The sequence below is a fragment of the Brevibacterium senegalense genome (genome assembly GCF_000285835.1).
Taxonomy (GTDB): domain Bacteria; phylum Actinomycetota; class Actinomycetes; order Actinomycetales; family Brevibacteriaceae; genus Brevibacterium; species Brevibacterium senegalense.
Map to the genome: position 1 here is coordinate 51,870 of NZ_HE978609.1, position 57,671 is coordinate 109,540.

Here is a 57,671-nt window from a genome sequence, read left to right on the forward strand (position 1 = left end):
GGCGGCTCCCGCCGCCGCGCCGGCGGGCAGGGGTGCGCCGGTCTCGATGCCCGCGCCCGCCCGCCCGGAGAGCGGTCGGGGGCCAGCAGCGCGATCTCGTCGACCGTGCCGTCCGGCAGTGCCCGCACGGGTGCGTCCGCGCTCTTCGCGAAGTCCGCCAGGGCGAAGTGCTCCGTCGTGCCGATCCGCTGGCCGATCCGGTTCGACAGGGCGAAGAAGTCGCCGGCGACCGTGACCTGGGTGGCGTGCGCGGCCATCGCCATCGCCTTCTGCCCCAGCACGTCCTCGACGTCCTGGGCCACGGCCACGGGGACCTCGTCCGCGATGGTGGAAGGGGCCTCGGCGGGCAGGAAGCCCGTGAGGTCGAAGCCTGGCGCGGTCGCGTCGAAGGTCCGGGCTACGGCGGCCGGGGGATTCACGATCGTGAGCAGGCGCGTCCGGTCCGACCGGGCCGGGCTGCCGCGGCGCAGCGCGGACACGGCGGCCTCGTGGCAGCGGCGGTGGTCGGGATGGCCGTAGCCGCCGTCCGCGCCGTAGGTGAGGACGAGGTGCGGGTCCACCGCCTCGATGACGGCGGAGACGCGGGCGGCGACGTCGTCCGGGTCCGCCGCGCAGAACGCATCCGGCGGCATCGTCGCGGGGGCGTGGGCGTGCCCGTCCTCGCCCCACACCATGCCCGAGTCCTCGAAGCGGCGGGCGGGGAACCCGGCCGCGGCCTCGGGAGCGGACTGGCCCAGGTACGCGTGCTCGGTGACCCCCAGCGCCTGCAGCGCGGCCGCGAGCTCCTGCTCGCGGTGCGCGGCCAGGCCCGCCCGGTCGCCCTCGAGGCCGGCCAGCTCCTCGCCGATGACCTCACCGCCCTCGCCCCGGGTCGCGGTGAGGAGGACGACGCGCGCACCCGCGCGCACCAGGTGGGCCATCGTGCCGCCCGTCGCGATCGATTCGTCGTCGGGATGGGCGTGGACGAGGAGGACGGTGGGGGTCGTCAACGGCGGATCAGCCCTGCATCCTGCGCTGGGACTTGTGGCGCTCCTTCTGGTCCAGGATGACCTTGCGGATGCGGACGGAGGACGGCGTCACCTCGACGCACTCGTCCTGGTTCGCGAACTCGAGGCTCTCCTCGAGGGTGAGGGTGCGCGGCGGGACGAGGTTCTCGAACGAGTCGGAGGAGGCCGCACGCATGTTCGTGAGCTTCTTCTCCTTCGTGATGTTCACGTCCATGTCGTCGGAGCGGGAGTTCTCGCCCACGATCTGGCCCTCGTACACCTCGGAGGTGGGCTGGACGAAGAACGAGCCGCGCTCCTGCAGGTTGATCATCGCGAACGGGGTGACGACCCCGGCGCGGTCGGCGACCAGCGAGCCCGCGGTGCGGAACTCGATGGGGCCGGCCCATGGCGCGGTGCCGGCGGAGATCGAGTTCGCGATGCCGGTGCCGCGCGTCTCCGTCATGAAGCGGGTGCGGAAGCCGATGAGGCCGCGGGCCGGGACCTTGAACTCCATGCGGACCCAGCCGGTGCCGTGATTCGCCATCGTCTCCATCGTGCCCTTGCGGGACGCCATGAGCTGCGTGATCGCGCCCAGGTGCTCCTCCGGCACGTCGATTGTCATGTGCTCGAGCGGCTCGTGGAGGACGCCGTCCACGTGCCGGGTGACGACCTGCGGCTTGCCGACGGTGAGCTCGAAGCCCTCGCGGCGCATCTGCTCGACGAGGATCGCCAGCGCCAGCTCGCCGCGGCCCTGCACCTCCCAAGCGTCCGGTCGCTCCGTGGGGAGCACCTTCAGCGACACGTTGCCCACCAGCTCCTGGTCCAGGCGGTCCTTCACCTGGCGGGCGGTGACCTTCGTGCCCTTCTCGCGGCCGGCCAGCGGCGAGGTGTTGATGCCGATCGTCATGGAGATCGCGGGGTCGTCGACCGTGATGCCCGGCATGGGGCGCGGGTCCTCGAGGTCCGTGATCGTGTCGCCGATGTTGATCTCCGGGATGCCCGCGATCGCGACGATGTCGCCCGCGGACGCCTCCGTCGCCGGGATGCGCTCCAGCCCGCGGGTCTCCAGCAGCTCCGTCACCTTCGCGGAGGAGATCTCGCCGTCCGAGTGCACCCACGCGACCTGCTGGCCCTTGCGCAGCGTGCCGCCGTAGATCCGCAGCAGCGCCAGCCGGCCCAGGAACGGCGAGGCGTCCAGGTTCGTCACGTGCGCCTGCAGGACCCCGTCATCGGTGGTCGCGGGGGCGGGGATGTACTCGAGGATCGTCTTGAAGAGCGGCTCCAGGTCCTCGCTGTCCGGCAGATCGCCGTCCGCGGGACGGTTGACGGAGGCGCGTCCGGCCTTCGCGGAGGCGTAAACGACGGGCACGTCGAGGACGACCTCCGCGTCGAAGCCCTCGATCTCCTCCGCCAGGTCGGAGGCCAGCCCCAGCAGCAGGTCCTGCGCCTCGTCCAGCACGTGCTCGATGCGGGCGTCCGCGCGGTCGGTCTTGTTGACGACGAGGATGACGGGCTTCTGCGCGGCCAGCGCCTTGCGCAGGACGAAGCGGGTCTGCGGCAGCGGGCCCTCCGAGGAGTCCACCAGGAGGACGACGCCGTCGACCATCGACAGGCCGCGCTCCACCTCGCCGCCGAAGTCCGCGTGGCCCGGGGTGTCGATCACGTTGATCGTGATGGGCTCGTCCGCGGACGGACCGGTGTAGGCGATGGAGGTGTTCTTCGCGAGGATCGTGATCCCCTTCTCCTTCTCCAGCTCGCCCGAGTCCATGACGCGATCGCCCACGTCCCCGTGGTCGCTGAAGGCACCGCCCTGCGTGAGCATTGCGTTGACGAGGGTCGTCTTGCCGTGGTCGACGTGCGCGACGATCGCGACGTTCCTTCGGTCCGAGCGGCGGGAGGTGTGCAGCGTCATGGGCTCGCTTTCATAGAGGTGGCGGTTGCGCCGTAGACGATTATAGGGGCCTGAACGGCTCCGCCCCGTCGCTCCACCTGTGAAGAGGGGTGGAGCGACGGGGCGGGGTGACCGCGGGAGGCGGGCCGGGGCACCGTCCCGGACCACGGCCTCGGGAGCGGTGCGGTCGTCCGGGAGGGCACTTCACCAGGTGCGTCTCCAGCGACCGGGGTCAGGAGGCGAGTCCTCCCTCGGTCGCCTCGAGGAGTGCGTCGCGCGCCTCACGGCGGCGGCGCTGCTCGACGGGATCCGGCACCGGCACGGCCGCCAGCAGGTGCTGGGTGTACGGGTGGCGCGGCTGCGCGACCAGATCCGAGCTGGGCCCGATCTCCAGCAGGTGGCCGTGTCGCATGACCGCGATCCGACTGGCGACCATCTCGACGACCGCCAGGTCGTGGCTGATGAAGAGGCACGCGAAGCCGTACTGCTCCTGCAGGTCCCGGAACAGGGTGAGCACCTTCGCCTGCACGGACACGTCCAGGGCGGAGGTGGGCTCGTCCGCGATGAGCAGGGACGGCTTGAGCGTGAGCGCACGGGCGATGCCGATGCGCTGGCGCTGGCCGCCGGACAGCTCGTGCGGGTAGCGGTTGCGCATCGAGGTGGGCAGCTGGACCGATTCGAGCATCTGCTCGACGCGGCGGCTGAGCTCCGGCCCCTTGAGCTTCTCGTGCAGCGCGAGCGGCTCGCCGATCGACTCGCCGATCGGCAGACGCGGGTTGAGGGAGGAGCCGGGGTCCTGGAACACGAAGCCCACGGTCTTGCGCAGCTCGCGCAGATCCTTGTTCTTCTTGCCCGCGACCTCGATCCCGCCCACGGTGAGCGACCCCTCGACGACGGGGATGAGCCCCACCGCCGCACGGCCGATCGTCGTCTTGCCGGAACCGGACTCCCCCACGAGGCCCACGACCTCGCCGGGTGCGATCGCCAGGTCGATCGAGTGGGCCGCGCGGAACGCCTTGCGCCTCCCGATCGCGGGGTACTCGATCGTCGCCCCGGCCAGCCGCAGCGCCGTGTGATCCGTCTCGATGCGTCCGCCCGGGTGCTCGTACGTGTCATTGGACTCCAGCGGGATGGCCGCCAGGTCGTCGACGTACTCGAGCTCGACGTCCTGCCCCGAGGAGCCGAACGCAGTGGCACCCGGTTCCCCCGCGCGCGAACCCAGGTGCGGCACCGCGTCCAGCAGCTGACGGGTGTACGGGTGCTGGGGCGCGCTGAAGATCTGCTGCGCGGTCCCCTCCTCGACGACGCGCCCCTGCTTCATGACGAGTATCCGGTCCGCCATGTCCGCGACCACGCCCATGTCGTGCGTGATGAGGATGATGCCGGCGTCGACCTTCTCGCGCAGCTCGCGCATGAGCTTGAGGATCTCCGCCTGGACCGTCACGTCCAGGGCGGTCGTGGGCTCGTCCGCGATGAGGAGCTTGGGCTGGCAGGCCAGGGCCTGCGCGATCATGATGCGCTGGCGCTGACCGCCGGACAGCTGGTGCGGGAACGCGTTGAAGCGGTCCTCCGGGTCCGGGATCTCCACCAGCCGCATGAGGCGCAGCGCCTCCTGCTTCGCCTGCTTGGGGCCCATGACGGTGTGGACGCGCAGGGTCTCCACGATCTGGAAGCCCACCGTGTAGACAGGGTTGAGCGCCGTCATGGGCTCCTGGAAGATCACGGAGATCTCGTTGCCGCGCACGCGCTGCATGCGCTCCTCCGCCAGGCCCACGAGTTCGCGGTGGCCCAGCCGCGCGGACCCCGATGCCCGCCCGTTGCGCGGCAGCAGCCCCATGAGCGACATCGACGACTGCGACTTGCCGGAGCCGGATTCGCCCACGATCGCCAGCACCTCACCGGGGTGCAGGTCGTAGGTGAGTCCCTCCGCCGCCGTGAACCACTCGTCGCCCACCCAGAAGCGGACGCTCAGGTCCTTGACGGACAGGATGGGCTCCTTCGCGGTGGCCGTCCGTCCGGCGGAGTCCGCGTGACCGGCCGGATCCGTCTGACCGGGTCCGCCGGTCGGCTGCTCGTCCTGACTCACAGCTCCCCCTTCCTCGTGTCGTCGCCGTCCGACGGGGCGGACCCGCCGTCCGGTGGCTCCGCCGCCGAGGCCGTGGTCGCCGCTGTCACGGTCGTCCCGCCCGCAGCCGCCCGCCTCCGGTCCGCGCGGTCCATCTTGCGCTGCGACGGGATCGCCTTCATGCGGGGGTCGAACGCGTCGCGCAGACCGTCGCCGATGAAGTTGACGCACAGCGCGATGATGATGATGAAGAGGCCCGCCCACCAGAACAGCCAGGGCCGGGTGGAGAAGGCGCTCTGGTACTCGTTGATGAGCTGGCCCAGCGAGATCTGCGGCGGTCGGATTCCGAAGCCCAGGAAGCTGAGCGCCGTCTCCAGGACGATCGCCTGGCTCATGAGCAGCGTCGTGTTCACGATGATGACGCCCACGGAGTTGGGCAGGATGTGCGTGAACATGATCCGGAAGTCCCCGGCGCCGGAGACGCGGGCGGAGTCGACGAACTCGCGCTCGCGCAGCGCCATGAACTCACCGCGCACCAGGCGGGCGAGTCCGGTCCACAGGATGCCGCCCAGCACCAGCCCCAGCATGGGGGCCAGATAGGACGACAGCGGGAGACCGAAGAAGGAGAAGGAGGGGCCACCGATCAGCTTGCCCAGGATCGCTCCCACGACGATCGTGGGGACGATGATGAAGCCGTCCGTGATCCTCATGAGCAGGCCGTCCAGCCAGCCGCGGTAGTAACCGGCCAGCGCGCCGATCGTCGTGCCGATCACCAGTGCGGTCGCACCGATGATGACCATGACCATGAGCGAGATCTGTGTGCCCTTCATGACCCGGGCGAAGTTGTCGCGGCCGATGTCGTCCTGCCCGAAGGGATGCTCGCCCAGCGAGAACGGGTTCGCCAGCGTCCACGTGGGCGCTCCGCCGGGGTTGACGACCGGGCCGGAGCTCACGTGGTTGTGGATCCACCAGCCCGGGATGGGGCCCACGCCCTGCGCGGTGAAGGCGAGGAGCGCGACGAGGCCCAGGACGATCATGCTGACCATCGCGCCGGTGTGGCGGAAGAACTTGCGGCGGACGATCGCGCCCTGCGACAGGCCGGCGTCCTCCTTCGATTCGATCGCGGTGGGGGCATCCGCGTCGTCCGGGCCGGAGCCGAACGGCGATGCCGGGGGTGTGTCGTGTGTCGTGCTCATCAGGCGTCCACTCGGATTCGCGGGTCGAGGACTGCGTAGAGGAAGTCGGCCACGAGGTTCGCGACGACCGCCAGCAGTCCGGTGATGACGATGTAGGCCATGATCGGGTCGAGCTCGTTGCGGTTCATCGAGTCGATGAAGAGCTTGCCCATCCCGGACCAGCCGAAGATCGTCTCCGTGATGACCGCGCCGCCGATCATCGTGATGATGTCGACCGGGATGATCGATGCCAGCGGCAGCAGCGCGTTGCGCAGCGCGTGCCGCATGACGACGGTGCGGCCCGGCAGGCCCTTGGCCTTCGCGGTGCGGATGTAGTCCTGGTTCATGACCTCGAGCATCGAACCGCGGGTGTAGCGCGTGTAGGACGCGATCGAGATGAGGACCAGGGCGATCGACGGCAGCAGCAGGTGCGTGAAGCTGTCGAGGTTCACGAACCAGAAGTCACCCGTCAGGTTGGGGGTGCTGGCGCCGATCGTCGCGATGGGGCGCTGGTTGATCGCGGGGTGGTCGCCGTAGCGGCCCCACTCCTGGAAGACGCGGTCGATGAAGATGAGCACGCCGATCACGATCGCGGTGATCGCGCCGGTGCGGCCGGAGACCAGGGGGTCGGGTCCGCGGAACGCGGCTCCTACGGCGAGGCCCACGCCCACGGCGACGAGCGCCAGCAGGAACATCCACAGCCAGTTCATCTCGACGTACCAGAAGAGGTTCTGCAGCGGCATGTAGAGACCGATGCCGATGACGGCGACGGTCAGTGCGGTCCAGAGTGCGCGCCGGTTCGAAAGCCCCGTCGACAGGAACGTGACGGCGACAGCGGTCGCGAGCGAGAAGACCCCGATGCCCACGATGCCGAAGGTGGGGTCGTACAGCCAGCCGGAGGCCAGGACGTAATAGATCGTGCCGAAGGTGACGAGGGTGGCGCCGCCGAAGGCCAGGAGCCGGCGCCTGCCGGTGCCGCCCAGAGCGCCCATCCAGATGAGGCCCGCGGCCACGGACACAACGATGATCGGGACCCAGCCCACGACGGGGTCGGACAGGAAATTGTTGAACTCGATCGCACCGTACTGCTTGAGGAGGACGGCGACCCAGAAGACGGGAAGCGAGTACAGGAGGAAGCTCACGAAGGTGATGAAGTAGTCGAACCCGGTGTACTGCCGCAGTGCGGAGATCATGCCCAGGAAGACACCCACGAGGATCGACACGAGGGTCGCACCGGTCACGAGCTTGACGGTGTTGACGACCGCGCCCTGGAGCTGGTCCGTCACGGGCTGCCCGCTCACCCAGGCGGTGCCCAGGTCGCAGCTGCCCACGAGGCAGCCGGCCGCACCGGTGAGCCACTGGAAGTAGCGGATGATCGCGGGGGTGTCGAGGTCGAGGAGGCGGGCGCGCGCTTCGTAGAGGGCGCCGATGTTGGGGGCGGTGCTCTGCCGCAGGTCCGCGTAGTAGTCGAGCGCGGTGTCGAGCAGGAGGAAGAGGACGAGGGTGACGACCAGCAGGACGACGGCGGTCGACAGGGTTCGTCGGAGGATGAATCTGATCATGGCGCTTCACGCTTCGGTTCTGGGCCGCCCGCCGACGGGGACACCAATGCTGGTGTCCCCGTCGGCGGTGCGGCTGCGGTTGGGCGTTCAGCTGAGGAGCCTCACGGCTCTCAGCTGACCTGCCACTCCCAGTAGTTCCAGAACATGGTGGGCGACACGGTGGTCGTCGACACGTTCTGCACGCGATCGCGGTAGATCGTCAGCTCCGGGTGCTGGAAGATCGGCATGCCGAAGCCGTCCTCGATGAGGGTCTTCTCGATCTCCGTCACCAGGGGTGTCTGCTCCGACTCCTCCGTCGTCACCATGAGCTCGTCCAGCATGTCGTCGAGCTCCTCGTTCGAGTAGCCGCCGTAGTTGTTCTGCTGGCCGGTGCGCCAGTTGGCGTCCGAGTTCGAGATGCCCGTCGTGGTCGACTGCCAGCCGAACAGCGAGGCGTCGTACGTGCCGTCGCCCAGGCGGGTGCCCCAGTTGTCGTCACCGTCCTCGACGATCTCGAAGCCGGCCTGCTCCGCGGATTCCTTGATGAGCGTGGCCTGCTGCGCGCGACGCTCGTTCGACGCGCCGTACAGGAGGCGGACCGTGGGCGCCTCGACGCCGGCCTCCTCGAGGAGCTCCTGAGCACCTTCGATGTCACCGCCGGCGAACTCGTCGGAGCTGTTGCCCGCGACGACCTCGTCGTAGCCCGGTGCACCGGGGACCATGTAGAGCGAGTCGCGGACCGTCGCCTCCTCGTTGAGGGGCTTGATGATCGTCTCGACGATCTGCTCGCGCGGCAGGGTCTTGAGGAAGGCCTGGCGCACCAGCTTCGCGGTCTCCTCGTCGCCGTCGTAGGACTCCGGGTCGAAGGGGCCGTTGTTGTCGTACGTGAGGTCGACGTGCTCGTAGGTCGCGCCGTCCTCGCTCTCGACGGTGACGCCGTCGATCGCCTCGGCTGCGGACTTCACGTCTGCCGTGGCCTGCGGCTGGATGATGTCGATCTCACCGTTCTCCACGGCCTGGACCGATGCCATCGGATCCTCGTTGTAGCGGATCGTGACCTGGTTGACGCCCACCTCCTTGGGACCCGAGTAGTTCTCGTCCGCCTCGAGGGTGAGGTACTGACCCTCGGCGAAGTCGACCATCTTGTACGGGCCGTTGTGGACGATGAGATCCTCGTCGTCCGTCATCGACGTGAAGTCGAAGGCGGTGTTCCACTCGTTCGCGATGGTGGACAGCGCGGCGGTGTCCTCGTTCTCGATCGCATCGAGGACAGCCTGCTTCGCGGCCTCCGGGTCCTCCTCGCCCAGAGCCTTCTTCGCGACGATGTGCGCGGGCACGCCCACGCCGTCCGCGCCGAAGCCCAGCGAGTAGCGCCAGTCGGCGAAAGCCTGCGAGTACTCGAAGGTCACTTCCTTGCCGTCCTCGGAGACCTCCGGGAAGTCCTTGATGAGCGACGGGCCGATCGAGGCGGAGTCGAAGAACACCGTCTCCTCGTCCTCGATCTCCTCGATCGCACCGGACTCCTCGTCGCGGGACACCTCCTCCTCTTCGGCCGTGTTGAAGTTCGAGGACTGCGCGGCCCACTGCAGGACGATGTCCGCCGCGTCGACCGGTGTGCCGTCGGACCAGGTCGCGGAATCCGCGAAGGTGTACTTGACCTGCAGCGGGTCCTCGGACACCTGCTCGACGGTGCCCAGGTCGCCCTCCTGCACCTCCAGGTTGTCGTCGTAGTACCCGAAGTTGTCGTTCATCATGTACGTGACGATCGAGTTCGCGACGGCGTTGCCGTTGGCCGTCATCGTGTTCATGCTGCGGAAGGGCTCGTTCCAGCCCACGTTGAGCAGCGAATCGCCGCCCTCACCGCCGCCGCCTTCGCCGCCGCCGTCCCCGCTGCTGCCCGGCGGGGTGCATGCGGATAGGACGAGGGCGCCGGCGGCGACACTCGCGGCCAGTCCCAGGTAGCGCTTCTTCACGTCGTCTCCTCGTATGTCGTTCGTTCCAGCTGTGGCCCCTGCGGACCGGAAGGGCCGCGAGCGGCCCTTCCTGAGTCCCGCATGAGCGGGTCATGCGTGAAGCATGAATTGGTTGAACTGTACGACCGGGGTGAGCCGCACCACACGCTGTGAGCCACACCATCCGCCATCGTTACTCATTCGTGACAGCACATGTATGGCCATACACTCGACCGCATGAGTGGAGCGCAGAACCAGCGGGATCCGGACGAATCCGAGACCGTGCTGAGGACCTCGTCCGCGACCGCCATCGGGTGGACGACGACGGTCGCGGGCGCGCTGGTCGCCCTCCTCATCGTCGTCCAGGTGCCGCCCGCAGCGGCCGTCGCGATGCTGGGTCTGCCCGTGCTCATCGCGACGGTGGGATGGGCCTGCTACCTGCGCCCCCGCGTGCTGCTGACGGGTTGGGGACTGCGGGTCGTCAACATCGTGCGCACCCATGACGTGCCGTTCGCGCGGGTCGAGTCGATCGATCAGCGTCTGGGCGTCACCCTCACGACGGATGCCGGGAAGCGGATCGGCGTCTGGTCACTGCCCGATGCGGGGCGCCGGGTGCGGAGGCCTGGAATGTTCGGCCAGTCCGCGGAGCCGCACGTCGATGACAACACCGTCGTCCAGGACGCCCGTCCGGACGCGGAAGCCGGGACGCGGGGGTTCCGCCGAGGCATCGTCGAACCCCACACCGCTCTACCGGTGCAGCGACTGCTGGACGCGCGCGCCCTCTGGCTCCAGCGCGCGGACGGACCGGCGGGGCCGTCGGAGATCACGACCCGGACACATCCGTGGCCGCTGGTCCTCTGCGGGGTCGCACTCCTGTGGGCCCTCTGGGGCCTGAGCGTCACCGCGACCTTCTGAGCCACCGCGACGTTCTGAGTCTCACCAGCGGCGGGCGCGCCACTCCTCGAGGTGCGGCCGCTCCGCGCCCAGGGTCGTCGCGTCGCCGTGGCCCGGGAGGACGAGCGCGTCATCGGCGAACCGGTCGAAGATCCGCTCCTCCAGGTCGTCCATGAGCGAGTCGAAGTCCTCCTCCGACCACGTCTTGCCCGGACCTCCGGGGAACAGCGAGTCGCCGGAGACGATGACGTCCTGGCCGTCCGCGTCCGTCAGGACGAAGGCGATCGAGCCGGGCGTGTGTCCCCGCAGGGCGATGCACGCGAAGGACAGGTCCCCGATGACGAGGACGTCCTCGTGCGCCACCGTCTCCGCGATGTCCGCCCCGGACTCCTCCGTGATCGCGGCCGCGTCGTCGACGCCGGCGATCGTGCGGTCGGTCAGCTCCCGGGACGCGTCCGCCAGCGCGCGCACGTGATCCCAGTGGCGGTGGGTCGTGAGGATCGCATCGACCCCTCCCCCGCCGGCCGCCTCGATGAGGGACCGGATCGCCGGCAGGTCGTCTGCCGCGTCGATGAGGACGTGTGAGTCCGCGCCGTCCGCGGTCACGAGATAGACGTTGTTCTGCATCTCCGACACAGCGATCGAGCGGAGGGTGAATCCTGCGAATGCGCGCTCCACGATGTCCATGGACCCACTCTAGGCGCAGACCGGGGGGCGGACGGACCCCCCTGTCCCGCATCGTGGGCATCGCGCGGTGGGTCTCCGCCCCTTGCTACCGTCGGTCCCGGGCGCACACACCGCCCGCGGACGAGGGAGCCGTACCCGCACACGCGACAAGACGGCCAGATGAGGAATCCCCATGTCCTTCGACCTGTCCCCCGGACTCGCCTGGACGGTGCTCATCGTCTCCGGCGCCTTCGAGACGATGTGGGCGTACGCGCTCGCGGCCGATCATCTGCGCATGCCCCGGCGCATCCTCCTGTTCCTCGTGGGCACCCTCGTGTCCATGGGCGGCCTGGCGGCGGCGCTCGGCAGCATCCCCGTGGGCACCGGCTACGCCGTGTGGGTGGGGATCGGCGCCGTCACGACGCTGCTCCTGGCGGTGCTGCAGCGCCGCGAGTCGATGACCTGGCTGCGCGCGGTCTTCGCGGCGGTCCTCCTGACCGGCGTCGTGGGCCTCCAGGTGGTGAGCTGACATGCACTGGATCCTGCTCATCCTGTCCGGCTCCCTCGAGGCCGTCTGGGCGCACGCGCTCTCCGACATCCTGGACCCCGTCAACGCGATCACGTTCCTGCTGGGCCTGGCCGGCTCCGTGTGGGGCCTGCAACGGGCGATGAAGAAGATCCCCCTGGGCACCGCCTACGCGATCTGGGTGGGGGTCGGCGCCACGGTGACAGCGGTCTGGTCCGCGATCGAGGGCGAGCCCTTCGGTCCGGCCAAGATCCTCTGCATCGGCCTCATCCTCGTGGGCGTCATCGGCCTGGAACTCAGCCGTTCGCACGCCCCGCACGAGGATCCGGCGTCTGAGGCGTGAGATCCGATGGCGACGGAGGCGCGTCACCTGATCCCGGGTGACGCGCCTCCGTGCTGAACGGGTCAGTGGGTCGCGCGGAACGCTCCCCGCGTGTACTGCTGGGGGTAAGGCGCCTCGCGCCAGTCCATGCCCAGGTCGAAGGCGGCGCGCTGAGGCCAGGCCGGATCGCGCAGAGCGGCCCGCCCGATCAGCACCACGTCCGCGTCGCCGGTCACGAGGACCTGCTCCGCCTGCGCACCGTGCGTCAGGAGTCCGACCGCACCGGTCGTGGCACCGGTCTGGGCCACTTCCCCGGCCAGCGGCACCTGGTAGCCGGGCCCCACGGGAATGCGTGCGGGCACGTTGCCGGAGGAGGACACGTCGATGAGGTCGCAGCCCTCCGCGGTCAGGAGAGCGGCGAGCTCTGCGGCCTGCTCGACGTCGAAGCCCTGGTCCTCCCAGTCCTCGGCCGCCCATTCCGTCGCGGACACGCGGACGAACACGGGCATGTCCTCCCCCACCTGTGCCCGCACGGCGGCGTAGACCTCGCGCACCAGGCGCGTGCGGCCCTCGAAGTCGCCTCCGTACTCGTCATCGCGCGTGTTCGACAGCGGTGAGAGGAACGAGTGGAGGAGGTAGCCGTGGGCGGCGTGGATCTCCACCGCGTCGAAACCGGCGGACGCGGCCCGGCGGGCTCCGGCCGCGAAGGCGGCGACGACCTCGGCGATGTCGTCCTTCGTCATCTGTCGCGGCTGCGCCAGCTCCGGGTAGGGCAGGGCGCTGGGGCCCAGCGGGGTCCAGCCGCCCTCCTCGACGGGGATGACGCCCTTGGGGCCGCCGTAGAAGTTGGGGTGCGTGCTGGCCTTGCGGCCGGCGTGCGCCAGCTGCAGTGCGATCGCCGCGTCCTGGCTGTGGACGAAGTCGACGACGCGGGACCAGGCCTCCGCCTGCTCGTCGTTCCAGATGCCGCAGTCATTCGGCGAGATGCGGCCGTCGGGGGTGACCGCGGAGGCTTCGGCGATGAGGAGTCCGAACCCGCCCTGCGCCCGCGCACCCAGGTGCACGAGGTGCCAGTCCGTGGGCACGCCGTCGCCCGCGAAGCAGGAGTACTGGCACATCGGCGGCAGCCACACGCGGTTCTTGACGGTGAGGCTGCGCAGGGTGATGGGTTCGAAGAGTCGAGACATGGCCATCACTGTAACCACCGCGTCCCGGACGCGCACAGGACGACTGCAACGCGGACGCCGGGGCCGCGTCAGTAGACGATGCCGAAGACCCACACCGCCAGAGTCATCGTCGCCAGCGTGATGATGACGAGGGCGATGAGGTTGAGCCAGAAGCCGCCCTTCACCATCTGACCGATCGTCACATATCCGGAACCGAATGCGACCGCGTTGGGCGGGGTCGCGACGGGCAGCATGAACGCGCAGGTCGCCGCCAGCGCGACCGGCACCGTCAGCAGGAGCGGATCGGCACCGATCCCCAGCGCGACGCCGCCGACCACCGGGATGAAGGTCGCCGCGGTCGCGGTGTTCGACGTGATCTCCGTGAGGAAGAGGATCGCGAACGCCAGGACCGCGACGAGGACGATGATCGGCACCCCCGCGAGACCTTCGACTGCGCCGCCGATCGCCTCCGTGAGACCGGACGAGGTGAACTGCCCCGACAGCGCCAGCCCTCCGCCGAACAGCAGGAGCACGCCCCACGGCATGTCCACCGCGGTGTCCCAGTCGAGCAGCCGCACGCCCGGCTTCGCGCCGGCGGGGAGGATGAAGAGGATGAGTCCCACGGTCATCGCGATGCCCGCATCGGAGATGGGAGCGGGGTCGAAGATCGTCGGGATGAGGATCCACGACAGCGCGGCGAGTGCGAACACGGCGAGCACCATCCACTCCGGCCGGGACATCGGGCCGAGCTTCGCCATCTCATCGTCGATGAGCTGCCTGCCACCGGGGATCCTCGTGACCTCCGGCCGGAAGAACACCTGGGTCAGGAGGAACCACGCGATGACCATCATGACGATCGCGACCGGCACGCCCACCAGCATCCACTGGCCGAATCCGATCGAGATGTCGTGGTTGTCCCGCAGATAGCCGACGAGGAACGTGTTGGGCGGAGTGCCGATGATCGTGCCCAGCGAGCCGATGGATGCGGAATAGGCGATCGCCAGCATGAGTGCGGTGCCGAACTTCGACTGGAGGATCGAGTCCTTCGTCGACTCGGAGGTCGTCTCAGCGCCTGCGTCCCCCGCCTCACTGAGCGGAGGCACCTCGCCGGAGCGCTCCATCGTCTCGTTGACGAGGATGAGGACCGACAGGCCGATCGGCAGCATGAGCACCGCGGTCGCCGTGTTCGACACCCACATGGAGAGGAACCCCGTGGAGATCATGAATCCGGCGATCATGAGGTTCGTCCGATCGCCCATCATCCGGAGGACGACGAGGGCGATCCGCCGGTGCAGGTTCCACTTCTGCATCGACAGGGCGATCAGGAAGCCGCCCATGAAGAGGAAGATCGTGTCCGACCCGTAGCTGCCGCCCACCTCGGACAGCTCGACGCCGTTGAAGATCGGGAAGATCACGAGCGGCAGGAGAGCCGTCGCCGGGATCGGGATCGCCTCGGTCATCCACCAGACGCCCATGAGCGCCGCTGTCGCAGCGGTGACCCGCGCCTCCGGCGCGATGCTTCCCGGCAGCAGCGCGAACATGAGGACCGCGGCGACGAGGCCGGCGACGAAGCCCGTCCAGCGGATGGTCACCGCCCGCTTCGGCAGCCCAGGATCCTTGAAGCCGGCGGAGACGATCCGTCCGCCGGGCCGATCCGGCGGGAACTGCGGTCGTCCAGAGCTCGCCGCAGTCCGGATCGTCGGGTCGTTCCGCTGCGTGTTCCCATCACTCATGTGGCGGCCTCCTTGCCGTCAGGTGAAGCGGTGACAGCAGTGCTGTCCCACGTGTCGGACTTTCACCCTACGCACGTCGCGGTGCCGTGGGCGAGGAGGACGGCCGAGGAACCGGGTCGCAGCGCGGTGCGCGGTGACCTGTCAGTCGAGCTGCTGGGCGAAGAAGCGCTCGAGCCGCTCTGCGACGAGCTCCGGGTGCTCCACCATGGGCAGGTGCGCGGCGTCGGGGATGACGGCGAAGGAGGAGCCCTCGATCTGCTGGTGCAGCTCGCGCATGGAGTCCGGGGTGTTGCCCGGGTCCTGGGCGCCCGCGAGGAGCAGCAGCGGCACATCGATCGTCGCGACGCGATCGCGGATGTCGTAGCCCGCCAGTGCGCCGCAGCAGTCGATGTAGCCCTCCGGATCCGTCTGGGCCAGCTGCTCGAGGACGATGGGTCCCGCGGCGATGTCCTCGTCGAGGAAGCCGGCGGCGAACCACCGGTCCGCGGTGTCCGGGACGAGTGCGCGCAGCCCGCCGGCCGCGCGGACCTCGCCGATCCGCTCGTTCCAGCGCTCCGCACCGCCGAAGTACGCACCGGTGCACAGGGCCGCGACCCCGCGCAGGCGCTGCGGGTGGCGCAGGGCGAGGGTCAGGGCGATCGCACCGGAGATCGAGACGCCGGCGAAGAAGAAGGTCGAGGCGCCGTGGGCGTCCGCGATCGCGACGACCTCGTCCGCGAGTGCGTCGATCGTGACGTCCGGCATGCGGGCACTGGCGCCGTGGCCGGGGAGGTCGAGAGTGACGACCCGGAAGTCGTCCGCGAGGCGATAGGCGACACCCGCCCACTGCGAGCCGTGCGTGCCCAGCGACGGGCCCAGGATCAGCAGAGGTGCGGAGGGGTCGGCGTCGTTGATGAGGGAGTGTGCGAGCGCAGTCATGAGGGATCCTTCCCAGCAGGTGGCAGGCCGACGAATGCGGGCGCGTCCAGCCTATCCGCCGCGGGTCGCCGGACGGCAGAGGCATCTCAGGGTGTGGCGGGGTGCCCGTGACGCGGCGTCGTCCCGAGGAGGTGGGGTCGCAGCGGGAGGTGCGGGGGCCTCGGCGGCGGGCGTGTCAGCCCAGACGGCCGCCGGACTCGCGCAGGTAGCAGGCGGGGCACAGGGACTCATAGGTGACGTCGACGCCGTCGATGGCGACCTGGTCGCCGGCGAAGACGAAGGTTCCGTCGACCTTCCGGCCGTTGAACATCGCCTTGCTGCCGCAGCGGCAGATGGTCTTGAGCTCCTCGAGGGAGTGCGCGATCTCCAGGAGCCGACCGGAGCCGGGGAAGGCGCTCGTGCGGAAGTCGGTGCGGATGCCGTACGTCATGACGGGGACTCGGCGGTCAACGGCGATCCGCAGGAGGCCGTCGACCTGGGCGGGCTCCAGGAACTGGGCCTCGTCGATGAGCAGGCAGCTGACCGGCAGGCCCGGGTCGTCCAGCGTCTCGATGAGAGCAGAGTGGTCGACCCGCTGGGCGGCCTCGTCGAAGAGGGCGACAACGTCCTGACCGGGGGCGATCAGGAAGTCGACGGCCCGCGAGACGCCCAGGCGCGACACAATGAGGTCGTCGCCCTTCGTGTCGATGTGGGGTTTCGCCAGCAGCACCCGCTGACCGCGCTCCTCGTAGTTGAAGGCTGCCTGCAGCAGCGCCGTCGACTTGCCGGAGTTCATCGCGCCGTAGCGGAAGTACAGCTTCGCCATGTGTGCGGTCACTCTCCTGGGGGTGCGGGCGGGGGTGCGGGCCGGGCCGGGAACGCCGGGCGGCAGCGGTGGGCCGCCGGGGGGGTGACGGCCGGATGGGGGTGGGACATCGGAATCGTACTCGGTGACCGGGGCAGCGGCGGTCTCCCCGGCCTCGGCGACGGTGGGCTGCCCGGCCCGGCCGGGCGGGGCGCACGCGTGTGACTTCCAGCACGCGGGCATCCGGCGCTCAGCCGATTGCCAGAACGATAGACTGGCGCGGAATAACCCCCACCGAAGACGGAGATGCTGTTCCATGGCAAAGATCATGTACACGCGGACGGACGAGGCTCCGCTGCTGGCCACGTACTCGCTCAAGCCGATCGTGGAGGCGTTCGCCCGCACCGCCGGAGTCGATGTGGAGACCCGCGACATCTCGCTGGCCGGCCGCATCATCGCCCTGTTCCCGGAGCGCCTGACCGACGCGCAGCGCCTGGACGACGCCCTGGCAGAGCTGGGTGAGCTGGCGAAGACCCCGGACGCGAACATCATCAAGCTGCCCAACATCTCCGCCTCCGTCCCCCAGCTCAAGGCCGCGATCGCGGAGCTGCAGTCCCAGGGCTACGACCTGCCGGACTACCCGGAGGACCCGCAGACGGACGAGGAGAAGGACGCGCGCAAGCGCTACGACTCCGTCAAGGGCTCCGCCGTCAACCCGGTCCTGCGCGAGGGCAACTCCGACCGCCGCGCACCCAAGGCGATCAAGCAGTACGCGAAGAAGTACCCGCACTCGATGGGCGAGTGGTCCGCGGACTCGAAGACCACCGTCGCGACGATGGGCGAGAACGACTTCGCCTCGAACGAGCTGTCGGTCGTCTCCCCCGCTGCGGACACCTTCACGATCCGCTTCACCCCGGCCGACGGCGAGGCGCGCGAGCTCAAGTCCTTCCCCGTCCTGGAGGGCGAGGTCGTCGACGGCACGTTCATGGACACGAAGGCGCTGAGCGCGTTCCTCACGGAGCAGGTGGCCGCCGCGAAGGAATCCGGCGTCCTGTTCTCCGTGCACCTGAAGGCGACCATGATGAAGGTCTCCGACCCGGTCCTGTTCGGCCACGTGGTCCGTGCGTTCCTGCCCGAGGTCTTCGCACAGTACGGCGACCAGCTGGCCGCCGCGGGCCTGTCCGCGGACGACGGCCTGGGTGCGATCCTGTCCGGCCTGGACGCCCTCGATGCGGACACCGCAGCGGGCGTGAAGGCCGCGATCGAGAAGGGCCTGGACGAGGGCCCCGCCCTGGCGATGGTGAACTCCGCGAAGGGCATCACGAACCTGCACGTCCCCAGCGACGTGATCGTCGACGCCTCGATGCCCGCGATGATCCGCGTGGGCGGCAAGATGTGGGGCGCGGACGACCAGACGCACGACACACTGGCCGTCATCCCCGACTCGTCGTACGCCGGCGTGTTCGAGGCCGTCATCAACGACTGCAAGGCCAACGGCGCGTACGACCCCACGACGATGGGCTCCGTCCCCAACGTGGGCCTCATGGCGCAGAAGGCGGAGGAGTACGGCTCGCACGACAAGACGTTCGTGCTGGACGCCGATGGCGTCGTCGAGGTCGTCAACGGTGCCGGCGAGGTCGTCATGAGCCACACCGTGTCCGCCGGTGACATCTGGCGCGCCTGCCAGACGAAGGACGTCCCGATCCGCGACTGGGTCCGCCTGGCCGTTGAGCGCGCACGCCTGTCCGACACCCCCGCCGTGTTCTGGCTGGACGAGAACCGCGCACACGACGCGCAGCTCATCGCGAAGGTCAAGGAGTACCTGGGCGACCACGACACGGACGGCCTGGACATCCGCATCATGTCGCCGGTCGAGGCGACGAAGCTGTCCGTCGAGCGCATCCGCCGCGGCGAGGACACGATCTCCGTCACCGGCAACGTGCTGCGCGACTACAACACGGACCTGTTCCCCATCCTGGAGCTGGGCACGTCCGCGAAGATGCTGTCCGTCGTCCCGCTGATCGCCGGTGGCGGTCTGTTCGAGACGGGCGCGGGCGGATCCGCGCCCAAGCACGTGCAGCAGCTGGTCGAGGAGAACCATCTGCGGTGGGACTCCATGGGCGAGTTCTTCGCGATCGCGGAGTCGTTCCGCCACTTCCAGAACAAGGAGGGCAACGACCGCGCGGGCGTGCTCGCCGCGACGCTGGACGACGCGACCGCGACCTTCCTGGAGGAGAACAAGTCGCCGTCGCGCAAGGTGAACGAGATCGACAACCGGGGCAGCCACTTCTACCTGGCCCTGTACTGGGCTGAGGAGCTGGCGAAGCAGACCGACGACCAGCCGCTGGCCCATGCCATCGCTCCGGTCGCGAAGGCGCTGCGCGAGAACGAGGACGCGATCACCCGCGAGCTCATCTCCGTGCAGGGCCGCGAGGTCGACCTGGGCGGGTACTACAACCCGTCGGAGGAAAAGGCGGACGCCGTCATGCGTCCGTCGCAGAAGCTCAACGAGATCATCGCGACGCTGGGCTGATATTCCGCAGACGGCAGCGGGGGCACACGGGTCCGTGTGCCCCCGCTGTCGTCTGCGCCGAGCGCGGTGTGAGAATCATGGGACGCACGACACATCGGCTGTACGCTTGCTGTATGACGACGAACCCCGATCCGCACAACGCACCGAGCCCTTCCCCTACCGGCGGCACGGGATCCGGGAACCTGAGCGACAGCCTGCCGCCCGAGCTCCTGGAGGACGGCGGCGATCAGCCCACGCAGCAGTCCCCCGCGCCTGCGCCGGGGCCCGCGCCCAGTGCTCCGGTCGAGCAGCAGCGAAACACGCAGGACATCCCCGCCACGGAGACCAAGGGCGGACTGTCCGGTGGCGTCTGGGTGTCACTGATCCTGGGCGCGGTCATCACGATCCTGCTCCTGGTCTTCATCATCCAGAACAACTCGACCGCGCAGTTCCAGTACTTCGCCTGGGAGTTCCAGCTGCCCCTGGGCGTGGCCATGCTCCTGGCGGCGATCGCCGGCGTGCTGGTGGCGGGGATCATCGGCAGCGTGCGCATCTTCATCCTGAGCCGCCGACTCAAGAAGGTGCAGAGGGCGATCGGCGGCTGACACCGCCGCACGTTCGCTCATCTGCGCAAACGACGACTTGTGAGCGGTCATGACTTCAGGGGATTCTCTGAGTCATGGCCGCTCTCATCGCTTTCTCCCTCAGCCTGCTCGCCGGGCTCGCGACGGGCGTGGGCGGCGTGCTGGGTGTGCTGGGCGGCGGGATGTCGCGCCGGTTCCTCGCGGGAGCGCTGGGGTTCTCCGCCGGGGTCATGGCCTGCGTGTCCATCCTGGAGCTCCTCCCCCAATCGGCCGCCGACCTGAGCGCCGAGGGCGCGTCCCCGTGGTGGGCGCTCCTCGCCGCGGTGCTGGGCGGTCTGGCCGTGTTCGTCTTCTTCGCCGCCGCACGCTTCCGCAGCCGGAGGGAGCTGCCGGAACAGGGTGAGGAGCGCCAGCGGGCCGTGCTGCTGCGGACCGGCCTCGTCACGGCCGTCGCGATCACCGCGCACAATTTCCCCGAGGGCTTCGCCACGTTCCTGACCGCGCTCCACGACCCGGCCGTCGCGCTCCCGGTCGTCGCTGCGATCGCACTGCACAACATCCCCGAGGGGATCGCCGTCGCCGTCCCCATCCACCACGCCACGGGACAGCGGGGCAAGGCGCTGCTGGCGAGCTTCGCCTCCGGGCTGGCGGAACCGGCGGGGGCGGTCATCGGGTGGCTGCTGCTGGCACCGCTCCTCACCCCCGTAGTCCTGAGCGCCGTGCTGGCCGGAGTCGCCGGCATCATGCTGACGATCTGCGCGACGGAGCTGCTGCCGGCCGCCCGTGCGCAGCGCGAGAGCCGTGCGACGGTGATCGGACTGGTCGTGGGTGCCGCCGTCATGGCGCTGAGCCTCTACCTCCTCAGCTGATCCGGCTCACCCTCCTCACCCCCGCATGCTGATGCTCAATCCCGGCTTGCGGTGATGGACGGAGAAGTAGCGCAGGCCCTGCGACCCCGCCTCGAACCTCCGCCACGAGCGCCTCGGCAGCCACACGATCGAACCCACGTCCAGGCCCACTGCCTCGGATTCCGTCCCCAGGGTGCCGGACCCCTCCAGCACGTGGATGAGCACATCGAGATCGGGCCCCACGTGCCCCTCGATCGATCCACCGGCCGGTAGCGCGATGACGTTCGCATCCAGATCCCGGGCAGCGGGATCCAGCTGCCACACCGAGCCTTTCGCCTGGCCATCGAGTCCGGCCAACAGCTCGCCGGCGTGGCCGACGGTGCGCGGCAGCGGCGGGCCGGTCGTCGGGCGGATCTCCTCATCCGATCCGTCGTCTTCCTGCTCCACGTCCTCGCTCATCGCTCACTCCTTCGAGATCCCGTCCGGTGCACACCGACTTCGATGGTCGCACGGCAGCGAAGAGTGGGTCCGGGGAGGGTGATGTCGCCACTGCTCAGCGGGGCGCCGCTCTTTTGTTACCCCCGTCACAGACTGCAGTCGCGGAACGTCCGCACCCTCGTGACCCGGAGGTCCTTCATGTCGGCTCACTCATCGGACGTGCTGGTCATCGGGGCCGGTCTGTCGGGGCTCGTCGCCGCGACCGAGGCCTGCGAGGCGGGCGCCACTGTCACGCTCCTCGACCAGGAGTCAGAGGCGAACCTGGGTGGGCAGGCGTACTGGAGCTTCGGTGGTCTCTTCCTCGTCGATTCGCCGGAGCAGCGTCGCATGGGGATCCGCGATTCGCGCGAGCTCGCCGCCCGTGACTGGTGGGGGTCCGCGCAGTTCGAGGACCACGACGCGAATCCCCGGCAGTGGGCGGAGGCCTACCTCGACTTCGCGGCCGGCCCCAAGCGGGAATGGCTCCACGGCATGGGCGTGCGCTTCTTCCCCATCGTGGGGTGGGCGGAGCGCGGGGACGGGACCGCGCACGGACACGGCAACTCCGTCCCCCGCTTCCACATCACGTGGGGCACCGGGCCCGGCATCCTCGCACCGTTCGTGGCCCGTGCGAAGGAGCACATCCGTGCCGGTCGCCTGCGCGTTCACTTCCGGCACCGGGTGACCTCCCTGGTGACGGAGGCGGGCCGGGTGACCGGGGCCTCGGGAACGGTGCTGGCGGAGGACCCCGCGGCGCGCGGGGTGGCGAGCTCACGGGAGGTCGTGGGCGACTTCGATCTTCGGGCCGGGGCCGTGATCGTGACGAGCGGCGGGATCGGCGGCAACCACGACATGGTGCGGGCGCAGTGGCCGCAGCGGCTGGGGACTCCCCCGGCGCGGATGCTCACGGGGGTGCCGGCGTACGTCGACGGCTCGATGATGCCGATCGCGCAGGCTGCCGGCGCGCACATCCTCAACCCGGATCGGATGTGGCACTACGTCGAGGGGATCGGGAACTGGGACTCGGTGTGGCCGGGCCACGGGATCCGGGTCCTCCCGGGACCGTCGTCGCTGTGGATCGACGCGGAGGGGCGGAGGCTGCCCGACCCGGCGTTCCCCGGCTTCGACACGATGAGCACCCTGCGGCACCTGCGGGGCACGGGCCACGACCACTCGTGGTTCATCCTCACCCAGCGGATCATCGAGAAGGAGTTCGCGCTGTCCGGATCCGAGCAGAATCCGGATCTGACCGGGAAGTCTGTACGACAGCTGGCCGGCCGTCTGGGCTCCGGCGCGCCGGCGCCCATCGAGGCGTTCCTGGAGAACGGGGAGGACTTCGTGCGCGCGGATTCCGTGGAGGAGCTGGTCGCGGGGATGAACGCAGTGGTGGCGCGGGAGTGGGATGAGACTGGTGCTGGTGGTGCTGGGGACGCCGGACCAGTGAGGCTGGATCCGGGGCGGATCGCGGATCTCATCGCGGAGCGGGACGCGCAGGTCGACAACCCTTTCAGCAAGGACCGGCAGATCCAGGCGATCCACGCGGCGCGCGGCTACCTGGGTGACAAGATCATGCGGGCGGTCGCGCCGCACCGACTGACGGATCCCGCGGCCGGACCGCTCATCGCGGTGCGCCTGCGGGTGCTCACGCGCAAGACCCTGGGCGGACTGCACACGGACCTGCAGGGGCGGGTGCTGGGTGCGGCGGACGGCTCGGTGGTCGAGGGGCTGTTCGCGGCGGGCGAGGCCGCCGGCTTCGGCGGTGGCGGTGTGCACGGGAACAACGCCCTCGAGGGCACGTTCCTGGGCGGCTGCCTGTTCTCCGGGAAGGTGGCGGGCCGCGCGGCCGCGGGGTGAGGCGGAAGGAGCTCCTCCGCTCCTCCCGCAGAAGGACACCCAGTTCGCACTTCTCTACCGTTGTGCGTACGAGCATTCCCGCACATCGCGAGAATCGTTGGGCCGGGCGCGCGATTGCCTGACCGCCATCTTCCACAACGCACTTCTCTACCGTTCTACGAGCGAGCATTCTCGTACTTCGCGAAAGTCGATTGACGCCCAGGCCAGGCGCTCGCACCGCCTGCGACCCCGAAGCGTCACACGCAGTGCCTGTCACGGACAGCCTCGCGCACAGACAGCTGTGAAGACGCGAGTCGCCTTCCACATCCGACCGTCTGAGCTCACGCCCACTTCGACGCACGTCCACGGTTGTCCGCATGCACAACGTGATCACTGCTCGTACCTGCACCCGCTTTGGCATCTCACCGACGACGGTGAGGAATGCTCTCCGCTGCTGCCTCCGGAAACTGAACCACGGCATCTACGTGGGAATCGTCCGGTGTCCGCGGCACCCGGAGATGGCTCAATTCTTGGACGACGACGAGATCCTCGCGATCCGCTCGGCAGGGATCGACCGCGCGACACGCGCCGACATCGACCGAGTCCGAAGAAGCGAGTTCCTCGCCACCATCAGCGCCTACAAGCGTTACGACGACGGTGACACTCTGGGTCTGACCTCAGCAGCGGTTCTCCACGGGATTCCGCTGGTCGGATCCACAAAGGCTTCCGGACCTCGCATCCGCAGACGACCTGGCCCACAGCAGGAGGTCGTGTCGACCTTGTCCCTGGGCGAACCTGGCACACCCGTGCATCTGGACGTCTGGAATCCCATTCGCCCCTATCGGTCGACGTGGATCACCCGCAGATTGTCTGACGTGGACCCGCGCCACCTCACGCAGATGCGTGGTGTCTCAGTCACCACCCAGGCGCGCACGTGTGTCGATCTCGCGCGGGCAGGGACCGCCTTCGATGGCACAGTCGCGATGGACTTCGTCCTGGCCCAGGCACTGGAGAGCGGCGGAGTCGAGGAGCGAGAGCGCGTGCATCGAGCGCTCCTGGAGTGCGTCGGCCAGGCGGATCGCACCCCGGGTGTGAGGCGAGCGCGCATCGCCTTCGAAACGGCGACCGGTCTGTCGGAGAGCGTCGCAGAGTCCCTGGCACTGCACTGGTTCCGCGTCCTCAAGGTCACACCCGTTCAACAGCAGGTCGAGCTCTACGACGACGTGAACGAGTTCGTCGGCCGCGTTGACTTCCTCCTCACAGCGGAGGACGACACCCCTGTCGTCGTCGAGATCGATGGTGCCGTGAAATACGACGAACGAACACTGGTGCTGGCGGGCGGCGCGCCGTATGGCGAAGCAAGACACGGTGGCAACGGCGATCTGTCGAAGTCCGGAGGAGGAGCAGGGACGCGCAACCCGCTCTTCCGCGAGAAGCTGCGCGAGGACCGTATCCGACGCCTGGGCTATCGGGTCGTGCGAGTGACGTGGAAGGACCTCATGTCGGACATGAAGATGATCCTGCTGCTGCGCGAAGCGGGGGTCGAGATGTGGTGAGGCGCGTCGAGGGTGAGCGTGACCCGGCGGCTTGAGTGGCTGACGGGTCACCTGCTCGCGCGGCCGTCTGAGCGAGGAGCACACAGCGCGGGGGCCGCACGTGCGAGGAGCCGACGGGTCGCGGACTCGCTCCGAATGCAGGGGTCCGGGCGGCAGGGGGTCCGGGAACGATTCTCGCGAAGTACGACAAAGCACTCGCGAACATTGCAAGAGAAGTCGCATGTAGATGAGCCTCTATGCGGCTCGGAAACTACGTTCGCGAAGTACAACAATCTTTTCACGCACTTCGCGAGAGAACCGCACTATGGGGCGAACGGCATTGGCCGCCGGGACCCTCCCGGGACGCCGAGAGCGCCTCCCCCTACCCCAACCCCGCCAGGTACTCGTCCAGCTCCCGTGCGATCGCCCGGCCCGCGCGGTTCGCCCCGATCGTCGAGGCGCTGGGCCCGTAGCCCGGCAGGTGCACGCCGTGGTTCTCGACCGCCCGGGTCGTCGCGCGCCCGTCCACCAGCAGACCGCCCTCCGGCGTGTGCAGGTCCAGAGGCGCCAGGTGATCGAACCGGTGGATGAACCCTGTCGCCCACAGGATCACGTCGACGTCCAGCCGTCCGTCCTCCGGCACCGCACCCCAGGCCCGCGGCACCTCCGGGTCCCACACGACACCCGCCCGATCGATCCGGTCGAACATCGGCCGGCACCGCGGCAGCGCGTCCGAGCTCACCGCCGCGATCGGCAGCCCCGTGTTCGACACGACGGACCCGGGCGGCAGCCCCTGCCGCACACGCTCGGCCACGCGGGCGACGACGTCCGCGCCCACCTCGGGGGTGAACTCGGCATTGCGGATGTCCGGCCGCGACCGCGACACCCATGACGTCCGCGTGACCTGCGCCAACTCCCCCAGGTGCTGCACTGCGGAGATCCCCGCGCCCACGACCAGCACGTGCGAGCCTGCGAAGTCCTCCGCCCGCGTGTAGTCGCGCGTGTGCAGCTGCCGCCCCTCGAAGCTCGCGATCCCCGGGTAGTACGGGATCCGCGGCCGATCCCAGGTGCCCGTCGCGTTCACGATCGCCCGCGCGCGCAGGGTGTCCGCTGGCCGCCCGTCACCGGACAGCGTCAGCACGAAGTCCGTGCCCCCGCCGTCCGGCTGTTCGACCCGATCGACCGTGACTGGCCGCAGCACGCCCAGCCCCATTCGCTCCTCGTACGCCGCGTAGTACCGCGCGACCGTCGAGGCCGCCGGCACCTCGTCATCGACGTCGATCGCCTCCCGCAGTCCCCAGCCGGGCAGGTCCGCGACCCCGTTCGCGGTCTTGAGCGTGAGGCTGGGCCACCGGTGCTGCCACGCACCGCCCGGCCCGGCGTTCGCATCGAGCAGCAGCATCCGCTCGGCGGGCTCATACCCGCGCCTCATCAGGTGATACGCAGCCGAGAGCCCCGCCTGCCCCATCCCGATGACGACCACATCGACTCTCAACCGCGCGACTCCTCAGTCATCCTCGAGGTCCAGATCCAGCAGATCCTCCCCCGACAACCCGTCCTCCAGCAGTTCGTCGTCCAGGACCCCGCCGCCGAGGTCGTCGTCACCCCGACCGGTCTCGTCACCCTGACCGGTCCCGTCACCCTGGCGGGATCCGTCGGTCGGAGCCGACCACACGTCCTGGGCGTCGTCGTCCACCTCACCGTCTTCCCACTCCGCGTCGTCCCACTCGTCCCCGTCGGCCTCCGCATCCTCTGTCATCGCGGCGCGCAGTTCCTCTCCCTCGGCGCGCAGGGCGGTCACGGCCGCCAGCAGACGCGCGTCGTCGACGTCCGCTCCGTCCGCCATCGAGTCGAGCACCGCCCTCCGGACCGCCTCCTTGGGGAACGAACCTGTGGTGCCGGCTGCGGCCTCGGCGGCGGCCTCGCACCCTGCGGCGGTGATGGGCAGTGCACGAGCCGACCGGGCGAACAGCCGCGCACGCAGTTCCGCGGTGGGCAGCGGAATCGGGACCGCCAGGTCGATGCGGCCCGGCCGCAGTGCCAGAGCCTCCTCCAGCACGTCGACCCGGTTGGTCGTGAGGACGAAGGCAACGTCCGCATCGTCGTCCAGGCCGTCCATGACGTCGAGGACCTCGAAGAGGACGGGTCGCTCGCCCTCGGAGAAGTCCCGGTCCGCGGCGACGAGGTCCGCGTCCTCCAGCACGATGATCGCCGGCTGCAGCTGCCGGGCCGTCTCCGCGGCTTCTCGGATGAGCCCCAGCGACGAGCCCTGCAGGATGAACGCGGTCGCCCGCGGCGCCTGGGACAGGAGGTAGCGGACCGTGTGCGTCTTGCCGGTCCCGGGCGGGCCGTACAGCAGCACCCCGCGCGACAGGTGCTGGCCGGCCGCCCGCAGCTCGTGTGCGCGTTCGGTCATCCCCAGGACGGTCGCCCGGATCCGCTCGAGGCGGCCGGCCGGGAGGATGACGTCCTCGTCCGTCAGTGCGGGCCGCTCGTGGAAGACGAGGGTGGTCTGCGGCTTGGGGCTGTGCATCGAGGGTGCTGCGAGGCTCACGATCTGCCCGCGCAGACCGGATCCGCGCACGATCGCCTCATCCAGCGCCGCCAGCACGGTCCGGGCGAAGGCGTGCTCCTGGGCCAACACCTCGACCTGGACGTGGTGCTCCTCGCCCATCGTCTCGCTCACGTGCGCGTACGCGATGACGGGCACTCCTTCATACGTCGCGAATCGCAGCGCGTTCATCGCGACGTAGCGGACGCTGTCATGGCCCGTGGGGAACGTGCTGCGCTCGACCGCACCCAGGCTGTAGTTGCCGAACTCGTCGCCGATGAGCTCGGCGAGGCCTTCGGAGTGCGATCCGCCGACTCCCGCCACATCCCCCGGCAGCAGCGTGTCGAGCGCCTGGTCGACGTCCGCCCAGCGCCAGCGCGGGTATGTCGAGCCGACCGGCTCCCGCTGCGCCGCCGGCCCGCCCAGATGGGCGTCGACGGCCGTCGCGATCTCACTGCCGCCGTGGCTGTCCGCGTGCGTCTGCATCGCGGACATGAACTCGGTGAAGAGGCTCGCGAACCGCGTCACGTCCTGCGGGGAGAAGACGGGGTCGCGGGGCTCGTCATGGTGCTCGTCACGGCACGCGCGGTGGTACGCGCCGGAGGTGTCGTCAGAGGGGCCGGAGGCCGGGGTCTCGCTCATGCCCACAGCGTACGATGCGGAACCGGGTGCAGAACCCAGCAGCAGATGCCGGTTCGGCACACCGGCTCACGTGCCAGAATGAGTTGCATGAGCGCAACCCCCGCGTACCCCGCAGACGCCCTCGATGCCATCCGCTCCGGTTACTCGTTCGAGGAGCCCGCCCTCGACGTGGGAGTCGCGCTGGCCCCCGCCGCTGACGCGTCCGACGCCGCGGCCGCCTCCCCCACGACCCCCGACCCCACCGCGCCCATCCGCCTCCCCCTGGGCATGATGAACCGCCACGGGCTCATCGCGGGAGCGACCGGCACGGGCAAGACGGTCACCCTGCAGGTGCTGGCGGAGCAGCTGTCCCGCGCCGGCGTCCCGGTGTTCGCCTCGGACATCAAGGGCGATCTGTCCGGCCTCAGCGCCGCGGGCCAGCACAACCCCAAGCTCGCGGAGCGCACGCAGGCGATCGGCCAGGACTGGTCCGGCCGCGGATGCCCGGTCGAGTTCGCGTCGCTGGGCGGGATCGGCACGGGCGTGCCGCTGCGGGCGACCGTGACGGACTTCGGCCCGCTGCTCCTGTCGAAGGTGCTGGAGCTCAACGACACGCAGGAATCCGTCCTCTCGCTCATCTTCCACTTCGCGGATCAGGCGGGTCTGGCGCTGCTGGACCTGTCCGATCTGCGCGCGGTCCTCAACCACCTCGACTCCCCGGAGGGCAAGGAGGACTTCCGCTCCCTGGGCGGTGCGTCCGCCGCGACGCTGGGCGTCATCCTCCGCCAGGTCGCGCAGCTGGAGGCCGCCGGCGGCGAGGACTTCTTCGGCGAGCCCGCCTTCGACACCGCGGACCTGCTGCGCACCACGGACGACGGGCAGGGGGTCATCACCCTGCTGGGCCTGTGCCAATTGCAGGACCGGCCGGCCCTGTTCTCCACGTTCCTCATGTGGCTGCTGGCGGACCTGTTCCAGGACCTGCCGGAGGTGGGCGATCCGGACAAGCCCTCGCTCGTGTTCTTCTTCGACGAGGCGCACCTGCTCTTCGCGGACGCGTCGAAGGCGTTCCTCGACTCCGTCACGCGCACGGTCCGCCTCATCCGCTCGAAGGGCGTGGGCGTCTTCTTCGTGACTCAGACCCCCAAGGATGTCCCCGAGGACGTCCTCGCCCAGCTGGGGTCCCGCGTCCAGCACCAGCTGCGCGCCCACACCCCCAACGACCAGAAGGCGCTGCGCGCGACCGTCCAGACGTTCCCCACCAGCGCCTACGACCTGGAGAAGGTACTCACCACCCTGCGCACCGGCGAGGCCGTCGTCACCGTCATGGACCCGGACGGCGCGCCCACCCCGGTCGCCGCCACCCGCATGCGCGCGCCGGAGTCGCAGATCGGCCCCGTCCCGGCCGCGGACCTGGAGGCCGCCGTCGCAGCGTCCCCGCTGACTCCGAAATACGGCGAGCGCATCGACCGCGAGTCCGCCCGCGAGATCCTCACCGCCCGCATGGAGGCCGGTTCCGAAGCCGCCGAGGCCGACGCCGGATCCCAGCAGGAGTCCGCCACCCAGCCGGCCGACGACACCGCCGCCGAGGCCCCGGGCCGGATCCCGGCCCCGTCGCCCCAGGGAGGTGGCCGGGGCTCGGGCGGTGGCGCGGGACGCGGATCGGGTTCGTCCCGTGGCTCCGCACGCCAGGAGAAGTCCGCGTTCGACAAGGTCGTGAGCTCACCGGCGTTCAAGCAGTTCACGCGGACGGCGGCACGCGAGATCGCGCGCGGCCTCTTCGGGACGGGCCGCCGCCGGCGCTGAGGCGGCCGCCGGGCCCGTCCGTGCACGCGTCCGCCGCACGGGGCTCGCACACCGTACGATCCAGTCCATGGAATCCCCATCCAGCAGTACCTCGATGAGCTGCTGACCGACGTCAGCCGGCTCACCGAGGGCACGCCCTTCTCACCACCCGACGGGCACGACGACCGGCAACGCACCGGCGGCCACCCGCAGCCGCGCGGAGTTCACGTACCCCACAGCCTCCCCGTCCAGATGGGCCACGACCGGCCGCGACGCCGTCACCCGGGCACTCTCCGCCGTCCACAGGCGCAGCGCGTCCACCTGCTGGTGCCCGCCGCGCAGCCCGGCGCGGAACACCCGCCCCCACGCACCGGACCGCCGCAGCAGTCGCACTGCACCCGCCGACGTCCGCTGAAGTTGCCGGTGAGGACCCAGCCGCGCGTCGCCGGGACGACCGGGCTGTGCACCCCCACCGCCGAGGCCGCACCCGCTCTCCCCGAACGTCACCGTCAGACCGGCCAGGGTCCCGGTGGTGATACCGCCGTGCGGGAAGACGGTGATGCCCCACGGGATCCGCTGGATGAGGCCGAACTCGACCGCCCACACGGAGTCGACCCGTGGCGCTGCCTCGTTCGCCCGCTCGGACCCCGACCCCTCACCACGGCACTCCAGAGTCAGCGGCACGTGCGACGCACCCAGCTGCCCCAGCGCACCGATCCCGTAGCCCGCCGCGCCCAATCGGTCCTTCGCCCACCCGGGCGTGGCCTGCACGGTCGCCCCGCTGCGGCCCATCCCGGCGGTCACGAGGAACGGCAGGTCACCGGACCGGGACCCGCCCGGGCGCTCGAGATCCGCCCACCCCACGTCGCAGTGCAGCACACTCGCCGCGTCCGCCGTCCCGTGCCTCGACTGCACCAGCAGATCATCCAGTACGCGCAGTCCCTGCTCCGTCGAGTCGATGCCCGCATTCAGCGCGAACAGGGTCGCCGTCCCGGTGGGCACGGGCAGGATCGCGCCTCTCCACGCGGGATCCGCGACGAGGCGGCCCGCGACCTCCCGCAGCGTGCCGTCCCCGCCCACGACGATCGTGAGATCCGCGTCCGGTGACGCATCCGCGTGGGGTCGCGCGATCGAGGTCCGACGCACACGAGGCTCCGCACCCGCTCGCACGATCAGCTCGCGCACGCGGGCCAGCACGGGCGCGACCTCTCGGTGCACAGGATTGACGAGCACGTCGACGTTCATGCGCGGGAGCCTAGCTCAGCCCACAGCGATCGCGGCCCAGGCCCGTGAACCGATCCCGGCCTCGGGAGATGACGCAGACGCTGCTCAACGGGTCAAACCGGCAGCACCCGCGCGCACCGGATCGGCCGCACCAGTCGACTCAGACCCGGCGGCGTCGGCTCGCAAGAACTGCCGCGGTGCCCAGACCGGCCAGCGCGACCGCTGCACCCAGTGCACCGGCGATCTCCGATCCGGTGCGCGGCAGGCGACCGTCGTCGTCCCCGTCCGCACGGTCATCATCGTCACGGCCCTCGTCGTCACGGCCCTGGTCGTCACGGCCCTGGTCGTCATCGCCGCCCTGGTCGTCATCGCGACCGTCATCCGGACCGTCCGACGGCTCCTCGCTGGGGTCCTCGGACGGTTCCCCGGTGGGATCCTGCGTCGGCTCCTCGGTCGGCTCCCCGGTGGGGTCCTCCGTGGGCTCCGGCTCCGACCGATCGATCGTCTCCGAGGTCAGGACCCAGTTCTCGCGGTGGAACTCGTCCTGGTCGATGACCTGGCGCTCGACGGCCCAGTCGATGAGCGCCTCGCGGATCGCGATCTGCTCGTTGTAGACCTCCTCGAGGTCCGCGACCGGGTACCCGCTGCCGCCGGACTGGCGGTAGTTGTTGATCGCCAGCACGAACTCGTCCGACTCGGACACCTCCGTGCCGTCCTCCAAGCGGATGTTCTCGATGCGCTCCCCCAGCGGCTTCGAGATGTTGATGTCGTAATCGACACCGGTGAGCGCGTCGTACGCGTAATCGGGGATGTCCCGGCCGCCGGCCTCGTCGTAGGCGTTGGAGACCTCCGCCCCGTCGAACTCGGCACCCTCCTCGACCTGGTCGTAGAAGCGCGCGGCGTACTCGAGGTAGTCCTTGAGCTGGGCGCCGTTCATCGTGACGCCGGAAAGCGTGTTGTCGTACACGTAGAGCGCGGCCACGTCGCGCACCGTCACGTCGCCCTCGCTGAACACGGCGTCGCGGCTGAACGGCGAGGTCTGCGCCAGGACCGGCAGATCCTCGTACTCGGTGCCCGCCAGACCCTCTGCCGTCCGCTCCTCCATGACGTTGCCGATGAAATCGAGGATCGCGGTGTCCTCGTAGCGGGAGGTCTCCGTGCTCATCGTCTGCGCGGCCTGCGCGATCGTCTGGTTCACGTAGTCGACCGTGTCGTCGTGGTAGGACGACAGCGCGTCGACCATCTCCTGCGACTCCGCGACATCGCCCTGCAGGTAGTGCGGGGTGACCGCGGGCGGAGCATCCGTCCAGTCGACGGCGTATCCGTCGCCGTCGGCCACGAGGCTCAGCTCGACCTCGCTGACGGAGCGGGCCCAGTAGTTGGGCTGGGTGATGAGCGCCTGCGTGCCGTCCGTCTGCGTGACGACCTCCTCCGGCTGGTCCACGTGCGAGTGCCCAGCGACCACGACGTCGATCTCCGGGACCTGGGTCGCCACACTCGTCGCCACGTTCTCCTGCAGCTGCGCAGGGTCCCACTCCTGGCCCTCCGGGTCCTTGCCCGTGTGCGCCAGGGCGATGACGACATCCGCGCCCTGCTCCTTGAGGGCCGGCGCCTGCTCCTGTGCGGAGGTCACGATGTCCTCGAACTCGATCGTCCCGTCCAGGTGCTTCTTGTCCCACACCCGCGAGCCGGGATTCGTGAGGCCGATGACGCCCACCGTGACGGCCTCCCCGTCGATGGTCCGCTCGATGAGAGCGGTGGGCTCGTTGTGCGGTTCACCGCTGGAGACGTCCAGCGCGTTCGCCGCCAGCACCGGGAAATCCACCTGGTCCTCGTAGTAGTCGAGCATCTCGAGGCCGTAGTTGTACTCGTGGTTGCCGGTCACCTGGGCGTCGTAGCCCATGAGGTTGTTCGCGGCCGCCATCGGGTGCTGCCGGCCGGAATCCGTCACCGGCTCCGTCGTGGAGAAGTACGACGTGAGCGGGTTGCCCTGGATCGAGTCGCCGTTGTCGAAGAGGAGGACCGATTCCTCGCCCTTCTCCGCACGGATCCCGTCGACGACGGTCTTCGCGCGGCTGAGGCCCAGTTCCTCACCCGCCGGGTAGGGCGCGTCGGTGAAGTAGTCCCAGTTGAGGGCGTGGCCGTGGACATCCGTCGTGGCCAGGACGGACATCGACAGCGCCTGGGGCGCGGGCATCGCCGTCGCCGAGGCCGCAGGGCCTGCCACCAGAGCGGCCGCTGCCAGCGCGGCGGGGATGGTCGGACGGAACATGCGGGACTCCTGAGCGTAGGGGCGCAGGCACAGGCGGCCTGCCGGGCGACGCGGACATCAGCACGAATCGTTCGCGCAGACGTCACCCAGGCTAGTCTCAGGAAGCCGGATGCGGAACGTCATCCACATGACGAATCAGGGGCGTGCAGGTGAAGTCACCCGCACGCCCCCGATCGAGGAGATCCGTTCCGGTCAGCCCATCGACGCCAGCGCGTAGAGGACCACCGCGATGAGGAAGCCCAGGACGCCCACGACGGTCGTCATGACGGTCCACGACTTGAGCGTCTGCGCGGTGGACAGGCCGAAGAAGCGGCTCACCAGCCAGAACCCGGAGTCGTTCACGTGGCTCACGACGGACGAGCCGGCCGCGGTCGCGGCGACGAGGGCGACCAGCTGCACTGCGTTGTAGTCACCTGCCATGATCACCGGCTGCATGAGCGCGGCGGCGGTCGTGAGCGACACCGTGGCGGATCCCTGCGCCACACGGACGACGGAGGCGACCAGGAAGCTCGCGACGATGAGCGGCAGGTGCATCGAGTCCATCGCCTGCGCGATCGCGTCGCCGATCCCGGAGGACCGCAGGACGCCGCCGAACATGCCGCCGGCACCGGTGATGAGGATCACGGAGCAGACCGGACCCAGTGCGGAGTCCGTCACGAGCTCCGTGAGCGTGCCGCCCTTGCCGCGGCTCAGTCCCAGCACGATGATCGCGATGATCGTGGTGATGAGCAGGGCGACGGGCGTTTCGCCGATCATACGCAGGACCTGCACCCACAGGGCGTCGCCGTCGACGGCTCCGGCTGTCGCCAGCGAGTTGAGCACGGTGTTCATCGCGATGAGCGCAAGCGGGAACAGCAGGAGGAAGACGATCAGCCACGGGCTGGGGTTCGACGCGAAGCTCTTGTTCGTCTCCTTCTCTGATTCTGTTCCCAGGATGTCCGGGACCGGCACGCTGATCGACCTGGTCAGCGGCTTCGTGAGGAGGTAGCCGCCCAGGTACCAGGTGGGGATGACGAAGACGAGACCCAGCAGCACCATGAGCCCCTGGTCCGCGCCGTAGAGGTCGACGGCCGTGACCGGTCCGGGGTGGGGCGGCACGAAGATGTGCATCGACAGGAAGGCGATCGCGGACGGGAACGCGATGGAGAGGAACGGCATGCTGAGGCGCCGTGCGACCGCGTAGATGATCGGCAGCATGAGCACCAGACCCGCGTCGAAGAAGATGGGGAAGCCCATGAGGAGGCTGGCGATCGCGACGGCCAGGGGGGCGCGCTTCTCACCGAACACCTCGATGAGCTTGTCCGTCAGCCGCTGCGCCCCGCCGCTGGCCTCCAGCAGACGGCCCAGCATCGCGCCCAGGCCCACCAGCAACGCGACGCTCGCCAGTGTGCCGCCGAATCCGGACAGCATGACGGACACGACGCTGGACGGGGTGATCCCGGTGGCCAGCGCGGTCAGGAGACTGACAAGCACCAGTGCGATGAACGCGTGGAAGCGGAACGCGATGATGAGGACGAGGAGCAGGGCGATCGCCGCTGCGGCGATGCCCAGGAGCCCTCCGGTGGAGAGTTCCCAGAGGAACGGGATGTCTTCGGTCATGAGTGGTCCTTCGAGGGGTGACGGATGTCGTCCGGGCATCCCGATCGACGGCAGGGCGGCATCGCCCTGCCGTCGACCGGAGGACGCGGAAGGTGTGGATGGGGACCGCGGCACGGCCCCGCGATGAGTAGCGCTGGTTCAGCAGTGCCGGTTCAGCAGTGCTGCATCAGCGGCGCTGACTCAGTGGTTGAGCCGCGGGATGGGACGGGTCTGCGCGATCCGCTGGAAGGCGATCGCGGGTTCCAGCACCATGCCGTCGCCCAGCTGGCTGGTCATCTGCCGGCTGATCTCCTGCCACGGGGTCTGGCTGGCCGGGTACGCGTAGCCGCCAGCGGCCTCGAGCTCGACCCGGCGCTCCTCCAGCTCGCTCACCTCGACCAGCAGGTCGACGCGACCGGTGTTGAGGTCGATCCGCAGACGGTCCCCCGTGCGGAGGAGGGCCAGCACGGCCCCCGGGGCCGCGGCCTCGGGCGAGCAGTTGAGGATCGACGGTGAGGCGGACGTGCCGGACTGCCGGCCGTCGCCGATGCAGGGCAGGCTGGTGACCCCCGCGTTGATGAGGCGGGCCGGCGGGTGCATGTTGACGACCTCCGCCGCACCCGGGTAGCCGATCGCACCGGTGCCGCGCATGACGAGGATCGAATGCTCGTCGATGCCCAGGTCCTGGTCGTCGATGCGGGCGTGGTAGTCCTCGGGCCCGTCGAAGACGACCGCGGTCCCCTCGAAGGCATTCGGGTCGTCCGGGTTCGTGAGGTAGCGGCTGCGGAACTCCTCGCCGATGACGGAGGTCTTCATGACCCCGTTGTCGAACAGGTTTCCGGTCATGACCTGGAAGCCGGCGGCCTCGACGAGGGGCTCACCGATGTCGCGGATGACCTCGCGGTCCGTCACGGTCGTGTCCCGGCAGTTGTCGCCGATCGTGCGACCGTTGACGGTGAGCGCGTCCTCATGGATGAGACCCTGCTTCATGAGCTCGTTGACGACCGCGGGGACGCCGCCGGCGCGGAAGAACTCCTCGCCCAGGAAGCGGCCGGCCGGCTGCATGTCGACCAGCAGCGGCACCTCGTGCCCGTGCTCCTGCCAGTCGTCCAGGTCCAGCTCGATGCCCAGGTGACGGGCGATCGCGATGAGGTGCCACGGCGCGTTCGACGAGCCGCCGATCGCCGAGCACACACGGATCGCGTTGAGGAAGGACTCGCGCGTCATGACGTCCGACGGCTTGCGGTCCGCGTACGCCATCTCCACGATCTGGCGGCCGGTCTGGTACGCGATCGTGGGGCGCTCCTGGTAGGGCGCGGGGATCGCGGAGCAGCCGGGCAGGCTCATGCCCAGAGCCTCCGCGACCGCGTTCATGGTCGAGGCGGTGCCCATCGTGTTGCAGTGGCCGATCGACGGCGAGGACTGCTTGACCATCTGCCAGTACTCGTTCTTGTCGATCTTCCCGGCGGCGAACAGATCGCGCGCCTCCCAGTCGATCGTGCCGGTGCCCACGCGGCGGCCCTTGTACCAGCCGTTGAGCATGGGTCCGCCGGACAGGACGATCGCAGGGATGTCGACGGTGGCGGCGGCCATGAGCAGCGCCGGCGTCGTCTTGTCGCAGCCCGTCGTGAGGACGACCCCGTCCAGCGGGTAGCCGTGGAGGGTCTCGACGAGGCCCAGGTACTGGAGATTGCGGTCCAGCGCGGCGGTGGGGCGCTTGCCCGTCTCCTGGATGGGGTGGACGGGGAACTCGAAGCAGATGCCGCCGGCCTCGCGGATGCCCTCGCGCACGCGCTTCGCCAGCTCGATGTGGTGGCGGTTGCACGGCACCAGGTCGCTGCCGGTCTGGGCGATGCCGATGACCGGCTTGCCCGACTGCAACTCCTCCTGGCTGAGCCCGTAGTTGAGGTAGCGCTCCAGGATGAGGATCGTGGAGTCCGGCTCATTGGGGTTGTCGAACCACTCCTGCGACCGCCACCGCAGCGGGACGAACCCCTCGTCCGTGCGGGCGATGCCGTCCGCGTCATCGCCGGCGACCGCACTGCCGGGGAAGCCGTCCGGGTTGTAGCCGCGGGTGTGGGTGCCCGGGTAGGCGTGCACGCCGGCGACGGGCGACTCGTCGGGATCTGACAATGTCTCCGATGACATCGCTACCACCTTCGGTGAGGGGCGGACGGGGCCGCGCCCGCCGCATCGTATACAGAACACAGTGATCCTATACGACGTGGGAGTCGAATGGGACCCCCCTCACACAGGTGTGTCTGCGGGCACTGCGGACGCGCCCGAGGCCGCCGCGCGTGACCGGCCCGCCCACCTCCCGGCGGGGTCGGGTGCAGTCCGGTTCCGTCAGAGGAGACGGCCGCGGATCCGCCCAGAGGGCACGCCGGCCACCGTCGTGCCGGGTGCGGCTCCGCCGGACATCTGGGGCGCGAAGCGCTGCAGGGAGTTCTCCAGGTGGAGGCGCATCGCGGCCTCTGCGTCGTCCGGACGACACTCTGCGACAGCACGGGCGATATCCCGGTGCTCGTCGAGCGTCACGTCGAAGTGCTCCCCCAGCGTCCGGGAGCCCTCGATGTCATCGCCGTAGAGGCGGAAGAGATGCAGCTGCGCGTGGAGGCTCTCGAACGCGGCGAAGAGGAACGAGTTCCCAGTGGCCTGCTGGATCGTCTTGTGGAACAGCTCATCGTGCATCGCCAGGTGGGTGCGGGAGACCTGCCCGCTGGCACGGAAGTCGTCCACCTGGCGCACCAGGTCGTCACCGGGGTTCGTCATGCGGTCGGAGGACAGGACGCGCGCGGACCACGGCTCCAGGAGCATCCGCACCTCGAACATGTGCCGGAACTCGATGGCGTCCAGCAGTGCGGTGGTGGAGTACCCGCGACCCTTGACGCGCTCGACCAGCCCATCGCCCTCGAGGTGGTGGAGCGCCTCGCGCACCGGGGTCTGGGACACGCCCAGTTCGCGCACCAGCGCGTCGATGTTGATCTTGGTCCCGGGGCGCAGGTCGTTGCGCACGATCTTCTCCCTGATCCGGTCGTAGACCGATCCCGTCTCCATGCGCTCCCCTCCAGTGGTCGCCCGTCGCACCCTGTTCGTCTGTCGCACCACAGTAGTCGCACGGAGGCCGGAGCCCTGCCACGGTCCGGATCTCAGTCCGGTCACGGAGTTGAAATTGATCTCGATTTTCGCTCGATCCGTTGCTACTGTCTCCCCAGGCGGGGACAGGGTGACTGTCGAGCGTGCACAGTGGCGCGGCCCGCCGGCCCGATGAAGGTGCGGACGACTCAACGGAGAGTGACGAGCATGGCAGCAGTGAACACAGTGAGGACCGCGGGGATCGCCGCGATCGCAGCGATCGGCCTGGTCGCCAGCGGATGCGCCGGCAGCGCCGGGTCCTCCGGCGGCGGAGGTGCAGGCGGAGGCGACGGGTTCGAATTCGGCGCATCGCAGGAGGAGGTCGACGCAGTCCTGGAGGATCTGGAGCCCGTCGAGATCACGTATCAGGCCGGCGCGCAGTCCCCGCAGTCGGTCTCCGCGCGCAACGGCCACGGCTTCAAGGAGTACGTGGAGGAGCGCTCCGGCGGGAAGATCACCGTCGACGTCGTCTGGGGCCAGGCGATCGCCGGGTACGCGGAGATCGACGATGCGCTGCAGGACGGCCGCGTCGACGTCTCCTACGCCCTGCCCATCTACAACCCCACGGAGCATCCGCAGTTCAACGCGCTCGCCACCGCGACGGCCGGCATGCCCAACTCCCCCGTCGTGGGCGAGATGGTGGGCAACGCCGCACTGGTGGACCTCGCGTGGAACTCGCAGGAGCTGCTGGACAACTACGAGGAGCAGGGACTCGTTCCGCTCACCCCCATGATCAGCACCGGCTCGTACGTGTCCGTCTGCGCGGACGAGGGCACGTCGCTGGACGACATGAAGGGTCGTCAGATCCGTGTGGCGAGCGTGGCGCACGAGAACCAGGTGACGGCCATGGGCGCCTCCCCCGTCTCGATGGAGTACGTCGAGGTGTTCGAGGCGCTGCAGCGCGGGACGGTCGACTGCACGTTCGCCCAGACCCTCCCCTCGGAGGAGAGCGGGCTGTTCGAGGTCGCCAAGCACGTCGCGTACACGACGGAGCAGAACAGTCTGTCCGGGCGCTCCGCCGGCGCGAACCTGGCGGGCTCCGGATTCCAGGCCCTGCCCCTGGCGTACCAGCAGATCATCTTCGATTCGCAGATGAGCGGCTTCGCGAAGAGCAACCAGGTGATCTCCGAGGGCCACGCGAAGTCGATGACCCAGCTGGAGGAGGCCGGGGGCGAGATCGGCCCGATGGCGGACGACACAGACCAGCAGATCGGCGAGACCAACGACGCCCTCTTCGAGGAGATCGAGGAGTCCGGGCTCATCGGCACGGACGTGCAGGCGCGCACGCAGGAGGCGGTCGAGAAGTGGCAGCAGATCGTCGCCGATGCGGGCATCGAGGACGGCGGTGGCTACGAGGACATGAACGACTGGTACGTGGAGGAGGACATCGACTTCGACGCGATCGCGGAGCAGCTCTTCCAGGAGGCGGCGCTCCCCCATCGTCCGGGAGCCTGACGGCCTGACCTCTGCGGCTCCTGAGCCCGCAGCGTTCTGCGGCCCGGGCGAGGAGCGCACTTCCCCAGGACATGACGAAGGGACCCGATCGAACGATCGGGTCCCTTCGTCATGCTCACCGGCGGAGCCGGGCGCAGGCTGCTGCGCGCGTTCGTCGTCGCGTTCAGAGCCGCGTTCGGACAGACGCCGAGGTCGCTGTACCGCGCGTAGCCGGCGCCACTGCCAGCACGAGGAGGGAGACGCCGATGCCGGCGAGGCCGGCCCAGCCGATGAGCGGCAGCCGCTCGCCCACGATGACGACGGCGAGGACGGCGGCGACGGCGGGCTCGGCAAGGGTCAGGGTCGTCGCCGTGCTGGGAGCGACGCGGGAGAGGCCGAAGCCGAAGAACAGGTAGCCCACGAACATGGGGATGAGTGCCATGTAGGCGCCCACCGTCAGCGCCTGGGTCGTCGCCAGCAGTGGCGCGCCGGTGAGCGCCAGGACCGGCATGAGCGCCAGGCCGCCCAGCCCGAAGATCGCGCCCATCGCCGCGGCACGCCCCACCCCGGCGCCCATGAGGCGGTGGGCCGCCCACGAGTACACGGCATAGGCGGCTCCGGCGACGAGTCCCAGACCCACTCCCGTGACCGTGTGAAGGAGGGCCGCGGGCGCCTCGTGCAGCTTCGCGACGCAGAGCACGGCGCTTCCCGCGATGCCCAGGACAGCGGCGAGGACCCACCACGCGCTGGGTCGGCGGTGCTCCAGGAGCATCTCGAGGAGGCCCGACACGATCGGGGCGGAGCCCAGCGAGACGACCGTGCCGATCGCAACGCCGGCCAGGTGCATCGAGCTGTAGAAGGCCAGCGGGTAGATGACAACGCCCACGGCTCCCGCACACACCACCGTTCGCCAGGACGCGAGGGCAGCTCGCTGACGCAGCAGGGACGGGGCGGCGACGAGGGCCTGGAGGATCCCACCGATCCCCAGGGCAGCCGCACCCATGGCCAGGGGCCCCACGTCGGGCGCGAAGGTCGCCGCTGTGCCCGTGGTCCCCCACAGGACGGCTGCGACGAGGACGGCAAGGACCCCGGGCAGGGACGACCGGCTCACGGTGCGCCCCGCATCGCGGATGCTCGCCGCGCAGCGACAGTCCCCGTCACAGCGCGGCGATCATGCGCGCAGCGATCCCACGGGCCTGCTCGAGGCGCGCGGGCGTGCCCTCGAGGCCGGCGCGGGCGACAGCCCCTTCGAGGAGGAAGCTCAGATGTTCGGCCATCTCACCCGCCCGCCCCGCGTCTGCCAGTTCCTCGAGATGACGGGTGAGGATCTGCTCCACCTCTTCCTTGTGCGCGCGCACGGACGCGCGAGCCGGAGCGCCGGCGGGGAACTCGGCGGCCGCATTGAGGAGGCCGCAACCGCGGAACCCGAACTCATAGGCACCGTGCGTGTGGTCGATGTAGGCATCGAACACGGCCAGGACCCGGTCTGAGGCCGTCGTCGCCTCTGCGGACCGGGAGGCATGAAGGTCCAGCCACTCCTGGTGCCGGGCGTCGATGTACGCGCCCACCAGGTCGGCCTTGTTCGCGAAGTTGTTGTAGAGGCTCTTCTTCGCTACCCCGGCCTCCGCCGTGATCGTGTCGATACCCGTCGCCTGCACGCCGTGGTCGTAGAACCGCCTCGCCGCGGCCTCGAGCAGCCGTTCGCGCACCGCACCCATGCCATCCCCACTCGTTGATCAGCCAGTAGGTAGACCAGTCTACCTACTGCGGGGCGTTTGTCATCAGACGGCGGCGGGCATTCCACGACCCGACCCCCGAGCCAGCCAGACCAGCACGACGCAGGCGAGCGCTGCGACGGCTCCGGCGGTGAAGGTGGTGAGGAACGCGGACAGGACCGGGACCTCGGCGCCGTCGGCAATGACGACGCGGGAGGCGAGCACCATGCCGGTGACCGTCGCACCGGAACTGGTGCCTACGCTGCGCATGAGCGCGTTGACGCCCACTGCGGACCCGGTGGCCTCCCGCGGGACCTCCGCCATGATGAGCGTGGGGATCGCCGCGTACGCGACCGTCACGCCCACGCAGGACACGGTGCCGGCGAGGATGAAGTGCCACACCTCGTCATGCCAGAGCAGGACGAGGCCGTAGCCCGCGGCCCCCACGAGGGCGCCGGCGCAGGTGGAGACTCGGGCTCCGTAGCGGTTCGTGATCCGTGCACCCACGGGAGCGGCCGCCATCATGGCGAGCGAGGGCGGCACCAGGGCCATGCTGGCTTCGAACATGGTCAGGCCCAGGCCGGCCTCAGTGTGCGCGGGCAGCTCCAGGATCTGGAGGTAGGCGACCTCCATGACGAAGAAGGAGAATCCCAGCGCGACGGCGCCCAGGTTGGTGAACAGGACCGGCCTGCGGGAGAACTGGCGCAGGTCGACGATCGGCTCGTCCAGCCTCAGCTCGAAGAGGACCCACCCGGCCAGCACGAGGACTCCTCCCCCGACGACGCCCAGGGTCAACGGCGAGGTCCAGCCCCAGAGCGGTCCCTGCGAGACCGCGATGAGAATGCCGGACAGGCCGACACCGAGGCCGGCCGCACCCAGGAGGTCCACCCTGCGGCCCGTGCCCGGCGAGCGGGGAACGGTGAACCAGACGACGAGCAGATTGGCGACGCCCAGTCCGACCGTCGACCAGAAGAGGGCCTTCCAGTCGCCCACCTGGACGATCCAGGCGGCCAGCGGCAGTCCCAGTGCGCCGCCGAAGCCCAGGCTGGCACTCACGAATGCGATGCCGGTGACGCTGAGGCGACGATCCGGCAGGTCGCCCAGGATGGAGATGCCCACGGCGATGACGCCCATGCTCACGCCCTGGAGGGCGCGGCCCAGCAGCAGCCACCAGAGTCCCGACGCGAGCGCGGCGATGAGGGAGCCCAGGATGAGGAGGACAACGAGGGCGAGGAGGACGCGGCGCTTGCCCCAGAGGTCCGCGAGACGTCCGGAGATGGGCGTCGTCACGGCGGCAGCGACGAGGGAGACCGTGAGGACCCATGCAGTGGCGCTGCGTGTGGAGTCCAGGAGCTGCGGCAGATGATTCTGGATGGGGACGACGAGCGTCTGCATGAAGGACACGCTGGTCGCGGCGAGCGAGAGGGCGAGGACGATCACCCAGGGCGTGGCTGGCAGCGGAGTGTCAGGCGTCGAGGGGATTCGGGGGTCACGCACGCGGCATCGTCACCAGCATGTGTGTCAGTCCCATATGCGGAGCTTATCGTCCGTTCGGTGGGGCTGGGTCGCACACTCGCGGGGAATCAGTGTGCGACAGACGGCGTTCACCGGGCATGAAGGCCTTCGGATTCCTCAGCTTCGGTCACTACGGAGCCCCCGCCAGCGGATACACCGCACGCGACATGCTCACCCAGGCGATCGACCTCTCGGTCGCAGCGGACGAGATCGGAGTGAACGGCGCGTACTTCCGCGTCCACCACTTCGCGCGGCAGGCGGCCTCACCGTTCCCGCTGCTGTCCGCGATCGCGGCGCGCACCCAGCGCATCGAGGTGGGCACCGGGGTCATCGATCTGCGCTACGAGAATCCCCTCTATTTCGCGGAGGAGGCCGCCGCCCTCGATCTCATCGCGGACAACCGCATCGCGCTGGGCATCTCGCGCGGCTCACCCGAACCCGCGCTGCGCGGGTGGGAGTCCTTCGGCTACACCGGCTCCGAGGATCCCCGTGGCGCGGACATCGCCCGCTTGACCTTCGACCGGATCCTCGAGGCGATCTCCGGCCGCCCGATCGCGCCGGCGGACCCCGCCCAGTACGGCCCCGGTCAGAAGCTTCCGCTCGAACCGCACTCCCCCGGCCTGCAGGAGCGCCTGTGGTGGGGTGCCGGTTCCCGCGACACCGCGGTCTGGGCGGCGCAGAAGGGTGTCAATCTCATGAGCTCGACCCTGCTGACGGAGGCGACCGGCCAGGCGTTCGGAGACCTCCAGGCGGAGCAGATCGATCTCTACCGCCGGGAGTGGGCGAGCGCGGGACACGCACACACGCCGCGCGTGTCCGTGAGCCGCAGCGTTTTCCCGGTCGTGAGCGCCGAAGATCAGCAGTTCTATCAGCTGCGCCAGGGCCAGGGCTCGGATCAGGTGGGCACAATCGACGGGTTCCGCTCCACCTTCGGCCGCACATACGTGGGCGAGCCGGACGAACTCATCGACGAGCTGAAGAATGACGCGGCCGTCATGAGCGCGGACACCCTCATGCTCACGATCCCCTCGCAGCTGGGCGTCGACTTCAACGCACGCCTGCTCCACTCCTTCGCGCAGCACGTCGCCCCGGCACTGGGCTGGGCGTCGAACCGCGAAGGCCCGGTCCAGGGAGACACGATCGACTGACTCGCCTGAGCCGATTGACCCCCATCGAATACGAGACCATCATGAACCCCACCGCGGCCCTCGCAGCCTGACACCCCGACTGTCACCTATCCGTGCGGCAGTCCCCTCCTCAGTGGTCCGGGCCTGCATCGGAGTCCTCTGCACGAGATGTGTCGTCGTTCTGCGCCGCGTCGTGGACCGTGCTGTCATCGTTCTCTGCGCTGCGTGAGCGGCGCCGCGCCTCGCGCCGTGCGCGCTCCCGGTAGCTATAGGCGGCCTCGTGCACCGACTCTTCACTTTCGAAGCCAGACCCAATCGCACCCGCGATCGTCGCAGCGGCGGTCGCGAACAGGGTCACCAGGAGATACTCGCCCAGTCCGTATTCGTCTCCGGCGTACTGGCTGAACACCTCCGGAGTGAAAACGATCAGCGCGGCAGTCAGGTTCAGGACGAACAGCCCCGCATAGCCGCACGTCAGCCCAATAGCGAGGGTCAAGACAGTCGACGCGTTGAACAGCACCGTTCGCTCACGTTCCTGCGGCGGCAGATCTTTGGCTCGTTCCCAGAGGCGGTGATAGACGATGAGCCACGTGATCATCGCCGTCATTGAGGCAACGACGACGGCGACCAGCTGCCACGCTGCCATGGTGAGTGCGAGTTCCCACAGCGTGGCGTTCAACAGATAGAACGCGCTGAACGCGAACGCTCCCACCAACGCCCCTCGGAGACCGGAGACCAGCCGCCACGGACGGTTATCCCGGACCATTCCCACGAGCAGCCGCAGACGTCCGCGGTTCGCGAAGATACGGACGTCGACCCCGTCTTGGTCTGGGGTCGTCCGCTCGAAGGCGCCGCCCAGAGCCGGGACCCGTGACCGCCGATGCGCCTGGGACTCGTCCTTCGGAATGGTCCCGCTGCGCATGTCCCCAATGAGCTGTGTCACCACCTCTGAAACTCGCCTTCGTAGTCTCATGGCCCCGAAGGCCGGCAGTGAAACCACCGCCACGTTCCGACTGCGGTTGGCGTCAGCGACGACGGGGCGCCGGTCGATCATCAGTGGGAGGTCGGTCACGCATACCGCGAGGTCCCAGCCATGTTCCCGCTTACGCTGGGCTGCCAGGTCCATCATCTCAAACCGCTTCTCGTCACTGGGAGGCAGCCTCTCTCGGTGCACCTCCACTCTCCAGTGACCCTCAGAGAGCTGCTCGGCGAGCAGGCCAGGCAGTTCCTGTTCGAGATGCTTCGCGACTGTCAGGGCGGTGGTGACCGGATCGGCCACCACCCCGACCACGACCTCCCCCGTCGGGCTCTGCGTCGTCCCGATGGGTTCACACTTGTGAGTCGTCAAAAGTCGACTCCTTCCGCGTTGTCAGTTCGCGTGCTCCTACCGGCTTCTCAGAGTCTCGATTCCTCATCCCAGAGTGCTTCAGCTGATTTCAGGCACCAGGGAAGCAACCCCGGTTCATGCCAGGCGAGAGCACAAGCAGACCGGCGGCCTTGAAGTTCTCATGCTGCCCCACTCCTCGGGTGGACACTCGAGCCTCCACGTCCCGCGTCAGTCTTAGGAGGAGGTGGGGTTGAGCACCACTTTAGTCCACCCGTCATCGCGGGCGTCGAAGTGTGCGTAGGCGTCCGGGGCGTCGTCGAGCGGGAGATTGTGGGACACGATCCACGAGGGCGTGACCTTATCGGCGAGCTGGATCGCCGTGGGACTGACGCTGGGCGCGTATCTCAACTGGCTCATCGTCGCGCCGCGGCTGCGCGCGTACACAGAGGTGTCGCGCAGCGCATGGTGCTCGCCATCGGTCACCGTCGCGAGGTCTACCGCTGACAGCAGCCAGCCGCGCCCGTGCACGATCGACGCCCGATCGTGCCTGATAAACCACGTCCCCACCCCATGGGCTAGAGTCGACGGCGAACAACAGACGCGGGAGCTCGGTGAACCGGGCTGAGAGGACGGCTGACTGGCCGTCGACCGCACGAACCTGTCCGGGTAATGCCGGCGAAGGGACACGTCGATGCTCAGCACCACTGTCACAGCACTCATCCTCGCCCTCACCCTGGCGAGCTTCTTCGTGGTGGGCCTGCGCACGGGCGCGGACCGATCCGTCGAGGAGTTCGCCGTTGCCCGCGGCACCCAGTCCGGCGCGGCCCTGGGCCTGTCGTTCTTCGCCTCGGGCGTGGGCTCCTGGATGCTCTTCTCCGCCCCCGAGGTCGGCGCCACCGGCGGGATCGCCGCCGCCGTGGGCTACGGGGTGGGCGTCGTCCTGCCGCTCGTGGGCCTCCTGCTGGTGGGTGGCCGCCTGCGCCGTCTGCTGCCGGAGGGCTACGACCTCGCCCAGTTCGTCCGCCTCCGTTTCGGTCCCGGCATGCAGGGCTACGTCCTGCTCATCTCGATGCTCTACATGTTCACGGCGCTGGCGGCCGAGCTGACCGCCGTCAGCAGCGTGCTGGGCCGCATCTCCGACCTGGATCCCCGGATCGGCATCATCGCGGTCGCGGCCGTCACCGCCGCCTACACCGCGGTGGGCGGGCTGCGCGCCTCGATCGGCACGGACCGCTGGCAGTCGTGGCTGCTCTTCGCTCTCGTCATCGTCATCGGGGGGTGGCTAGCCCTGCGCGGCCTGGGCCTGCTGGAGACCGCACCCCTGACCACCGCCGAGGCCGGGGCCAGCACCCCTGCCCTGCCCGCCTCCGCATTCCTCACCGTCGACTGGACAGGCATCGAGGCCGGTGTCACCGTCGCCATCGCGGTCACCGCGACGACGCTGTTCCACAACGGCTACTGGCAGCGCGTGTGGGCCGCCCGCGACCTCACCGCACTGCGCCGCGGCGCCGTCCTGGGATCGCTCACCCGCTTCCCCATCGTGGTCGCGGCCGGGTGCGTGGGCATCGTCGCGGCAGTCCTGGGTCTGGATCCCGGGTCTCCCCCGGCACCGTTCTTCGCGCTCGTGGCGGGCGGGCCCACGTGGCTGCTCCTGGCGATCCTCGTGCTCACGCTCACCCTCATCGCCTCAACCGCGGACACGCTGCAGAATGGCATCGCTGCCGCGATCGCCGTGCGCGCGCCACGACTGGGAGTCACGGGGGCACGCGTCCTCACAGTCATCGCGACGCTCATCCCCGCAGCGATCGCCTTCCAGGGGTTCTCCGTCCTGCGGCTCTTCCTCATCGCGGACCTCTTCTGCGCCGCGACCCTGGTGCCAGTCCTCCTGGGGCTGTGGAGCCGCACGACGCGGACGGGTGCGCTGACCGGCGCGGTCGCGGGTCTCGTGTCCGCTGCCGGGTACGGGCTGGTCGTCACCGGATTCGACCCCGCGAGCGCGCTGGCCGTCACGACGTTCGCGGACGGGCTGACGCTGGGGCCATTCGCCGCAGCACTCCTGGGCTCGGGGCTCGTCACGCTGGTGCTGAGCCTCCTCACCCGACCCGCCTCACCGGCACAAGGCGACACGCGCGCGACCGCGCCCGCCGCAGCCGGCCTGCTCGATCGCTGAATGAGAGGACTCCACGATGACGACCGCATCGCACCCCACGAGCCACGACTCCGCCGCACTGTCCGCGCTGGATGCGGACATCCTCGCGTTCATCCAGTCCGAGGACCCCGATCCCGCCACGTTCGACGCGCTGGCACTGCGGCTCTTCGCCCATCAGTTCGAGGCCAACCCCGCGTATCAGCGGTATTGCCGCAGCCGGAAGGCCACACCCGACCGCCTGCGGCACTGGAGTGAGATCCCCGCTGTGCCACTGACCGCGTTCAAGCGCCTCACTCTCACGACCGTCCCAGAGAAGGATGCCGCCGCCGTCTTCATGACCTCCGGCAGCACCGACCCCGCCAGCCGAGGCCGCAATCACCACCGGCACCTGGCGCTCTACGACGCCTCTCTCCTGCGCTCCTTCCGCGACCGGTTCCTGCCAGAGCAGTCCAGCCCCTTGGGCGACGACTCCACGAGTGGCGCGCCCACGGGCTATGTCGCGCCAGATGGCGCACTCCCACAGTGCGACCGAATGCGCATCCTCGTCCTCAACGCACCGCGGGAGCAGGCACCGCACTCGTCGATCGCGCACTTCTTCTCCACGCTCGTCGAGCACCGGGGCACTCCCGACAGCCTCCACCTCGTGAGCGACGACGGGCTCGACGTCGACACGGCTCTGAACGCTTTCGCGCAGGCGGAGCATTCCGGCAAGCCGCTGGCCGTCCTGGGCACGTCGTTCTCCTTCGTCCACCTCCTCGACGCGATGGCCGACGTCGACCGGACGTTCCGTCTGCCCGCCGGCTCCCGAGTCCTCGACACCGGCGGGTTCAAGGGGAAGTCCCGCGAGGTGACGGCCGAAGACCTGCGCCAGGCGTTCCGTGTGCGGCTAGGTGTGCCGGAGGATCACTGCGCGAACTACTACGGCATGACGGAGATCAGCACCCAGTACTACGACCGCACTCCCCTGGGCGCTGTCCCGGACGAGCGCGCGAAGGTCGTCCCCCACTGGGCGCGCCTGGTCGTCGTCGATCCGCTCACCCGCACCCCAGTCCCCCATGGTGAGCCGGGCCTTCTGCTCCACCTGGACCTGGCAAACGCGAGCTCCTGCCTGGCCGTCCTGTCCGACGACATCGGCTGGGCGGCCGGCTCCGATCCGACAGCCCGCGCCCACACCTCACCAGGACTGGGAACTGCGGACGTGGTCCTGCGCGGCCGAGCCGCAGGGGCAGAGGCCCGCGGGTGTTCGCTGGCACTGGACGAGGTCCTCAGCGCCAATCGCACCCCGGCCGTTCCGCCCTCCCGCCCATGACCCTCGACGTCTCCTTCCTCCCGCAGCTCACAGACGCGGAGCACAGTGCCCTCACGTGGACGACATCCACGCGCGGAGGCGTCGCGCTGCAGGCGCCGGAACCCACCCCGGCGCTCGTCACCACTCTCACCGAGCGACTGCGAGATGCCCAGCAAACTCACCTGGCTGACCGTTCTGTGCTCGACATCGTCGACGCGCTGGGGCGCGTCCAGGCACTGTGGGCGAACCCGGACTTCTCCCTGCGGCGCACGGCGGAGGACGCGCTCCCCCGCCTCACCGGGTACGCGCCCCTGCATGTGCGCCGCACCCTGCGCGACTACCTCACGACGTTCCGCCGCGATCGGCTGCTGCGGTTCCTGGCGCAGGACTTCCCGGACCCGGGCGTCCTCGACGGGTTCCGCCCCTCCCCTGCCGGTGGCCGCCGCCGGGCCCGGGGCCCCGCCGTCCTCACTCAGGTGTTTGCCGGCAATGTTCCCGGGCTGCCCGCCTGGGATCTGATCTGCGGGCTGCTCGTGAAGTCCGCATCATTGGGCAAGCCCGCCTCCGGCGAGCCGCTGTTCGCCTCGCTCTTCACCCGGTCCCTCGCCGAGATCGATGCCGACCTCGCCTCCTGCCTCGCCATCCTGCCCTGGCCCGGTGGGGACGACGCGATCGAGACCGCCGCGTTCGCGGGATCGGATGCCGTCGTCGCCACGGGTTCGCGGGCTGCACTCGCGGACCTGCGCACTCGCGTGCCCGCACGCGTGCGGCTCATCGAGCACGGCGCGACCGTGAGCGTCGCGGTCCTCGCCGCCGAGGCCCTGCGCACCGACCGCTACACGGAGACCGCCCGCAGGCTGGCCCGGGACATCGCCCACTACGACCAGCAGGCCTGCCTCTCCCCACACGTCGCGTACATCGAGACGACTGCATCGGACACGGGCGTCCCCGTCGACGTGTTCGCCGCGGCTGTCGCGACGGAGCTCGCTGCGATCGAACGCCGGAATCCGCGCGCACCGCTCACGCTCGAGGAGGCCGCTGCGTGGACGAGTGCGCGCGAGGACGCGGAGTTCTCCACATGGGACGACGAAGCACAGTCGCTGTTCACTGCCGGCGACGACTCTCCCTGGGCTGTCTCGGTCGAGACTGTCAACTCACCGTTCCAGGCGTCCCCGCTGGGACGTTTCGTGCGCCTGATCCCTGTGACCGAACCGTCAGCGATCGGTCGCAGCCTGGCTGGGGTGACACGCATCGTGCAGTCGGCAGGCCTGGCCTGCGCACCCGCCAGGGCGGAGGAGTTCGCAGAGGTGCTCTCGGCGGCGGGCGTGGACCGGGTGGCCGCGCTGGGACGGATGGGAGCACCGGCGGCCGGCTGGCACCACGACGGGCGGCCGGGCCTGGGCGACCTCGTGACGTGGACGGACCTCGAGCCGTCTGTCGATGCGGAGCTCGACCTCTACGACCCGGACGACCGGTCCGGCGCATGAGACAGACAGGAGACAGAATGCTGGGGACCAGTCGGATGCTGGAGGGGCGGACGGCGCTCGTGACCGGCTCGGGCCGCGGGATCGGGGCGGCGATCGCGCGCGGGCTGGCGCAGCACGGAGCGGATGTCGCGATCAACTGCCTGCGCGACACGGAGTCCGCCCAGCAGGTCGTCGCGGATGTCGAGGCGGCAAGCGGTCGCGGGATCGTGATCGCTGCGGACGTGACGGATCCGGCCGCGGCGAGGCGACTGGTCGAAGAGACCCGAGAGCAGCTGGGGCCCATCGACATCGTGGTCCACAATGCGCTGGCCGGATTCCAGTTCGATCCCCGGGGACGGCGTGCCGCGTGGAATCTGAGTGTCGAGGACTACACCGCGCAGGTGAACGCGGCGGTGGGTGCCGCGCACGCGGTCACGCAGGCCGCGCTGCCTGACCTCACGGGGCACGGGCGCGGGCGCATCGTGTCCGTGCTTTCCGACCTCATCGAGCGACCGGGCGTTCCGTACCCGGACTACGTGACGGCGAAATCTGCACTGTTGGGCTGGTCGCGGGCGATGAGCGCGGAACTGGGGCCACTGGGCGTGACGGTCAACTGCGTGGCACCCGGCCTGGTGCCGTCGACCGGCGCAGCGAGTGGGACGGATGACCACCTGCGGGACTCGCTCGAGGCGGCCACCCCGCTGCGCAGGCTGGCGGAGCCCGAGGACGTCGCCGGTGCCGTGCTCGCGTTCGCCTCCGACTGGCTGGGCTTCGTGACCGGCGCGTGCCTGTTCGTCGACGGCGGCCTCGTCATGCGGTGACGCAGCTTCATACCCACAGCCGCTCGACCGGGAGACTGTGGATCCGGTCCTCCACCGGATACCCTCTGCTGCCGAGGTGAAAGGCGATGCCTCCGACAAACGCGGCGCCCAGACGGTCCCGAAGCTTGCGCAAGCCGGACAGTTGTTTCGAATCGATATGGTCGCCCGCTTTGACCTCAATTCCCAGCACCGCGCCATCCTGGCGCTCGAGCACGAGATCGACCTCGTCATCGTCCCGGGTGCGCCAGTGTCCCGCAGTGATGACGTCATCCATCCAGGTTGTCTGGCGGATGATCTCCTGCACGACGAAGGACTCTGCGAGGTGGCCGAACTCAGTCAGCGCTGAGGGGTCGCCTCGTTCGAGCTTGGGCCTGCTCAGCCGCAACAGGTGTGCACCGATTCCCGAGTCCACGACGTGTATCTTCGGTGCCGCAACACTTCGTGATGAGACGGTCGTCCCCCACGCAGGGAGAGAGCTGATGAGGAACAGCGCTTCCAGCAGCTCCAGGTAGGACGACACGGTGCTTCGAGAGATCTCCAACGTCGCGCTCACCTTCGAGATGTTCAGAACCCCAGCCGTCTGCCCGGCCATAGCGGTCAGCAGCTTCGGCAGCGCTGCAGAACGCTCGAGCCTTCGTAACTGACCCGCATCGCGCCGCAGAGATTGACTCACGTGCCCAGCGAACCAGCGGCCGCGCGCAGCATCTCCGGACTGGGCGAGCGCCAGTGGCATGCCCCCGCGAGAGATGCGGTCGATGTACTCCAATCGGTTCGCTGCAGCCGCATCGGCCGTATGGGCGATGTCGCCGTCGAATGCCCGCTCGATGAACCTGTTCCCAGTGCCGTCGATCTCGGTCTGGCTCAATGGCAGCACGGGCAGTCTTTGGATCCGTCCGGTCAGCGCTTGCGTACCGGAGGGCAACGAGTCATAACTCGCAGATCCAGCGAGTACGAACATTCCTGCCCGCGCCTCCGAGTTCAACCGAGTCTTGATCGACTGCAGGATGGAGGGCATCCGCTGATACTCGTCGAGGAAGACGGGCAATTGCTCATCGGTGATGAGCGAGGGACTGTGCCGCGACAGCTCGAGGACTGCGTCATCGTCGAAGTCGAACACGCGCGCGTGCGGGGTGGCTGCCGCGACCTCGGTCAGCAAGGTCGACTTCCCCACGCTCCGGGGCCCCTCCAGAAGCAGTACCGAAGTTTCAGTGATGCGCTGCCGAATAGCGGGCAGGAGCCTGCGATCAATCTGATCGATCATGATACGACGATACCATCAGTCAGCAATCTGCCGAGGGTTGACTCGACAATCTGCCAAGGCAACAGTCGGCAATCTGCCGACATTTCAGTCGGCAATCTGCCGCGGCGTTCGCGGCAGTGAAACTGGACCGCCTCGGCACGCCGAGTACAGCACGCGGAAGGTCTCGCAGACGACCGGCATCTGAGGATCGAAGCCGCGTGGGTCCTCCGAGTGATCACGCCAGAAGCGCTCGTGAATGTCGCGCCAGGCAGCTAGCGTCCTGTCGCCTTCGCCCTCCGCACGGGCATGGTCCGCTGTGACCTCGTCGAAGGGAACGACGTCGACGGTCATCGTCTCGATCAGGGCCCGCGGCGTGTCCCGCCCATCCAGGATGATGCTGAGTTCGCCTGGTACCGGGATGGCTTCGCCAACGTGCTCGCAGTCCCACATCGACGAGGCCGTGGCCCTCTTGGTGCCCGCCAGCACACTCCTGCCAGAACCTGTCGATGGCTGAGTCCGTGTGCATTCCGCCAGACTACTGACAGTCGTGCGCCGCCAGGACTCGGCGCGCAGACCGGCCCGGCGCACCCTGCCAAAGCTCAGGGCTCCGCTGGCCTCAGTACTCCGGCAGGTGCGGTGCGACGTCGCGCACCCACGCGAGGACACCTCCGTCCAGGTGCCGCACCGTCTCCTCTCGGTTCGCGAAGTCCGGCTGAAGCCGCGTGAGCGCCCGCCCCGACCGGCCGCCCGACTTGCAGTGCAGGACGACCGGCACTCCACGGGCCTCGGCCGGCAGCGCCTCGATCCCCCGGTCCAGCAGCGCATCGAGGGCGACGGGAATCGCGCCGGGGATGCTCACGAGGCGACGCTCCCACTCCTCACGCACGTCGACGAGGGCGAACTCCGCACTGCCTGCGGCGCGACGATCGAGCATCTCTGCCAGCTCGCGTGCCTCAACCATCGCCCCTGCCGCGTCCGGTCCCGCTCCCGACTGCGCCGCCGCGCCGGAACCCCGCTCGCACACACCAGGCCCGTCCGCACGCGTGACACCATCGGAGACCTCGGTGACAGGCGGCGCCGCCGGATCCGCGACCACGCGCAGCTCCCGCCATGTCATCGCCAGCGCGTCGTGGAGCAGCAGCCGGCCCAGCAGCGGCTCACCGATCCCGGTGACGAGCTTGACGGCCTCGGCGGCCATGATGGACCCGATGGTTCCCGGCAGCATGCCCAGCACGCCGCCCTCGGCGCAGCTGGGCACTTCGCCAGCGGGTGGTGGCTCCGGGTGGAGGTCGCGGTACGTGGGGCCGCGACCGGACCAGAAGACGCTCACACGGCCCTCGAACCGCAGGATCGATCCCCAGACGCACGGGATGCCGGCCAGCGCGCACGCGTCGGAGACGAGGTACCGGGTTCCGAAGTTGTCCGCTCCGTCCAGGACGAGGTCGTAGCCCGCGACGATGTCCCGGGCGTTCTGGGCGTTCAGCCGCACCGGGTGCTGCTGGACGGCGACGAGCGGGTTGAGGCGGACGAGCGCCCGAGCAGCCGATTCCGTCTTCAGGTCGCCCACGTCCTCGACCCCGTGGAGGACCTGACGCTGCAGGTTGGAGACACTCACGCGGTCGTCGTCGACGATCCCGATCGTCCCCACCCCGGCGGCTGCGAGGTAGTGGAGGACGGGCGCTCCCAGCCCACCGGCACCGATGACGAGGACGCGGGCGTTCGTCAGCCTGCGCTGCCCGGTCTCTCCCACCTGCGCGAGCGTGAGGTGGCGGGAGTAGCGCTCGATCTCCTCGACCGTGAGTTCCGGCCCCGGCTCGACAAGAGGTGGGATCCCGCTCGAGGCCTGTGCGTCCACACTCACTGCTGTCCCACCTGCGGCCAGTCGCCGCGCGGGATGTCCCCGCCGTCAACAGGATCGATGAGTCCAGCTGTGGGCGACGAGGCCAGGGCGTGCCTGCGGGCGGGGATCCGTCCGGCCTGCGCGGCCAGCCGTCCCGCCTGGACTGCGGCTCGCATCGCCCGCGCCATTGTGACCGGATCCTGCGCACGGGTCACGGCGCTGGCCAGGAGGACGGCGTCGCAGCCCAGCTCCATGGCGATCGCGGCGTCCGAGGCCGTCCCGATCCCCGCGTCGAGGATGATCGGCACCTGCGCGCGGGCGCAGATGAGCTCGATGTTGTGCGGGTTGAGGATGCCCAGCCCCGTGCCGATCGGCGCACCCAGAGGCATGACCGCGGCCGCGCCTGCATCCTCGAGCCGGGCCGCGACGACGGGGTCGTCGGTGGTGTAGGCGAAGACGGAGAAGCCCTGATCGACCAGGCGCTCGGTCGCGTCGATGAGTTCGACGGCGTCGGGCAGGAGCGTGTCCTCGTCCGCGATGACCTCGAGCTTGACCCAGTTGGTCTGCAGGGCCTCACGACCCAGCTCGGCGGTCAGCAGCGCGTCGCGCGCTGTGTAGCACCCGGCGGTGTTGGGCAGGATGCGTATGCCGTTGCGCTCGAGCAGTCGGAAGAGCGAGTCGCCGGCCTGCTTCGAGTAGCGCCGCATCGCTACGGTCGTCAGTTCCGTGCCCGAGGCCAGCAGCGCCTCCTCGAGGACGCTCAGCGAGGTGATCCCACCGGTGCCGGTAATGAGGCGCGAGGTGAGCTCGACTCCGTCGATCACGAGCGGATCCGCCGAGGCCGCAGCGGCCTGCGTGGTCGCGGTCTCCCCTGTGCTTGCTCCGGTCGTGGATGTCGCCATCGTCAGCCTCCCTGCATCGCGGTGATGATCTCGACGGTCTGGCCCTCGGCCAGCCGTGTGTCCTGCCAGCGGCTGCGCGGCACGACCGCGGAGTCGAGGGCGACGGCAACTCCCAGTCGGCCGCCGTCCTCCGGCGTTCCGTCCGCTGTGAGCGGCCGGTCGATCGTCGCGGCGACGAGGTCGAGGAGCGAGGTGCCGTCCGCAAGCGGATGCGTGGCACCGTTGACAGTCAGAGTGGGCACGGGGGGGGTCCTTCCTGTGTGGTGTCCATGGGTCAGCCTGTCGTCGTGAAGCGGTACGGGTCAGTGGCGCGCAGCACTCCGGCGAGGTCAGCCCCAGGTGTATCCCACATCCCTGTCGCGTCCCCCGTCACGAGCGCCGCGGCAGCGGCAGAGAGCAAGGGAGCAAGGAGCACTCCGTGCCGGAAGCCACCGGTGGCGAGGATGAGCCCGGGCACCTCGGCCCCATCTCCCTCACGCAGTCGTCCCAGCAGCGGCACATCATCGGGCGTGCCCGGCCGGGCGCGGGCCATCACCTCGACGAGCTCGAGGTCGCACACTGCCGGCACGAGCGCCTGAGCATCGCGCAGCAGCCGGTACACGCCGCCCGCACTGACGCCCGTCAAGTCGTCCTCGCGCGAGGTCGCCCCGATGACGATCTCGCCGTCAGACCGGGGCACCAGGTAGACGGGCTGCCCATTGACGACACCGCGGATCGTGCGCTCGATGAGAGGTGCGGAGCCCTCCGGCAGCCGGGCCCGGAGGATGTCCCCGTGCACGGGCCGCAGCGCTGCAGCGGGAGACTCCGGACGATCGGCCAGCAGGTCGGCCGCCAGCCCGGTCGCGAGGATCATGTGACCGGCTGTGACACGCGAACCATCCGCCAGCTCGACACCGCCACCCGACTCCGTCAACAGCCGGACCGCGGTCTGCCGGACAACACGCACGTGCTCGCGATGCTCCGACGCAGCCAGGGCCGCGAGCAGCCCGGCCACCAGCCGGCGCGGATCGATCTGATGGTCGCCCATGGCGCGGAACGCTCCCGCCAGCCGGGGCGAGAGGCCCGGCTCCAGGGCACGCGCCTCCCGGACTGTGAGCGCGTCGACGTCCATGCCGTGAGCGATCTGGTGCTCGCGAAGCTCGACGAGTTCCTGACGGTCCGCCGCGCTACTGGCACAGACGAGTGTCTCCGTCCGGCGGTAGCCCAGGTCGTGGCCCGAGGCCGCCTCGACCCCGGCGACGAAGTCCGGGTAGGCGGCCGCGGCCTCGCGCATGAGCGGGTACAGAGCGTGCTGCTGGTAGCGGACCTCGCTGGCCGGGGCGATCATCCCGGCGGCGGCGCGTGAGGCCGCGCCACCCGGGTCCGGGTCGATGATCGTGATGCTCAGTCCGCGCTTGGGCAGGCGCCAGGCCGTCGAGAGGCCGATGACCCCTGCTCCGACGATGGCGACATCGCAGTCGTGTGCATCCGGGTGCGACAGTTCCAGTGCTCTCATCCTTCCCTTCGGCGGCATGACCCGCATCAGGTTCGACGGTCGGCACTGGGGCCCTCTCAGCCCCGTAGGGCTCCCGCAGAGTTCGCGATCCCCACGAGTGCGTGCATCGTCGTGACTACACTCGTAGATCGTGAGCCATCATACAGACGCCCCCGCTGGGGAGGGCGCGCAGGCCAGGGCCGCGCGCATCGCCACTGCTCGCCTCTACCTGTGCACGGATGCCCGCACCGGCGCCGCGGATCTGGAGAGCTTCCTCCACGCCGCGTACGCCGGCGGCGTCGACATCATCCAGTTGCGCGACAAGTCGATCGGCACCGCAGATGAGCTCGCGGCGCTGGAGATCCTCGCTCGTGCGGCTCGCACGCACGGGAAGCTCTTCGCGGTCAACGACCGCGCGGATGTCGCCTCCCTCACGGGCGCGGATGTCTTCCATGTGGGCCAGCAGGATCTCACCCCTGCGCAGGCGCGCAGTCTGCTGGGCGACGAGGTCGTCATCGGCAGGTCAACGCACACGGTCGAGCAAGCCCAGGAGGCACGCCTCGAGCCGGACGTCGACTACTTCTGCACCGGGCCGATCTGGGAGACCCCCACGAAGCCGGGCCGCAAGGCCACCGGCCTGAGGCTCGTCGAAGACGTCGCACATGCGGAGAACAACGATGCAGACCGCGTCACCACCGAGGACCCCGCGAAGCCGTGGTTCGCGATCGGCGGGATCGACGAACAGCGCCTGCGCCAAGTGCTGGACGCCGGCGCCCAGCGGATCGTCGTCGTCCGGGCGATCACCCAGGCCGACGACCCGGAAGCCGCCGCCCGCCGCCTCCGCGCAGCCCTCGCGTGATCAGTTCTCGAGCGTCGGGTCAGCAAGTCGCTTGTGAAATGCGAGCCTCAGTAGTGGTACCGAGCCTGAAGAACAATGAGGTCGTCTCCATCGACGAGATAGACGAGCCGGTGCTCGTCGGTGATGCGTCGCGACCACGCACCCTGCGCACCGTACTTCAACTGCTCGGGCTTCCCGATTCCTTCGAACGGTTCACGCAGACAGCCATCGATCAGCGTGTTGATGCGCTTCAGGATGCGACGGTCAGCAGTCTGCCAATGCTTGTAGTCCTCCCAGGCGGACTGGTCCCAGACGAGACGCACTAGTCGTCGCGATCGAGTTCATGCTGTTCAACCGTGCCCGCTCGCGCCCGCTCGTAAGCGTCGAGCAACCGGCGGGCGTTCGCCGGTGAACGGAACAGATAAGCAGTCTCCTGCCACGCCGCATACTCGTCAGCAGGCATCAAGACCGCATTGCCCTTACGGGAGACGATCTCGACAGCGTCACGATCGGCGTTGACGCGCTCAATCAACGGAAAGAGAGTCTTGCGGGCTTCGCTTGCTGAGATGGACATCGTCGAGACCTCCATTCGAGACGACTACTTGTACTGCATTATGGTACCACTTCTCCGCTCAGAGTCGATGGCACTCACCTCCGCGACAGGCTGACCACCACCGACGACTCTCCGGACGCACTCAACTCTCTGCGATGCCTGCGATGCAGGAATCGAGCTGTCAGCGTCGCCTCCGGACCCCACCACCACTGCGTCAATCGCCCCGTCACCGTATTGCCCGCGCGCACGATGATGCGCGTGTCAGTGATTCAACCCCCCACGCGAAGAGCTTTACGACCAGCTGCTGAGCAGTCCGCGATTCATTGAGGCGACCCAGATTACGGCAACCTTCTTCCGCAGACCGCACCGCAGCTCCCTGACTATTCGGTTTACGACTTCGGACGTGGATTC

The 57,671-nt window shown here is 69.4% G+C and carries 48 protein-coding genes and 2 riboswitches; of the genes, 16 read left to right on the forward strand and 32 right to left on the reverse strand.

All coding sequences use genetic code 11. From position 1 onward, the window contains the following. The 6 genes from HGBR_RS18245 to HGBR_RS14310 form a co-directional block, all read right to left on the reverse strand. On the reverse strand, positions 1 to 989 hold a 989-nt coding region (locus HGBR_RS18245), incomplete at its 3' end, for a PIG-L family deacetylase (protein ID WP_019160027.1). Between the two features lie 7 nt (positions 990 to 996). After that, a complete protein-coding gene (gene typA, locus HGBR_RS14290; protein WP_019160028.1) occupies positions 997 to 2,898 on the reverse strand; it encodes a translational GTPase TypA in 1,902 nt (633 codons plus the stop codon). A 211-nt stretch (positions 2,899 to 3,109) separates the two neighbouring features. After that, positions 3,110 to 4,963, reverse strand: a complete 1,854-nt coding sequence (locus HGBR_RS14295) for an ABC transporter ATP-binding protein (RefSeq protein WP_019160029.1) — start codon at positions 4,961 to 4,963, stop codon at positions 3,110 to 3,112. After that, entirely contained in the window at positions 4,960 to 6,138 is a 1,179-nt protein-coding gene (locus HGBR_RS14300; protein ID WP_019160030.1) for an ABC transporter permease, read from the reverse strand. The genes HGBR_RS14295 and HGBR_RS14300 overlap by 4 nt, the downstream gene beginning before the upstream one ends. Continuing rightward, the gene (locus HGBR_RS14305) at positions 6,138 to 7,679 is read right to left on the reverse strand and encodes an ABC transporter permease (RefSeq protein ID WP_019160031.1); all 1,542 of its coding nucleotides are present in this window, start codon (positions 7,677 to 7,679) and stop codon (positions 6,138 to 6,140) included. Before HGBR_RS14305 ends, HGBR_RS14300 begins: the two co-directional genes overlap by 1 nt. Positions 7,680 to 7,789: 110 nt before the next feature. Further along, positions 7,790 to 9,631, reverse strand: coding sequence for an ABC transporter family substrate-binding protein (locus tag HGBR_RS14310; protein WP_019160032.1), 1,842 nt, complete (start codon positions 9,629 to 9,631; stop codon positions 7,790 to 7,792). 216 nt (positions 9,632 to 9,847) lie between these two features. Here HGBR_RS14310 and HGBR_RS14315 point away from each other — a divergent pair, with 216 nt between their 5' ends. Continuing rightward, on the forward strand, positions 9,848 to 10,525 hold the full coding sequence (locus tag HGBR_RS14315; protein WP_019160033.1) for a hypothetical protein: 678 nt from the start codon (positions 9,848 to 9,850) through the stop codon (positions 10,523 to 10,525). Between the two features lie 21 nt (positions 10,526 to 10,546). Here HGBR_RS14315 and HGBR_RS14320 read toward each other — a convergent pair whose 3' ends face one another. Beyond that, positions 10,547 to 11,191 (reverse strand): MBL fold metallo-hydrolase, encoded by a 645-nt coding sequence (locus HGBR_RS14320; RefSeq protein ID WP_019160034.1) that lies wholly within the window; start codon positions 11,189 to 11,191, stop codon positions 10,547 to 10,549. A gap of 172 nt (positions 11,192 to 11,363) precedes the next feature. Between HGBR_RS14320 and HGBR_RS14325 the strand changes: the two genes are divergently transcribed. Beyond that, positions 11,364 to 11,699, forward strand: coding sequence for a DMT family transporter (locus HGBR_RS14325; protein WP_019160035.1), 336 nt, complete (start codon positions 11,364 to 11,366; stop codon positions 11,697 to 11,699). Between the two features lies 1 nt (position 11,700). Further along, a complete protein-coding gene (locus HGBR_RS14330; protein ID WP_019160036.1) occupies positions 11,701 to 12,039 on the forward strand; it encodes a DMT family transporter in 339 nt (112 codons plus the stop codon). A 62-nt stretch (positions 12,040 to 12,101) separates the two neighbouring features. Here the strand turns inward: HGBR_RS14330 and HGBR_RS14335 are convergent, their stop codons facing one another. From HGBR_RS14335 to HGBR_RS14350, 4 genes are all read right to left on the reverse strand, one after another. After that, positions 12,102 to 13,205, reverse strand: a complete 1,104-nt coding sequence (locus HGBR_RS14335) for an NADH:flavin oxidoreductase/NADH oxidase (RefSeq protein WP_019160037.1) — start codon at positions 13,203 to 13,205, stop codon at positions 12,102 to 12,104. 68 nt (positions 13,206 to 13,273) lie between these two features. Beyond that, positions 13,274 to 14,917: an SLC13 family permease gene (locus HGBR_RS14340; protein WP_019160038.1), complete on the reverse strand. Its 1,644-nt coding sequence runs from the start codon at positions 14,915 to 14,917 to the stop codon at positions 13,274 to 13,276. Positions 14,918 to 15,058: 141 nt separating this feature from the next. After that, positions 15,059 to 15,835, reverse strand: coding sequence for an alpha/beta fold hydrolase (locus HGBR_RS14345; RefSeq protein WP_019160039.1), 777 nt, complete (start codon positions 15,833 to 15,835; stop codon positions 15,059 to 15,061). A gap of 175 nt (positions 15,836 to 16,010) precedes the next feature. Then, entirely contained in the window at positions 16,011 to 16,640 is a 630-nt protein-coding gene (locus HGBR_RS14350; RefSeq protein WP_019160040.1) for a thymidine kinase, read from the reverse strand. Positions 16,641 to 16,935: 295 nt separating this feature from the next. Here HGBR_RS14350 and HGBR_RS14355 point away from each other — a divergent pair, with 295 nt between their 5' ends. From HGBR_RS14355 to zupT, 3 genes are all read left to right on the forward strand, one after another. After that, on the forward strand, positions 16,936 to 19,152 hold the full coding sequence (locus HGBR_RS14355; protein ID WP_019160041.1) for an NADP-dependent isocitrate dehydrogenase: 2,217 nt from the start codon (positions 16,936 to 16,938) through the stop codon (positions 19,150 to 19,152). Positions 19,153 to 19,265: 113 nt separating this feature from the next. Then, positions 19,266 to 19,736 (forward strand): LapA family protein, encoded by a 471-nt coding sequence (locus tag HGBR_RS19090; RefSeq protein WP_019160042.1) that lies wholly within the window; start codon positions 19,266 to 19,268, stop codon positions 19,734 to 19,736. A gap of 74 nt (positions 19,737 to 19,810) precedes the next feature. Next, on the forward strand, positions 19,811 to 20,584 hold the full coding sequence (gene zupT / locus HGBR_RS14365; RefSeq protein ID WP_019160043.1) for a zinc transporter ZupT: 774 nt from the start codon (positions 19,811 to 19,813) through the stop codon (positions 20,582 to 20,584). Between the two features lie 15 nt (positions 20,585 to 20,599). Here zupT and HGBR_RS14370 read toward each other — a convergent pair whose 3' ends face one another. Beyond that, positions 20,600 to 21,022: a hypothetical protein gene (locus HGBR_RS14370; RefSeq protein WP_019160044.1), complete on the reverse strand. Its 423-nt coding sequence runs from the start codon at positions 21,020 to 21,022 to the stop codon at positions 20,600 to 20,602. Positions 21,023 to 21,199: 177 nt separating this feature from the next. Here HGBR_RS14370 and HGBR_RS14375 point away from each other — a divergent pair, with 177 nt between their 5' ends. Further along, positions 21,200 to 22,894 (forward strand): FAD-binding dehydrogenase, encoded by a 1,695-nt coding sequence (locus tag HGBR_RS14375; RefSeq protein WP_019160045.1) that lies wholly within the window; start codon positions 21,200 to 21,202, stop codon positions 22,892 to 22,894. Between the two features lie 509 nt (positions 22,895 to 23,403). After that, the gene (locus HGBR_RS18255) at positions 23,404 to 24,429 is read left to right on the forward strand and encodes a hypothetical protein (RefSeq protein WP_147522530.1); all 1,026 of its coding nucleotides are present in this window, start codon (positions 23,404 to 23,406) and stop codon (positions 24,427 to 24,429) included. Between the two features lie 361 nt (positions 24,430 to 24,790). Here the strand turns inward: HGBR_RS18255 and HGBR_RS14385 are convergent, their stop codons facing one another. After that, complete coding sequence (locus HGBR_RS14385; protein WP_019160047.1) at positions 24,791 to 25,891, reverse strand: NAD(P)-binding domain-containing protein; 1,101 nt, start codon at positions 25,889 to 25,891, stop codon at positions 24,791 to 24,793. 24 nt (positions 25,892 to 25,915) lie between these two features. Continuing rightward, complete coding sequence (locus tag HGBR_RS19095; RefSeq protein ID WP_147522531.1) at positions 25,916 to 27,601, reverse strand: AAA family ATPase; 1,686 nt, start codon at positions 27,599 to 27,601, stop codon at positions 25,916 to 25,918. Positions 27,602 to 27,688: 87 nt separating this feature from the next. Between HGBR_RS19095 and HGBR_RS14395 the strand changes: the two genes are divergently transcribed. Further along, the gene (locus tag HGBR_RS14395; protein WP_019160049.1) at positions 27,689 to 29,383 is read left to right on the forward strand and encodes a helicase HerA-like domain-containing protein; all 1,695 of its coding nucleotides are present in this window, start codon (positions 27,689 to 27,691) and stop codon (positions 29,381 to 29,383) included. Positions 29,384 to 29,524: 141 nt separating this feature from the next. On the opposite strand, the gene HGBR_RS14400 is transcribed toward HGBR_RS14395, so the two are convergent. From HGBR_RS14400 to HGBR_RS14425, 5 genes are all read right to left on the reverse strand, one after another. Beyond that, a complete protein-coding gene (locus HGBR_RS14400; protein ID WP_019160050.1) occupies positions 29,525 to 30,607 on the reverse strand; it encodes a diacylglycerol/lipid kinase family protein in 1,083 nt (360 codons plus the stop codon). A 139-nt stretch (positions 30,608 to 30,746) separates the two neighbouring features. After that, entirely contained in the window at positions 30,747 to 32,858 is a 2,112-nt protein-coding gene (locus HGBR_RS14405) for a 5'-nucleotidase C-terminal domain-containing protein (RefSeq protein WP_019160051.1), read from the reverse strand. A gap of 192 nt (positions 32,859 to 33,050) precedes the next feature. After that, a complete protein-coding gene (locus HGBR_RS14415) occupies positions 33,051 to 34,457 on the reverse strand; it encodes a GntP family permease (RefSeq protein WP_019160053.1) in 1,407 nt (468 codons plus the stop codon). Between the two features lie 180 nt (positions 34,458 to 34,637). Continuing rightward, a complete protein-coding gene (locus HGBR_RS14420) occupies positions 34,638 to 36,584 on the reverse strand; it encodes an IlvD/Edd family dehydratase (protein ID WP_019160054.1) in 1,947 nt (648 codons plus the stop codon). 198 nt (positions 36,585 to 36,782) lie between these two features. Further along, positions 36,783 to 37,493, reverse strand: coding sequence for a GntR family transcriptional regulator (locus HGBR_RS14425; protein ID WP_019160055.1), 711 nt, complete (start codon positions 37,491 to 37,493; stop codon positions 36,783 to 36,785). A gap of 246 nt (positions 37,494 to 37,739) precedes the next feature. Here HGBR_RS14425 and HGBR_RS14430 point away from each other — a divergent pair, with 246 nt between their 5' ends. Beyond that, positions 37,740 to 39,026 carry a TRAP transporter substrate-binding protein gene (locus HGBR_RS14430; protein ID WP_019160056.1) on the forward strand — a complete coding sequence of 429 codons (1,287 nt, stop codon included), beginning with the start codon at positions 37,740 to 37,742 and terminating at the stop codon, positions 39,024 to 39,026. Positions 39,027 to 39,189: 163 nt separating this feature from the next. Here HGBR_RS14430 and HGBR_RS14435 read toward each other — a convergent pair whose 3' ends face one another. From HGBR_RS14435 to HGBR_RS14445, 3 genes are all read right to left on the reverse strand, one after another. Next, positions 39,190 to 40,116, reverse strand: coding sequence for a DMT family transporter (locus HGBR_RS14435; RefSeq protein ID WP_019160057.1), 927 nt, complete (start codon positions 40,114 to 40,116; stop codon positions 39,190 to 39,192). A 46-nt stretch (positions 40,117 to 40,162) separates the two neighbouring features. Continuing rightward, positions 40,163 to 40,723 (reverse strand): TetR/AcrR family transcriptional regulator, encoded by a 561-nt coding sequence (locus tag HGBR_RS14440; RefSeq protein ID WP_019160058.1) that lies wholly within the window; start codon positions 40,721 to 40,723, stop codon positions 40,163 to 40,165. Between the two features lie 63 nt (positions 40,724 to 40,786). Further along, positions 40,787 to 42,217 carry an MFS transporter gene (locus HGBR_RS14445; RefSeq protein WP_147522533.1) on the reverse strand — a complete coding sequence of 477 codons (1,431 nt, stop codon included), beginning with the start codon at positions 42,215 to 42,217 and terminating at the stop codon, positions 40,787 to 40,789. A 116-nt stretch (positions 42,218 to 42,333) separates the two neighbouring features. Here HGBR_RS14445 and HGBR_RS14450 point away from each other — a divergent pair, with 116 nt between their 5' ends. Further along, positions 42,334 to 43,383 (forward strand): LLM class flavin-dependent oxidoreductase, encoded by a 1,050-nt coding sequence (locus tag HGBR_RS14450; RefSeq protein ID WP_019160060.1) that lies wholly within the window; start codon positions 42,334 to 42,336, stop codon positions 43,381 to 43,383. Between the two features lie 109 nt (positions 43,384 to 43,492). On the opposite strand, the gene HGBR_RS14455 is transcribed toward HGBR_RS14450, so the two are convergent. Next, a complete protein-coding gene (locus tag HGBR_RS14455) occupies positions 43,493 to 44,710 on the reverse strand; it encodes a hypothetical protein (protein WP_019160061.1) in 1,218 nt (405 codons plus the stop codon). Positions 44,711 to 44,923: 213 nt separating this feature from the next. After that, on the reverse strand, positions 44,924 to 45,172 hold the full coding sequence (locus tag HGBR_RS19660; RefSeq protein ID WP_218915981.1) for a hypothetical protein: 249 nt from the start codon (positions 45,170 to 45,172) through the stop codon (positions 44,924 to 44,926). A gap of 107 nt (positions 45,173 to 45,279) precedes the next feature. Next, positions 45,280 to 45,390: riboswitch (TPP riboswitch) on the forward strand. On the opposite strand from HGBR_RS19660, the gene HGBR_RS18270 reads away from it, so the two are divergent. From HGBR_RS18270 to HGBR_RS14480, 4 genes are all read left to right on the forward strand, one after another. After that, positions 45,381 to 46,859 (forward strand): sodium:solute symporter family transporter, encoded by a 1,479-nt coding sequence (locus tag HGBR_RS18270; protein ID WP_019160063.1) that lies wholly within the window; start codon positions 45,381 to 45,383, stop codon positions 46,857 to 46,859. (Overlaps the previous riboswitch by 10 nt.) A 16-nt stretch (positions 46,860 to 46,875) precedes the next feature. Continuing rightward, positions 46,876 to 48,147: a LuxE/PaaK family acyltransferase gene (locus HGBR_RS18275; protein ID WP_019160064.1), complete on the forward strand. Its 1,272-nt coding sequence runs from the start codon at positions 46,876 to 46,878 to the stop codon at positions 48,145 to 48,147. Beyond that, entirely contained in the window at positions 48,144 to 49,613 is a 1,470-nt protein-coding gene (locus HGBR_RS18280; protein WP_019160065.1) for an acyl-CoA reductase, read from the forward strand. Before HGBR_RS18275 ends, HGBR_RS18280 begins: the two co-directional genes overlap by 4 nt. A gap of 17 nt (positions 49,614 to 49,630) precedes the next feature. Further along, positions 49,631 to 50,413, forward strand: a complete 783-nt coding sequence (locus HGBR_RS14480; protein ID WP_019160066.1) for an SDR family oxidoreductase — start codon at positions 49,631 to 49,633, stop codon at positions 50,411 to 50,413. Between the two features lie 7 nt (positions 50,414 to 50,420). On the opposite strand, the gene HGBR_RS14485 is transcribed toward HGBR_RS14480, so the two are convergent. The 6 genes from HGBR_RS14485 to thiO all read right to left on the reverse strand — a co-directional run bounded on the left by HGBR_RS14485 (position 50,421) and on the right by thiO (position 55,890). Next, a complete protein-coding gene (locus HGBR_RS14485; protein ID WP_019160067.1) occupies positions 50,421 to 51,674 on the reverse strand; it encodes an ATP-binding protein in 1,254 nt (417 codons plus the stop codon). An 84-nt stretch (positions 51,675 to 51,758) separates the two neighbouring features. After that, entirely contained in the window at positions 51,759 to 52,139 is a 381-nt protein-coding gene (locus HGBR_RS18285; protein WP_019160068.1) for an ASCH domain-containing protein, read from the reverse strand. Positions 52,140 to 52,269: 130 nt separating this feature from the next. Next, a complete protein-coding gene (moeB, locus tag HGBR_RS14495; RefSeq protein ID WP_019160069.1) occupies positions 52,270 to 53,514 on the reverse strand; it encodes a molybdopterin-synthase adenylyltransferase MoeB in 1,245 nt (414 codons plus the stop codon). Then, positions 53,511 to 54,395, reverse strand: a complete 885-nt coding sequence (locus HGBR_RS14500; protein WP_019160070.1) for a thiazole synthase — start codon at positions 54,393 to 54,395, stop codon at positions 53,511 to 53,513. Before HGBR_RS14500 ends, moeB begins: the two co-directional genes overlap by 4 nt. Positions 54,396 to 54,397: 2 nt before the next feature. Then, positions 54,398 to 54,637, reverse strand: a complete 240-nt coding sequence (gene thiS / locus HGBR_RS14505) for a sulfur carrier protein ThiS (protein ID WP_019160071.1) — start codon at positions 54,635 to 54,637, stop codon at positions 54,398 to 54,400. Positions 54,638 to 54,669: 32 nt separating this feature from the next. Next, the gene (gene thiO, locus HGBR_RS18290) at positions 54,670 to 55,890 is read right to left on the reverse strand and encodes a glycine oxidase ThiO (protein WP_019160072.1); all 1,221 of its coding nucleotides are present in this window, start codon (positions 55,888 to 55,890) and stop codon (positions 54,670 to 54,672) included. After that, a riboswitch (TPP riboswitch) is annotated at positions 55,877 to 55,977 on the reverse strand. It overlaps the preceding gene by 14 nt. A gap of 43 nt (positions 55,978 to 56,020) precedes the next feature. On the opposite strand from thiO, the gene thiE reads away from it, so the two are divergent. Next, positions 56,021 to 56,728, forward strand: a complete 708-nt coding sequence (gene thiE / locus HGBR_RS14515; protein WP_019160073.1) for a thiamine phosphate synthase — start codon at positions 56,021 to 56,023, stop codon at positions 56,726 to 56,728. A 47-nt stretch (positions 56,729 to 56,775) separates the two neighbouring features. Here the strand turns inward: thiE and HGBR_RS14520 are convergent, their stop codons facing one another. Together HGBR_RS14520 and HGBR_RS14525 are read right to left on the reverse strand one after the other, a co-directional pair. Next, the gene (locus HGBR_RS14520; RefSeq protein WP_019160074.1) at positions 56,776 to 57,030 is read right to left on the reverse strand and encodes a Txe/YoeB family addiction module toxin; all 255 of its coding nucleotides are present in this window, start codon (positions 57,028 to 57,030) and stop codon (positions 56,776 to 56,778) included. Further along, positions 57,030 to 57,281 (reverse strand): type II toxin-antitoxin system Phd/YefM family antitoxin, encoded by a 252-nt coding sequence (locus tag HGBR_RS14525; RefSeq protein ID WP_026077626.1) that lies wholly within the window; start codon positions 57,279 to 57,281, stop codon positions 57,030 to 57,032. The genes HGBR_RS14520 and HGBR_RS14525 overlap by 1 nt, the downstream gene beginning before the upstream one ends. Positions 57,282 to 57,671 lie beyond the last annotated feature (390 nt).

Coding starts and splice junctions, on each gene's coding strand:
- zupT (WP_019160043.1), top strand. CDS start 19,811: ATGGCCGCTCTCATCGCTTTCTCCCTCAGCCTGCTCGCCGGGCTCGCG.
- HGBR_RS14405 (WP_019160051.1), bottom strand. CDS start 32,858: ATGTTCCGTCCGACCATCCCCGCCGCGCTGGCAGCGGCCGCTCTGGTG.
- thiO (WP_019160072.1), bottom strand. CDS start 55,890: ATGAGAGCACTGGAACTGTCGCACCCGGATGCACACGACTGCGATGTC.
- HGBR_RS14450 (WP_019160060.1), top strand. CDS start 42,334: ATGAAGGCCTTCGGATTCCTCAGCTTCGGTCACTACGGAGCCCCCGCC.
- HGBR_RS14315 (WP_019160033.1), top strand. CDS start 9,848: ATGAGTGGAGCGCAGAACCAGCGGGATCCGGACGAATCCGAGACCGTG.
- typA (WP_019160028.1), bottom strand. CDS start 2,898: ATGACGCTGCACACCTCCCGCCGCTCGGACCGAAGGAACGTCGCGATC.
- HGBR_RS14415 (WP_019160053.1), bottom strand. CDS start 34,457: ATGACCGAAGACATCCCGTTCCTCTGGGAACTCTCCACCGGAGGGCTC.
- HGBR_RS14375 (WP_019160045.1), top strand. CDS start 21,200: ATGTCGGCTCACTCATCGGACGTGCTGGTCATCGGGGCCGGTCTGTCG.
- HGBR_RS14400 (WP_019160050.1), bottom strand. CDS start 30,607: ATGAACGTCGACGTGCTCGTCAATCCTGTGCACCGAGAGGTCGCGCCC.
- HGBR_RS14335 (WP_019160037.1), bottom strand. CDS start 13,205: ATGTCTCGACTCTTCGAACCCATCACCCTGCGCAGCCTCACCGTCAAG.
- HGBR_RS14500 (WP_019160070.1), bottom strand. CDS start 54,395: ATGGCGACATCCACGACCGGAGCAAGCACAGGGGAGACCGCGACCACG.
- HGBR_RS18280 (WP_019160065.1), top strand. CDS start 48,144: ATGACCCTCGACGTCTCCTTCCTCCCGCAGCTCACAGACGCGGAGCAC.
- HGBR_RS14355 (WP_019160041.1), top strand. CDS start 16,936: ATGGCAAAGATCATGTACACGCGGACGGACGAGGCTCCGCTGCTGGCC.
- HGBR_RS14440 (WP_019160058.1), bottom strand. CDS start 40,723: ATGGGTGCGGTGCGCGAACGGCTGCTCGAGGCCGCGGCGAGGCGGTTC.
- HGBR_RS14305 (WP_019160031.1), bottom strand. CDS start 7,679: ATGATCAGATTCATCCTCCGACGAACCCTGTCGACCGCCGTCGTCCTG.
- HGBR_RS14320 (WP_019160034.1), bottom strand. CDS start 11,191: ATGGACATCGTGGAGCGCGCATTCGCAGGATTCACCCTCCGCTCGATC.
- HGBR_RS14370 (WP_019160044.1), bottom strand. CDS start 21,022: ATGAGCGAGGACGTGGAGCAGGAAGACGACGGATCGGATGAGGAGATC.
- HGBR_RS19090 (WP_019160042.1), top strand. CDS start 19,266: ATGACGACGAACCCCGATCCGCACAACGCACCGAGCCCTTCCCCTACC.
- HGBR_RS14345 (WP_019160039.1), bottom strand. CDS start 15,835: ATGACTGCGCTCGCACACTCCCTCATCAACGACGCCGACCCCTCCGCA.
- HGBR_RS14485 (WP_019160067.1), bottom strand. CDS start 51,674: ATGATCGATCAGATTGATCGCAGGCTCCTGCCCGCTATTCGGCAGCGC.
- HGBR_RS19095 (WP_147522531.1), bottom strand. CDS start 27,601: ATGAGCGAGACCCCGGCCTCCGGCCCCTCTGACGACACCTCCGGCGCG.
- HGBR_RS14420 (WP_019160054.1), bottom strand. CDS start 36,584: ATGTCATCGGAGACATTGTCAGATCCCGACGAGTCGCCCGTCGCCGGC.
- HGBR_RS14330 (WP_019160036.1), top strand. CDS start 11,701: ATGCACTGGATCCTGCTCATCCTGTCCGGCTCCCTCGAGGCCGTCTGG.
- HGBR_RS14340 (WP_019160038.1), bottom strand. CDS start 14,917: ATGAGTGATGGGAACACGCAGCGGAACGACCCGACGATCCGGACTGCG.
- HGBR_RS14480 (WP_019160066.1), top strand. CDS start 49,631: ATGCTGGGGACCAGTCGGATGCTGGAGGGGCGGACGGCGCTCGTGACC.
- HGBR_RS14325 (WP_019160035.1), top strand. CDS start 11,364: ATGTCCTTCGACCTGTCCCCCGGACTCGCCTGGACGGTGCTCATCGTC.
- HGBR_RS14425 (WP_019160055.1), bottom strand. CDS start 37,493: ATGGAGACGGGATCGGTCTACGACCGGATCAGGGAGAAGATCGTGCGC.
- HGBR_RS14525 (WP_026077626.1), bottom strand. CDS start 57,281: ATGTCCATCTCAGCAAGCGAAGCCCGCAAGACTCTCTTTCCGTTGATT.
- HGBR_RS18275 (WP_019160064.1), top strand. CDS start 46,876: ATGACGACCGCATCGCACCCCACGAGCCACGACTCCGCCGCACTGTCC.
- HGBR_RS14430 (WP_019160056.1), top strand. CDS start 37,740: ATGGCAGCAGTGAACACAGTGAGGACCGCGGGGATCGCCGCGATCGCA.
- HGBR_RS14395 (WP_019160049.1), top strand. CDS start 27,689: ATGAGCGCAACCCCCGCGTACCCCGCAGACGCCCTCGATGCCATCCGC.
- HGBR_RS14350 (WP_019160040.1), bottom strand. CDS start 16,640: ATGGCGAAGCTGTACTTCCGCTACGGCGCGATGAACTCCGGCAAGTCG.
- HGBR_RS18270 (WP_019160063.1), top strand. CDS start 45,381: ATGCTCAGCACCACTGTCACAGCACTCATCCTCGCCCTCACCCTGGCG.
- HGBR_RS14300 (WP_019160030.1), bottom strand. CDS start 6,138: ATGAGCACGACACACGACACACCCCCGGCATCGCCGTTCGGCTCCGGC.